Raw genomic sequence first — 44,017 nt, 5'->3', positions numbered from 1 at the left:
GCGGGAAGCCCGCCTCAAGATGAGATCTCCCAATCCGCAAGGATTCTGAAGACCCCTGGAAGAAGACCAGGTAGATAGGTCGGAGGTGTAAGCCGGGTAACCGGTTGAGCCCACCGATCCTAATCGGTCGTGAGACTTGACTGTAATTTTTCTCTTACTATTTGCTTATTGCTTACTTCTTTACTTATTCTTTTCTAATAAAAGCCGGTTATTTGCTAAATAGCCGGCTATTTTTATTGGAGCAGACCTATGCTTCCCCTCTTTGGCTGGTTCTCGAGAGATTTAGCAATAGATTTGGGTACGGCGAATACCTTGATCTATATGAAGGGGCGAGGAATTGTCGTAAACGAACCCTCCGTCGTAACCATCGATGTGAAAACAGGTAAGACCCTTGCCGTTGGCAAAGAAGCCAAGGAAATGTTGGGTAAGGCCCCCGGTCATATTAATGTAATTCGTCCGTTAAAAGACGGAGTTATCTCGGATTTTAGAGTGACCGAGGAAATGCTCCGACATTTCATTAAGAAAGTTTATAACCGAAAATACATGCTGGTCCGCCCCAGAATTATCGTGGCAGTTCCTTCCGGAATTACAGAGGTTGAAAAAAAAGCGGTTAAAGACTCAGCTCTTCAAGCCGGTGCCAGTGAGGTACATCTGATTGAAGAACCTATGGCTGCAGCTATGGGAGTAGGTTTACCTGTGGAGGAGCCCTCAGGAAGTATGATTGTAGATATCGGAGGGGGGACCACAGAAGTAGCCGTTATCTCCATGGCAGGAATCGTCTACAGCCGCTCGATTCGTGTTGCCGGAGATGAGATGGATGAAGCGATCATTCAGTATATCAAAAAGAAGCATAATCTGCTGATTGGAGAACGAACTGCAGAGTATATCAAAATGACTCTGGCTTCGGCAGATCCCCTGGATAAAGAAGAAACCACCGAGATCCGAGGTCGAGACCTGGTAGAGGGTATTCCTAAAACCATAACCATCTCCAGCGAAGAGATTCGAGATGCATTGAGTGAAACCGTGGTTGCCATCGTCGAAGCCGTCAAAACCACCCTCGAACGTACTCCTCCGGAATTATCTGCAGATATCATTGACAAAGGAATTGTATTAACCGGAGGGGGTTCTTTGCTCCGAAATCTCGATACCCGACTTCGGGAAGAAACTGGTCTACCCATTACCCTGGCAGAAGATCCTCTAACTTCAGTAGTCCTTGGCGCCGGTAAGGTACTTAATAATATGGATTTGCTGAGTAAAATCTCGGTAGACTAGTTTTTCTAGACGTGATAACCGGTACCCCGATTCACTATGTGTTCTTGAGGAACCCTGGAGGAGGTTCCTCCCTTTGCCGGGATAAATCTCCACCAAAAGAAAAGTTTTGCTCCATCCTATGAAGGCTGAGGAATTACTCAAGGAAGTACGCGGGCAAAATCTAACCCAGAAAATCGAGAATTTACGGAGCTCTCTTAAACGAATTGCGCTTGCTTCAGGACTTCTAACCGTTATTAATTTCTTTTATACAGAACGCATCATCAAAATTGTTGGTAAATCGATTACAACGGCTCCTTTAGTTTTTTATAGCCCCGGCGAAGCTTTTATCTCCTACCTTAAAGTGGCTTTTTTATCCAGCCTGTTTATGATTTCCCCCCTCATTTTTTACTACCTGTGGCAGGGAATTTCCCCTTTTTTTATCCCGGAAAGTAAGACCTACACCCTACCTGTGGTAGTTAGTGCCGTGATTCTTTTTCTCACGGGATGCACCCTCTGTTATTTTTTTGTACTTCCCTTTGGAATTCAATTCTTAATCAGCTATGGAACCAGCCAAATCGATCCCTATCTCTCCATAGAAAATTACGTTTCCTTTGTTTTTTGGTTGACCTTCGCCTTTGGGATGGTTTTTGAGCTTCCTTTGGTGATGTTATTATTGGGGCGTATAGGAGTCGTTCAGACCCATCATTTGACCTGGGGGCGAAAATACGCCATCCTCATCATCGCCATCACCTCAGCCGTCTTAACTCCTACTCCGGATATTTTCAATATGAGTCTCATGATGGTCCCCCTTCTGGTACTGTATGAGATCAGTGTGATTTTGGTGAAATTATTTGGAAAAAAGTAGAAGGATCTTTTTTTGACGGGCCTAGAGCCTGTTCTAAGCTTATTGGAGGAACAGGCCCTTCATCATCGCCTTAAAAATACTAAGAATAATTTCTCAGGCTTTACCAAGAAGGTAAGCTCTGGTAACTGGCTCAAGGGTTTCTTACTGGGAAGGTCCCTGAGAAACCCTCTCGGTTGAAATTTTGAAGTGTGCTCGTCGATTCTTGGCCCAGGCCTCTTCATTATGCCCCGGATCAAAGGGTTTTAGTTCCCCATAACTGATCGTCGAGATTCTATCGGCGCTTATTCCAAGGTTTATCAAATAACTCTTTACACTTAAGGCCCTTCGCTCCCCAAGGGCTTCATTATACTCTACCGTTCCCCTTTCATCGCAATGACCTTCGATGAGAATCTGAACCTGGGGATTCTTTTTAAGCCAGGCAGCATTCTCTTCCAAAGCTCTTCGGGCCTCCGGTTTTAGATCAGATTTATCAAAATCAAAAAAGACATCCTTTAATACGCTCGAAGCATCCACATATTCTCCGGTGGGACGTTTAGGCTTTGCCGTTTCAGATATGTTTTTATCCGTAATCGATGAAGGGTTCTGGGCCGGAGTAGTCTCGGGATTGGTGACCGGAGGTGCTACAATTTGATTCCCGGTAGGAGCCGAGGAAGGAATCGGCTTGGTTTTCTTTGCACAGCCCGTGATCTGTAAAAATAACAATAACACTACTAAGCTCCCTAGAACTTTACTTGAAAAACGCACATTCATACTAACAACCTCCTCATCATAGAAAATTTAATTGACTTGCCAATAAGGTTCATGCAATCTAAGTTAAAGTTTAAACCGATTTTTCTCAAATACTAATATAATAATTAATTTATAAATTTCTAACTAAATTTTAGCGAATTATTCCTTGAAGGACGAAAGACATGCCCGTATATCCATCGATTTACCGCAGGAAAATGTTAACGGCCCTCATTCTTATCCTGATTGTAATCTGTGGCGGCATTCTGGGATATACCACCCTTGAAGGATGGTCGTTATTGGATGCTATTTATATGACCGTTATCACCCTGGCTACCGTGGGTTATGGGGAAATCCACCCTCTTTCTTCCCGGGGTAGAATTTTTACCATGGGCCTTATTTTAAGCGGTATCGGTATTATTGGATACGGAATGAGCGTATTTGCAGCGTTTATTGTCGATGGGGAATTAGGTCGTTTAATGAAGAGGAGGAAAATGCAAAAGCAAATCCAAAAATTATCCAACCATTTTATTATCTGTGGAGCAGGAGATACCGGACGATGGATTGTGGAGGAGTTCTTGAAGACAAAAATCCCTTTTGTAGTAATAGAGAAAGATCATACAACCCTGGAGATGCTAAAAAATCAAGGGGTCCTTCAATATATCGAAGGGGACGCCACCAAAGACGCGGTTTTATTAGAGGCCGGTATAGAAAGAGCCAGGGGTTTAGTCAGTGCCCTCCCTACAGACAAGGACAATGTTTTTGTGGTGTTAACTGCCCGGGCCTTAAACCCCCACTTAAAAATTGTATCCCGAGTAGTTGAGGAGGAGTCAGAGAAAAAATTATTAGCTGCCGGTGCCCATAGTGTGGTTTCTCCGAATTTTATAGGAGGTCTCCGGATGGCCTCCCTCCTTATCAGGCCTGCAGTAGTTGACTTTCTAGATACTATGTTACGAGAAGGGGATGGTACCCTGCGTGTGGAGGAAATTGAAGTCCCTCCCCATTCCTCACTTTCGGGAAAAACATTGGGAGAAGCCCAGATCCCTCAAAAGACCGGGTTGATCGTAATAGCCATAAAAAATCGGCAGGAGGGTAAATATACCTACAACCCTAAACCCTCTACCCATATCCAAAAGGGGGATATTCTTATTGTTATGGGAGAGCCAGAACAGGTTGATAAACTTAGAAAACTTGCCGGTGAGGAAGATTGAGCCTTTAACCAGATTCAGGAATCTTCTGGTCCCTCAAAGAACTTAAATTAAAACTAACCGGGCAGATTTAGGAGAAGCCCTACGAGTTTTAACATCCAGAAACTCCCCTTGACGTTTTTGGCTACAGGTAGTATTTATGATACAGCTACCCTGATGAATTCAGAAGTTTAAACGAAATATTTGAAATGGGAAATTCGATTTTAAATTCCTTCACTGCTTACTTACTCATTACGGTAATCTTCTTTGCCTGGGGTTTGCAAGGGGATCAGGCAGACGGAGAAAATACGCTTTATCTTTTAGCTTATCCAGATTCTATCTTATCCTGGAGCGCTCAAAAAATAGATTCAGATTTGCAGAAAAAAGAAGCTTTTCAATCTTCGCCTCACCTGTCTTTAAGAAACCGAACTGTTCGGATCCCCTTGTTAAAATTTCGTTTTATCTCCCGAGACCACCCTCCTGTTGTTATCACTCAGATGGTCCTGATGCGATCTTCTGCTCAAAGTTTTTCTCACCTGGGCCAAACCGATTTTTACCGCCTTCCTGTCAGCCTGGGATCTGAAACAAGGAAGATCCCAACTCCTGAAAATACCGACGAAATAACCCCCCTTCTTTATCTCGCCTAAAAACCCCTGCGTTTTGTAAACCCAACGTAAAGGCTTAAATGGTATCCCTTTGATTTTATCCTGGACTCCGCCGTATCTGGCCTGTAAAAGGGAATAAGGTGACGACATCTGTACAGTTTCTTTTGAGGTAATTTGAGGTAATAAGAAGCAAGGAATCGAAAAGTAAGTTAAACAACCTTTTACAGGATTAGATATCGGATCAGGAGTAAAAACTATGAACCGGTTTAAAACGACTCTCTTTCTGGTTGGATTGACCTTACTATTTATCTTCATTGGAAACCTCTTGGGTGGAAACCAAGGGATGATTCTCGCGTTTATCATTGCCAGTATGATGAACCTGGGAGCTTACTGGTTCAGCGATAAAATTGTTTTATCCATGTATGGGGCTCATGAGGTAACTCCCGAACAAGCTCCGGAACTTTATCGTATTGTACAGGAACTCTGTATGAAAGTCGGTATGCCCATACCGAAACTCTATATCATCGATGAGGAAACTCCCAATGCCTTCGCAACCGGTCGAAACCCAGAGCATGCAGCCGTAGCCGTCACCCGTGGAATTATGAGATTGCTTAACCGGGAAGAATTATCGGGTGTAATAGGGCATGAACTTGCCCATGTATGGCATCGTGATACCTTGATTTCCACCATTGCAGCGACAATAGCCGGAGCCATTAGCATGCTGGCAAATATGGCCCAGTGGACCCTGATCTTTGGGGGCGGTCAGGATGAGGAAGAAGAGGGAGGAGGAATGGGTTTCCTGGGAAATCTAATCCTGATGATTGTAGCTCCCATTGCCGCCATGATTATCCAGATGGCCATTTCTCGATCACGGGAATATTTGGCCGATGAAGGGGGAGCTAAATTCTGTGGGAACCCCTTATACCTGGCCAGTGCCTTAAGAAAGATAGAACGGGGGGTATCTCAAATCCCTATGGCCGCTAATCCCGGAACGGCCCACTTGTTTATTGTAAATCCTTTACGGGGAGAGAGTTTCCTAAAGCTCTTCAGTACCCATCCCCCCATTGAGGATCGTATCGCCAGATTGGAGGCTATGGCACGAGAAGGAAGCTTTATTTAGATAATCCGGTTGCTTTGTAAAGTTATAATGTAAAGAACCATTTTATCCTCACCTCTATTCTTCTCCGGAAGCTTTGGAAGAGAGGCTGGAGGTATAGGCACCAGGATAAGGTGGAAAAGCTTGACCGGGGAATGCGAGTATCTCGCCACCTCGCTTCCCTGTTTTTTCAAGCTCCGTAGCCGCGTCCTGTTAAACAGGTCGCGAGGCTTGAATTAACCTTCTTATTCTGGTGCCTATGAGGCTTGAAGAGAAAAAGAGAATCCATGCCCAATTAGCTTTACAAAGCACGGTACAATGGTTAAAGTGCGGGAGCATATCACCCCGCTCTAATTTTATTATCCGTAAATTTAAGTTATTCCCAGGAATAAAAAATAAAAAAGGTGACTCCACGTCGGATCAGGTTCTGTTGTGGCTAAGCTTTAATATTTTTTAAGTTATTCCCAGGAATAAAAAATAAAAAAGGTGACTCCATGTTAGATCAGGTTCTGTTGTGGTTAGGCTTTAATATATTCGTGATTGGAATGTTAGCCCTGGATTTGGGAGTTTTTCATCGTAAGGCTCATATAGTCAGGGTTAAAGAAGCACTTATTTGGAGTGGGATCTGGATCGTTATGGCCCTTCTCTTTAATGTGGGGGTTTACTACTGGCGCGGCTCAGAAGCAGCCCTTGCATTTTTGACGGGTTATCTCATTGAAAAATCCCTCAGTGTTGATAACATCTTTGTATTTCTTTTAATATTTTCTTATTTCAATGTCTCCTCAAAGTATCAACACAAAGTTTTGTTTTGGGGCATTCTGAGCGCATTGATCATGCGTGCAGTTATGATTGCGGTCGGAGCCGCCTTGATTCAGAAATTCCATTGGATCATTTACGTATTTGGAGGGTTTTTGATCTTAACTGGGATTAAGATGGCCCTTAAGGAAGAGACTGAGGTACATCCCGAGAAAAACCCCGTGGTTCGACTTTTCAAGAAATTTATCCCTGTAACCGGGGATTATCATGAGGATAAATTCTTGATTAAACTAAACGGTCAGCGCTGGGCTACTCCCCTCTTAATAGTACTCCTGGTGGTCGAAACCACCGATTTGATCTTTGCCGTTGATTCAATTCCGGCCATATTTGCTATAACAACCGATCCCTTTATTGTTTATACTTCCAATGTATTTGCCATTCTAGGATTGCGTGCGCTCTACTTTGCATTGGCGGGTATAATGGAATACTTCCACTATCTCAAATTTGGACTAGCAGCGGTTTTAGTCTTTGTAGGAGCTAAGATGACCTTGACGGATATTTACAAGATTCCCATAGGGGTTTCCCTGGGGGTGGTAGCCGGTATTTTGGTCATTTCTATAATAGTCTCCCTGGCTCGACCGAAGACAAAGGCCGGCCTGACACAGGTCCATTCTTTAAAAGAGCAAATAGAGTAAAAGCATCGTTAAGACCCATCATGACCTGAAAGGGTGAGTAATTTAGAACCTTCCCCGTCCACGGGGAGGGTAGAAAGTCCTCCAGGTCATGCACGAATAGGTAGGAGGATTACAAATGTATTGTCCCGTTTGCCAGGTAGAACTTAAGCTATCGAATCGTCAGGGAATTGAGATGGATTATTGTCCCCAATGCCGGGGAATATGGTTAGATCGAGGAGAATTGGATAAAATAATCCAACGATCCATAACTACATCTCCCTGGAGAGAAGATTATAGCGATAGGTATCGAAGACAGGAGGATACCGGATCCTATAAAAGAGACTTTGAAGAATACGATCCTAACCATTGGGAATATGAAGACAGCGACTATTATAAAAGGAAAAGACGTAAATCGTTTCTAGAAGATTTGTTTGATTTTGACTAAAAGAGCCGGTAATCTATAGGCTTCCATGGAATTAAAGGAGCAATCCCTGGATTGCTCCTATCTGTGAAACCAGGGAATTAGTATTATACCCATTCGTTGAGGTTAGAATGAAAGCATTCATGACCCACTGTATCATTTAACTTTTAGTCAGTAGCTTTTTCAGCATTCTGGCATTTTTTATGGCATAACCGTGGATATCATTATTAAAGTAGACGAAGATATCAAGCTTTTGGTTACACCAATCATCCATGCGCCTGGCCCAGGTTTCGAGGGCTGCGGGTTGATAATCGCCACCGCAGGTAGGATCACCATGAAAACGGAGGTAGACTGGTGGTGAGGTCAGGCGGATAGGAATTTGCAGCGGATGCCTATCATGGATACAATGGGCAACATGATAGCGTTCCATAAGCTGAAAAGTCTCTTCAATCAACCAGCTCGTATCACGGAATTCGACAACATGGACATATTCCTTCGGTAAGGCTGCCAGAAAATATTCAAACCGCGGCAGGTTGACCTGCCAGTGCGGTGGAAGCTGATAAAGTACTGGGCCAAGAGTTCTACCTAAATGACGGGCATGATCAAAGAACCTTTGGAGCGATTCCTCGGGGTCTTTGAGTCTTTTAAAGTGGGTAAGGAAACGGCTGGCCTTGACGGCGTAAAGAAAATCAAGGGGCGCCTGCTCACGCCACGCTTCGAAAGTAACCGAGCTCGGGAGCCGATAAAATGAATTATTGATCTCGACGGTATTAAACTCCCGTGCGTAATAGTTAAACCAATCCTTCTGGTGTAACCCTCTTGGGTAAAAGATTCCACGCCAGTGGTTATAAACCCAACCTGAGGTACCTATTCGAACGGTCATAACACCTTAGTACGGGCGATCGACCGATCGCCTCTAGATTACTTTTATCTTTCTCTTTTAGAAGCTCCTATACACCCCTGTATTTATCGCATTTTGGGGGACTCTTGGCACGACTCAACGCCGAAGCTTCATCCATCAAACTACCGGATGATAGAGTTCTAAACATTCTTCAAGCCGCGGCTATCCCCTGAACCCTTCAGGAACTTCATGCTCCTGTAGCAAAGTGGGGGGCAATCTCTTCAGGAAGATCCATTTCACACTGTTTTTCTTTATTTTAATTGACATCTACCCCATATAGGCAAACATTTTTTATGATACGTATCCTGGAATGAAATTTAAAACTCTAACCCTATGGCTATGGAAAACCTTTTATGGAACAACCGACTTCTTTAAAACGGCAAGAAGTAAGAGAACGACCAACCCATAGAAATCCTATCATGTACCAAAAGTGGCGAAACTTACTCTTTTTACATTGGGAATATGATGGGAAGGCCATTCAACGCACCTTACCAGAAGGATTGCAGGTAGATACCTTTGAAGGTAACGCCTATATAGGGATTATTCCCTTTTTCATGAAAGACGTACGTCCTCGCTTTTTTCCGACCGTACCAGGTCTATCAGATTTTCAGGAACTCAATGTGAGAACCTATGTTTATGATCCTCACGGTATACCCGGAATTTGGTTTTATTCATTGGATGCCAATCAATGGCTGGCCGTGCAAATTGCTCGATTAAGTTTTAACCTGCCCTACTTTTATGCCACGATGCAAGCAGAGATCCATCCTGATACAAAGGAAATTTTATACTCCTCTCACCGGTTCGGCTCTGACATTTCTTTAAAGACCCGGTTTAGATATCGGCCTATCTCAAATCGTCATCAGGCAGAACCAGAAACTTTAGAGTTTTTTCTGATCGAAAGATATATTTTATTTGCCTACTCCAGCCGGCGTAAGAAACTCTTCCGGGCAAGGGTCCATCATGTTCCCTATCCTCTGGTAGAGGTTGAAGTCAGCCAAAGTGATAAAAATCTGTTTACCCTGAATGGCTTATCGAAACCCGAGGGGGATTGGAATCACTCCCTTATGTCTCCCGGAGTAGATGTGGAGATCTTTGGCCTGGAAGCCGTAGATTAGAAGAGAAGCTGTACAGATGATCGTTTCCGGGGTAATGTAAATCCCAAGGGCATGAAAACCTCTAAATAAAGGATTTTCGAGATGATTCTACCTTTTCAGACGACATGGGCAGGTAGACGATCACTTAGCTTTGCTTGACTTTAAGCAGCCCTCGCCTCCGGCCCCTCTCCCACAAGGGGAGAAGGGGAGTTGGGAAAAAAGCAGTACTATCAGGAAAGAAAGCCAGATTGAGAGAACTATAAAAAAATTATGGAAAGTATCTGTATCAATTTAGTAGGTGGAAAAAGAAACACCCTCTGCCCCTCCAGGGGGACTTCAGCAGCAGCAACCCCACGTCAGTCCCCCCTGGAGGGGGGGCCAGGGGGTGTTCAGACAGAAAAAGTGACACCTACTAAATTGTTGCAGTTACTTATTGGAAAAATTATTCATTGACAGAAACTAAAAGAGAGGCTAATTTATTATGTAGCTAATTTAAATCTTAGCTTGTGTAGGAATCCAGAATTTCTGGACCAATTCAGTCAATAAAGATCATTTTTGATCGCTTTATAGTTTTTCAATAAAGCCCTCAGAGGTTATCTTTAGAACTCTGAGGGCTTTTTGTTTAGGAGAATCGCTCATGTCAACGAATTTATATGTCGGGAATCTTTCTTATCAAACCACCGTTAGTGATTTGGAGGCCCTTTTTGGAGAAGCAGGTACTGTTACCTCCGTTAATATCATTACCGATCAATACACAGGACAATCCAGGGGGTTTGGTTTTGTGGAAATGTCTTCTGAGGAAGAAGCTCAGAACGCTATCAGTCTGTTAAATGGAAAAACGTTCAGAGATAGAAACCTGGTAGTCAATGAAGCAAGACCGAAACGGAATGATAGAAATGGTGGAGATAAGAATCGAGGTGGTTATCGAGGCAAGAATAACCCAAGGGAGAGACGCTGGTAAGAGGTTAGAAATCTTAAAGTTATCTTCTTATTACCACCTTCGACGGTTAGTCTGACGGTAACAGCTCATCTCGAATAAGCCGACGACTATACCCATGATTTCGTATGCCTTTTAGTATGAAAATTTATTTTCATACTAAAAGGTATTATCCTGAAAGTATTGATCCCTCCTCGGGGTTGAAAGTTAAGAAGGGGAAAAGTTGTAAAAGATCTACTCCGAGTTCTTTGTAGATAATCCGAAGAAGATTAAAATAGCGGGGTCCAAAGGAAAAGGAATACTTATTTTAGAACTTACCCACCAAACCATGAGGATATAGCTAAAGTAATAGGAAGGGAAGACCGAATAGTTCAGGCGATCAGGGCAATTCTTGTCGAATAAGAATTCACTGGATAATCCAGGGAGTCGATAATAAAGATTATATTCGGCACTTTGTCCAGACAAAGAAGGATACAAGAAGAAGTTGTAATCTTAATAGGCTTGATCTTAATTACCGGCAACCAGCTTAATGATCTTGTGCATTTTCTTTACGTTGCTTCATCTTTTGCCGGCGCTCATTGAGTTCTTCAGCAAACATAGCCAGATTGAGAGGACAGGGCAGCTTGTTTTCTTCTACATACTGGCAGTCTTCTTGATTACATTGGATAAAATAGCTTCTTTGACTTTCTAGTCCAAGGCTTCTTTTCTCTGTCAGGTAAATTTGTACCACCTCGTGAACAACCCCACAGTCAAAACTCCGAATTTTTTTGTTACTCATTTTTTTATACCCTTGATAAATTTAAATTAGGCTGTTGAGATCAAAACATTATCTGATTATCTCCTGTCTTTGGAGAGATCGATCTGGGGAAACTGCAAAGACTGATCTTTTTGCGATAGAGCTTCACGAATCATCTTTTCTGCTTCCTTGAAATCCACTTCTAAAGCAACGGCAAGCTCTTTTCCTAATTCTTGAGAAGAAGATTTATAGAGGTCATTCTCCATGCCTGGTTTTCGTGAATTAGTTTGAAAGAAGCTATAAAGATCAGATACCACCAGAGCTAGCCCTTGAAATCCTCTTACTCTCAAGGTCTCAATTTGTTTTGTACGCCTTTCCGATGATCTTTTGTTATCCAGAATAACCTCCTCTGTTGAAGTCTGTCTCTGTAATATAGCCATCACCTCCGGAATATCTTCCCGGGTCATAGCCTTTCGAAGTCCTAATTTTTCACTGGATTCTACAGAAAGATAAACGATACTTTTAACCCCTCTGGCTTCTAATCTCAGTGTGTAAAATAACTTTTTCTCTCCGTAGAACTCTTTGTAGGAGACCTCTACAACTTTTCCTTGCCCGATAAGAGGGTAAACTACCTGATCTCCTTTCTTAAATTTTAGCATACCCATCTCCTTGACGCCCTCAGACAAAAAAGAAAAGCCCTCAAAGTTTTAAAGATTATCTTTGAGGGCTTATCAAAACGATCAAAAATGATCTCTATAACCTTAATCTGTTTAAAAGTTCAGGTACTTAAGACCTGATAGGTGATTTTTATACAGAAAAATATATTACAACCTGATTAACTCCCTGTCAACGAAAATAACAAAAAACGTAACTGTAACCATTTAGTAGGGGTCACTTTTTTCTGTCTGAACACCCCCCTGGCCCCCCTCCAGGAGGGGCTTCAGCAGCAGCAACCCTACGTCAGTCCCTCCTGGAGGGGGGCCAGGGGGGTGTTTCTTTTTCCACCTACTAAATGGATACGGATACACAAAAAACCCTTTCGTTCCCCTTGTAGGATTTATTACCTTGAGGGCAAGGATAGAAAAACTATCCGACCGGATTTTCACCCGGTCTGATAGTTTGTCAGGTGGCGCTTTTGCTGACTCAATACAGCCTGTTCCAGCAGATGCAGCAGAGCGGTAGGATTCACCGGCTTAACCACGTGATGATCGAACCCGGCTTCCTTGGAGCGGTATCTATCCATCTTCTGGCTCCAGCCGGTCACGGCGATCAGAGTCATTTATCACCTCCCCCCAATTCGACCCGGCTCTTATGGAGTTCCAGCTTGTTGCTGGTAATTTGAGCAAGGTCCAACAGGTCCTCAATGAGCCGCGTCATCTGATGCATCTGACGGTCGATCACTTCCAATGCCCACTGTAACTCCGATAAAGGGGGAATTTTGAGATGCAAAATTTGCACAGCTTTTAAGGCCGAAGAAAATTAAAACCCAAAATTGGGTTTGGTAACAGCTATTTAAGATGTCTATACCCATCCAGAGGGGTTTTCATCCAAAGCTCATAGTCGTTCTGAGGTAAAGGTTGTAAGTTATTCATTTCATATTTATTCTGATTTAGTTGATATTGATCGTAGAAACCATTTTTAAATTCATAGACCTCTTTGGTAGCAGGATCATAAAGTCGCTCTTTTCCCAAAATTGCATCACTTCTCTTTTCAGAGAGGATATCTTCCACCTTATTGCGGTCTTCCCAGCTTTTCATAATTAAGTCTGATGCCTCGCCGAGGGTCTTTCCAGCCTTGAGAAGGGCTTTAGTATCCTGATCTTGTTGTCTGATGCAGTTATTTATATAAGATTGACTTATCGTAAAGCTTTGAACAGATTTAATAAGGGTTTCTTCAAGAAATCGAAACTCTTGTTTAGGAGCGGTGATTCCTACAAACATCGACCCGAAGGCAATGCTTCCTATGGGGGCAGGAGTTACTGTAAGTAGAAATAAACCCTCACCCAGTTTATTATCCTGGACAAACAGAGCCCGAATTAATTCTGTTTGACCCCCTAAGAAACTGGGTTGAGGAGTGGTCGAGATAATCTGGAGGTTTTCCAGGTCGGGTGCTTTCGGCATAAATTGTCGGGCTGCCTGAGTCTGGACCATGAGATGAAACTGGGTCAGAAAATTGCCTGGCGTCAGAGGATCTACCACAGGCATCTCAATCCAGGGAATGGGAATGCCGCCCATACGCATGTACTGATAATCTTGTTGCTTTTGTTGAATATTCATATAAACCGGTCCGGCCAGGCTGAAATAGAAAATCTGTCGAAGAGATTCCGAAGGATCTCGGATTAAAAAGGCCAGGGTGGAACAGGCTCCGGCTGTAATAACCGTCCACCCTTTAGGCTTGTCTAAGGAGAAAAATCCTGCGTTATATGTCTCCAGCTCCAGGCTAACTTTTCGGTCTTCTTGGTTTTTGGATAAGGAAGTTGAAAATTCGGGAACCTGGGAAGTTTCCGACCTGTTTTTCTGCTGGGAAGAACTCGAAGACGAAGTGTCAGGTTGAGAAGGGATCGGTGAAAGATGGGTTGGTAAACTCCCAAGAGTCAGGGTTAGGGTCAACTTTTGACCGGATCGAAGCAATTCAATGGGAAGTTGGGTTCCCGGTGGAAGAGTTTGAATCTCATGGATAAGCTCTTGAACCCGGACGGCAGGTTTCCCCTGGATGGTAAGAAGAAGATCACCCGGTTGAATCCCGGCTATAGCCGCCGGACTCTCAGGTATTACGGCCTTTACCATGACCACCGATAAACCTCTGGCAGGGTCTATAAGTCTTTCTTGGAGTTCGATTCCCAGCCATCCTGCCTCTGCGTGACCTATATTCCAAAACAAAAACAACCAGAACATTCCTTTAAGAATCCGTGGGATTCCCAGGTACCCTATAGCCTGGTGGGGGGATTTCAGATCTGGAAAAAACAAAGACATCCCTCTATACGTACCCGACGTGTTGATCTTTGAGAAAAATCGTTTCATTGAAACCTCCTGATTGGATCCCCTGTTGCAAGAGACCCTTTAGGTTAATTAATTCAACCACATGAAAATTCCCTAATTCGAGAATACCCTGGTATACCCGGAATGTCAAAACAAAACTATTACACGGTTTACTTAATTTTGGCCTCATGGGGCTGCTTTCACTCCCCAACTCCCCTCTCCCGCAGCGTGGGAGAGGGGCTAGGGGTGAGAGCAGAGATTCATATAGATTATAAGACCTTCCCCGTCTACGGAGTAGGATGGGGTGAGAAAAAGGATCAGACTCCCGCCGATTCGATCACCAGGATTGCATGCCGCATCCGAAAAGGGCCAAACCACGCAACAAATTCGCTATGATGGATCAAACGTAACCCAAGCCGGTTTATCAAATTCCTCCATCCTTTCAGGTCCCGGTTCGAGTGGGGATGCCCGATAAATTCCAGGTTCATCAGACTGTCCTGCAGATAGGTTATGAACCGTTCGAAAGAACCCTGGTAAGTATCTTCCAGGATCAGGAGACGTCCCTTGGGCCGCAACACCCGGACCCCTTCCAGGAGTACAGGTAGGTGAAGGTGAGCGGGTAGATGGTGTAAGACTGTGATCAGGAGCGAAGCATCGAAGAGGGAATCAGGGAAAGGGAGTTGGGTACCATTTGCAAGGACTCGAGGGAGATCCACGAGGCAGAGGTCGGCAATGTCACAGGCCATTACCCGGTAACCAGCCTCCTGGATGGCTTCGGCTACATATCCCATACCGGTACCGATATCCAGAATCTTTCCGGTTTCGGGAAGCCATCCCCGGAGGATCTTGAGAATTTTCTGAGCCCGGTTTCGACCTGCTGAGTGAGTTATCCCGGATAGGAGCCGACTTCTGCAGGCGTCTACGGCTATCCTTTGAATAACCCTGGATATTGTTTCTCTATGACCATCGGTATGACCATTGGTAGATTGGATCATGGATTTCAAGGGGTATTGGGTAAAAGCGATTTCGCAGTATCTCGGGAATCGCTACTTTACCCATGATTTCTTGTATCAGAGGGATAGAAGCCTCGATAAGTTTGTTTACTGCTACGAATTGCTGAAATTGTTGTTCATCCCTGGATTCAGCCTGTATGAAATAAGGATAGCATCTAGGTAGTAAGACAATACTTTCCCGGTGAATTCATAGAAGGAGTAAAAATTTCGGGAGCGTTCAGGAAAATTCCTTACTTTTTTGTTTTCTATCCTTATAAACCCCTGTCTGAGGATTTATTTAACCGATCCGTTGTAAGTTTTTTAAAATTCTTAGAGATCGAAGAGAGATAGGACCATGGAAAGGAAAGAGGATAGGAAGGTACCGTTTTAGATCTCTGTTTATCCTTACATCGGGAAAAGTTTCTCACCCAAAAAGGCATTCACGTATCGTTTGACGACATGTCGGAGCCATTGGGTTGGGCTTTGAGCCTGGAGTCTATATCGAAGGGCTCCGACGACTTCAGTTCGAAAATCATCCGAGTGGATTATTCCATGATAGAAGAATTCATCGAAGCAGTTTTGGATATGACCGAACAAAATGGTAGGAGTGATGGAGGCGACCCGCCTGGCCAGTTCTCTGGCATCCTGGTGTTCCAGGAAGCGGTCTACAGTTTCTTGTTCATAAAATCGAATGTTTGCCAGGGCATTTATAAGGAGATCTTGAAGCCGATCATCCTGGACCTCCAGGGCACTGCGCAGGGCATCCAAGGCCAGTTGATGGCGACGGTAGATGAGGGAGAGGACGACCCCCGCCAGGATGGTACGCCGGGCGTAGGCGATATGGCCGGAAGCAATGGCATCCCTTAAAAATTCTGGAATAAAGCGGGCGCGTCCGGCAGGACGATGTTTATCGAAGACGACCTCCGCCCAGGCCATATGGGGGAGCAAAGAGTAGGTTCTTTTTGCCGTTTGAAAGGTTGCCTGGGTGGATCGAATCGTCTCCCGGGTCATACGGGCATAGGTCTCCAGCCACTCGTCTTCAACACGCCGGGCCTTGTCCAAGGTATGGAAAGCTACAAACAGGGCCGATTGCCTGAACCATGAGCAGCCTTCCCGGTGGATACGATCCAGTGCAGCCAGGACGCCTCCTGGATCCCGTGAACCATGGTAGATGAAGGTCCATTCCAGGGCTATCATTAAATATACGTCAAAGGAAGTATTGCGGCTTAATAGTACTTCTAAAGCCTGGGTGAAACCTGAGTCTGGATCTTCCAGGCATTCCAGTACCCTCACCAGCTTCTGGTATTCCGGGTTCGGACGGAGAAAAGCATCTTTGAGCTCTACCAGATTGATGGGTTGAAACTCGGGCTGAGTTGCCAGGAACCTCATCAGAATCTGGGTAAGTATGAAGATCAGTCCACCCCAGAATGTCTGAAGCCAGAGTTTGTGTAACCGACCCATATCCGGAGGTATATGGAATAAACGTCGGGAATTAGCCTGCCAGCACTCTTTCAACTGCTCTACAACCTCCGGCTCATCGAAATGGTAGCTGAGGATGACAATGGATACTCCTATAGGGGTTTCGAGTAATCGCCACAGGTTCCAGGGTTGTGATAATCTGGGTCTGCTACACAGGTGTTGTATCAAATGCCAACCCCGGTCTCTACGCTCTTTCCAAAAGTGGTACAGGTAGGGGATGAGCATTACCCGTACAACCTGGGAATCCTCCTGTGCTGCCTGGACCAACACTTCATCCATCCCCAAGGAGTAAGCTACCTTGATGGCCGCACGTCTCGCATTAAGGATGCTGGCCGGGACCTGGGGATGGGACAGGAAGTATCGCGACCATCGGAATTGCATCCTCTGAAAAGGGGACAAATCGGAGGGTTGGACGGTTATTAACGCATTTACGATTCCATGGATCTGCAGGGTATAGTTCGGTCCGGCTCCTCGCAGGGCCAAGACAATACCATCTCGCTGAAAACCCTTTTCTGTGAGGGCTAGTTCCACCACATCCTGGTCCCGACCTCCTTTTAGAAGTACCAGGGTGAGATACCGGATATCCTCCGCTGCCAGGAAGGGATCTGCCAGGCGTCGCAGCTTCACCTCGAGAAAATCAGTCTTCCGGAGCAAGGCTTCCAACTCCTCACCGGCGTCCGTCTCGTAAAGGTGACCGGGCAGATACAGGAGAGGATAAGCATCTCCCGTCTCACGCCAGCGCCGGCAGTAGGTAAGTAACTGCTGGCGTACCCGGGTTAGATGGGCCGGTTCTAGGACTGCCTCCATGGCAGGGATTCTTAGAGCCTGCCGAACCAGGTGACGATTGAGTCGCGAAACAACTTCCGGTAGCTTTCCCAAGAAGAGGTTCACAAGAAACTCTCGAAACTTCTCATGGAAGAGCTGATAGCTCAAAACCTCGGAGGTAGTCGTATTTTTAATCAAGATCGATTGAAGTTCTCCTTCTATGGCTTCTTGAGCTTCTATCCAGGACAGGTCCAGGATAGCGCGTACCTGATCCACCGAGAGGTAATCCCGTGAAACTGCCAACAAGAGAAGGCAATCTCGCAAGGTTGCCCAGCGAGAGTTCACACAAAGCCTTCGGAAGATATCCTCGAAGTACCCTTCGACACCCAGCGGGAGTTGATGGGCCCCGTCCATCCTCAGTCGTCCCTGTATCAGGTCTTCAGCCAACATTCTTATATAGAGGGGATTACCGGCTGAGACCCGCCTTACGGCTTCTATATCCTTCTCTGAAAAGGAAGAAAGATTGATCGGTCTGCCTACCCTGTTTAGGGTCTCAAAGAGTAGTTGATGGATAGATTCAGAGGGAAGACCCCGCAATTCCAACCGGAAGGATGGAATAAAGGGATTGGGAATAGTCGGTAATACACCCCGCCGGGCCGAGATGAGTATAAATACCCCATCCGGAAGATGTCCTGGAAGGAAAGTCTCAAGAATAGCCGTATGCCGATGAGAAGGATGAACGGAAAGGGCCTCATCGATCCCGTCTATGAGGATCAAAACCTTCCCCTTGCGTTGGGCTACCACAGCACGTGCAAGATTTAAAAGTGCATGGGAAGAGCGTTCCGGTGGTATAAAAGTGTGCTGACCACCCTGCACGGCCAACTGTTGCATCAGAGAGGAAAGAATCCTCGGTACGTCTATGCTGATTCTATTCCCTGCATAGCAGAGGTGGAAAGCCAGCGTAAGACCCTGTTTTCCAAGCCCGGTCACAAGTTCTAACAAATCCGGTGGGCGACCTTCCCTATCCCCTTCTCCGAGTAGATCCTGAATAAGTTGGGAAAGCAAAGCGCTCTTACCGATACCGGGATCCCCTTCTACAAATAAGTAACCCCTGGGCTGTTGAATAAGGAATCGGAGTAGTTCCTCCTCTTCTTCCTTGCGGCCTACAAAGCCCCGGCTACGTTCCTGTACCAGTTCCCACGAAACGATACCCGGACCCGCTTTTAATCCAACCTGGTAGAAGGGATGCCGCCCCTTTACGGGCTTCAGTTCTTCCGGAAGGCCGTCCACTAACCGGGTGAGCTCCTGGGCGACAAAATTAAGCGCTTCTCCAACAGGACCGGAACGATATTTTATAACCCTACACCCTTCCCTATCATTCTGGATCTCCGGGATATTATCTTCCGGTATTACCAATACCCGAATTCCACTTTCTTTTGCCGCAAGGACTTTCTCCCGAATCTGTTCCACCCGCCCGATGATACCGTCTTTGTAAGAGCCAAAACAGGCCAGATAGGGGCCGAGGTTTCGATAAAGAGGTTCCTGATAGGCTAAAGCCAGATACGCAAAGGCAAGTCCGGCAGATCGCCCTTCCCCATAGAAGTCGGTCCAAGAAATCAGAGAATCATCAAATTCATACTCAAGACGGGTTTCCAGTAGGTTTTGAGACATCAAGTTGAATTGAATCCCCTGGACGGTTTCCTCGAATTCCTCTCCCAGGTTGCTTAAAGTGGCAAAGATCTTTTCCCCGGCAGGATTCCCAATTGTGGCAATCCGACGAACGATGGCAGGGCGTACATAGTTCTCTACCACCAGATTGTGGAGTTGCTTACTTCTCACAAACAGGATATGAGTAACAGCCTTATTTTGGATTGTTTCGGGCCAGAAGGTCGAGAGGATTTTGGTAAGAACTTCTTCGAACCGGCTCCCCAGTTCTCTAAGTTGCCGAAGCTCTGACAAAAAGGCAATTTCCTGCTGCATCCAGTCTGTAGGGGTCTGGACGATCTGGCTGAGTCTATCCAGGGATAAGGTAAGGGCATCTTTGGGATATTGTTTTTGAACAAACGACTTAAAAACGTTGAAATCTCTTGGAATTTTAACCAATCCTCGATAAACAATCTCGGCCTGGAGCTTCTGGATAATTTTTCGATCCAAATAGGAAGCCAACGGTGATTCTTCTAACAGATTGTGAAATTCTATAAGCCTCTCAAGACTCAGGAGAGATAAGAATTCCGGCCTGATGGCACAATTCTGAAGCTTTAAAGGTTTGGCCTCTTTGAGCGCCTGGTCAAAACGTTCCAGGAAGGTTTGAAATGGACCGAAATGACCTTTCATCATCAAATAAACAAGACAAGCCGGCAAGCTGCTTGCGCTTCCAGAAACATCGGCGCTCCCAAAGATGTTGGTGTTCCCACAGACATTCCTGGATTTTTATGATCTTTTATTAGACTTGATGAGATCTAAAACCGGCCAAAGACTTATTCTTCTCCCAGACTTCCCTCCATAACGGTGGATTCATCCAGATAAAGTTTAAAATGTACCTTTGCATAATCCTCCAGGGAGAGTCCCAGTTTTGTAAAATCGATCACAACAATCCCGGCTTGAATTGTTTCGGAAAGGCGAGGGGATAGTTCTCCCATTTTCGGCGGTTTAGTTGCAAAGAACTCAATGGTTTTTCCGTTAAGATCTAAGGCCGGCCTGCCCTCTTTCCTGAACTCCAGGATAGCCGAATTCTGATCCCGGACATACAGCTCTCCCGTATAGGACTCTAAGTGAATGGGACCTCGTTTTTCAAATTCGGCACCCATTCGCTCTCGAATTTCATCTATTCCGGATAGATTCGCAGCCGCCCACAACATTTTCGCCGGTTCCGACCAGAACGGTCGAGTGCTTGCAAGGACTTTCTCGATTCCTTTTTGTTCCCGATCCGGATCTAGCGTATAAGACGCTCTTAGCTGTTGTAAGATTTGAGTCTGCTCCCACGGGGAGAGTAAGAAGTGCTCCTCTGATTCCAGCAAAGCCTTAAGCTTTTCAGTACATGCCTCACATCGATCCAGGTGATCGTCCATCTCTAATTCATCTTGGTCCGATAGTTCTCCTCTAAAATATTGCTGTAATCGTCCCATGAACACTTCACAGCTCATCGATTTCATTCAGCCTCCCTCTATCCCTTGTATTTTATCTTCTTCATTAAGTTTAAAATACGGTTCTCCGCACTTATATAACAAACAAAACCGCTTTAAAAAAGTTAACCTTTTCCCTAAAAACCCTGGGTTTGTAACCACTTTTTTAACCTATAGATTCCCTTTTGCATAAGTACAGATACCCGGGCAGAGCTAACCTGGAGCTTCTCGGCAATCTCTTTTTGTGATAATCCTTCCATATATAGTTTTATAACTTCCTGAGTCCTCCCTCTAAGCTGTTTATGGACACCTTCCCTGAGGAACCCGGCGATTTCACCCTCGATCATCTCATCCGGTGCTGGGAACAGCCCTCCATCTATTACGGGAAAATTCGGCTCTAGAACCTCAGTTTTTGAAGCTATCCTCCAATTTCTTAAATGGTTAAGACACCGCTGGTTAAGACGCTTAAAAAGCCATTTATCCACGGGAGCTTCCTTTTCCCTCACCTCTTGATTTATCACCTCGCAAAGCTCTTTGAAAACCTCTTGCACAAGATCCTCGGCATCTGCTTCGCTTAACCAATAATATTTTCGGATAGCATACATCATCATGCTTCCAAAGTACTTGGTTACAACCTGGGAAAATAAATCAAAATCCCCTCTGGCCCTACTTAACTTAAGATCTCTCAGAGTCACATCTTTCTTAGGTAACATAATTATGGTATCTCAAATAGATAAAAACAATTTTTTTAAGGATCTGGAACCCGGTTCATAGGCGTGTTGAGATTCTTTATTTACTCCTCTTTCAATTCAATGATTAAAGCGCGGATATCTGTAGTTCCTATATTTTCCTCAATATGGGTTACGGCCTCAGACCAAACTACCTCGCCCGGTCTGGTTTCTCTTTCTTTGGTTTTGCCGTCTGGGAAGGTAAATTTTGCCTTACCCGGGTTTAAAATGTAGACAAGATAGGCCGGATGCGAATGCATGGGTGTTTTATCACCGGGCTTGCTGGTATATTCAATCAGGCGTATCCGATTATTTTCGAAAAGAACTTTATAATTCTGGGGTGCCACTTTCACCGGATCTTGTAACATAAATTCCTCCATTTCATGATTTTGGGGTTATAGTATAGGAGACGGCATTAAAACCACTCTACACGCAGGGGGGAACCAAAGCAAGTAAAAATTGATAAGGCCTTTAAGATAGGACTATTGATCGGGGCCGGAGAGTTTTCTATCGGGCTCCGCTTCGGCATTGGAAGAATCCCCCTGACCCGTTTTCTGATCCACCTGGGAGAGATACACCTGACTGCATAAAGATCCTTTTTGAGCAGCTTCGATTAAATCGCTCGATTTTCCCCACTTCCATTGGACATATTGGGTTATGCCGGGGATGGGTTGCGGCACCTGGGGCTCACCGTGCAGGATCTCGGCTTCATACTCTTCCAGATGGAGGATATAATCCCCCAGATCGATCTCGCCTTCCCCAATTTTACCTGCCACTTTTAGCTCAACCCCTAGTTTCTCCCTACCGGATCTCACAATGGCCTCTTCATAAGTTTCCTCACCCCGTAACGATCCAGCCGGTAATCCCCACACATCGGGTAACCTCTCATCCTCAGGAGGCCTTTTAACTATCAGGAAATGGGTCCGATTTCTATTATAAATGACAAAGGCAACCGAGTTTTTAACCGGTTTTATAGGACTTCCCATATTACCAGACGCGACTTATTCAATCAAAAGGGGACTGACGTGGGACTGCTGCTGAAGTCCCCCCCGTCCCTCCCTTCCCCCCGTATACAGGGGGATTAGAGGGGGGCCAGGGAGGTGTTCAGACAGAAAAAGTGACACCCACTAAATTGTTACAGTTACATCTCCTCAAAAAAATTTGACACTTTCTTCTCCATTCTCGTAGAATGATTTATAGAATCCAAACTTAGAAAGGTAATTCACGGGGTCCTTCTCTATTTTGGGATAACCCCTGGGGTTATCCCTACGGGTTGTTTTCATTAATTAATTTCCGAACATGTTGATCAAACGGATTTTATTTTCTCTACCTCTCCTGATGGCTTTATTCTTTTTCATCTCCTTTTTGATGGCTAAGGAGAACTTCCATAAACAAGTTAATCAATTGATTCTCAGTTCCATAGGAGATGCCGAAAAGCTGAATCCGGTTCTGGCCACCGATACGGCTTCCAGTGATATCAATAGTTTTGTCTTCAACGGTCTGGTCAAATACAATGAAAATCAGGAATTGATTGGAGATCTGGCGGAGAGTTGGAAGATAGAGCAGGTTTCTACCTTCCACCTCCAGCCCGGGAGCCCTCTGTCCGGTCAGGAAGTGGTCGCTAAATTAAAAACTTCCCTGGCCCCTGAGGATTTAGATCAGGCGAAGATCGTAGAAATCAAAGCCAAGTCGGATCGTGATCTGGAAGTTTTCTTGAACACTGCAGGAAGAGATTTTGAGAAAGAAATCTTCAAGGTGATCCCGGAAACCGAATTCCAATCCGTGGATCATCATCCCATCATTACCTTTTACCTGAGGAAAAATGTTCGGTGGCATGATGGACATCCCTTTACGGCGGAGGACGTAAAGTTTACCTATGATACCATCATGGATGAAAAGACGATGACCGTCCGACGCCCCATGTTTGAGTTAGTCCAGCAAGTTAATATCCTTGACCCCTACCGGGTTCAGGTGGTGTATAAAAAACCTTTTTCTCCCAGTTTAGAGAGTTGGGGAATAGGTATGATTCCCAAGCATATTCTGGAAGGGCAGGATATCAATACCACTCCCTTTAACCGTCATCCCATTGGAACGGGCCCCTTTAAGTTTAAAGAATGGATTGCCGATGAAAAAATAACTCTTGTGGCCAATGAAGATTATTTTGAAGGGCGTCCTTATCTGGATCAGATTTCTTATCGAATTATTCCGGAGTCTTCTTTGGCGGAGATGGAGTTTGCAGTGGAAGGTGTTGACTATTACGAGCCGCAGCCTCATCAAGTCCGACGCTTTTTACAGGATGAGCGATATGCCATCTATCGGAGATTGGGTAATGCTTATACTTACATCGGCTGGAATCAAGGAGTAGATTTTTTTAAGGATAAACGGGTCCGACGGGCCCTGACCTATGCGATAGACCGTCAGAAGATCGTTGAGAACATCCTCTACGGCTTAGGGGTTGTTTCGACCGGGCCTTTTCCACCCCAGATGTGGTATTTCAATCCCGACGTTAAACCCCTGGCGTATAATCCAGACAAAGCCAGAGAACTTTTGGCAGAGGCAGGATGGAAGGATACTGATGGGGATGGGATTTTAGATAAAGATGGAAAGCCTTTTAAATTTTCACTGATCACAAACAACGGGAATGTTGCCCGACAAAACATAGCGGTCCTTGTTCAACGGCAGTTAAAAGAAATTGGAATCCAGGTGGAAATAGCACTTTATGAGTGGGCCGTTTTCATTCGGGATCGAATTAATACCCGAAATTTTGAAGCTTGCGTTCTGGGGTGGAGCCTCGGCTTAGATCCGGATATCTATGAGATCTGGCATTCCAGTCAGATCAAAGACGGCTTCAATTTTGTTGGATACCGAAATCCGCAGGTAGATACCTTGATTGAAGCCGGACGGACCGAATATGATCGCGAGAAGCGAAAGGAAATTTACCATAAAATCCAGGCGTTGATCTATGAGGATCAACCGTATACCTTCTTGTATGTACCTGAAGAAATTGCTGCCCTTCATAAAGGAGAATTTAAAATTAAAAGAGTCAACGACCAGGGGCAGGTTATTTTAGAAGATATTTCTATGACTCCGGTGGGGCTTTTCTATCATCTCACCAAGTGGTACCGCCCCGGAGGGGCTCTTTTAAAGAGATAAAGACTATGTTCATTTTCATTATTCGGCGACTCCTTCAAAGTATTCCGGTCCTTTTCGGAATTACGATTATCTCCTTTCTTATGATCCATTTAGCTCCGGGTTCTCCTATGGGTCAGCTCATGGACCCCAAGGTTCCTCCCAAAGTCCTGGAGGAGTGGAGAAAAATCTTTCATCTGGATGAACCCCTTTATGTTCAATATGGGTTGTGGCTAAAGAACCTGGTAACCGGTCGGTTAACATCCTTTAAAGACGGCCGTCCGGTTCTGACTAAGATCAAGGAGCGTTTACCGGCAACCCTTCTTTTGAATATTGTAGCGACGCTCATTATTTTCTCTGTGGCTATCCCCTTAGGCATTTTCTCGGCGACCCATCGCTATTCCGTGGCGGACCATGTAACGACAACCCTTGCCTTTGTAGGCATTTCTTTACCCAGCTTCTGGATAGCTTATCTCCTTATCCTCGTTGCCGTTAAAGGACTTGGTTTACCGGTTCTGGGAGTCAGAACCTTCGGCCTGGAGGGACTGAGTCCTTCGGAGAGTTTCTTTGATCGGATCTGGCACCTTTTCTTACCGGCTCTTATTGCCTCGATTACGGAAATTGCCTCTCTGTCCCGATACATGCGGGCCAGCATGATAGAGGTTATGCAACAAGATTATATTCAAACGGCCCGGGCTAAAGGACTGAACGAAGATGATGTCAAGTATCGTCATGGTTTAAGAAATGCTTTATTACCCATTATTACCATTTTCGGATTTTTAATCCCAGGCCTTATTGGGGGATCCGTAATTACAGAATCTGTTTTTGCCTGGCCTGGGATCGGTCAGTTGGGCTATCAATCGGTTTTATCACGGGATTATCCTACCATTATGACCCTGACCACCATTTCCGCGGTTCTGGTTCTGATCGGTAATCTGGTTGCAGATGTCCTGTATGCCTGGGCAGATCCTCGAATACGATATGATTGAGAAGGAATCCCTGGAAACAAAACCCTACAGTCCTTTTCGGGAGTTTTTAAAAGATTTCAGGAAAAATAAACCGGCTGTTGGAGGGGCCTTGGTGATCGTTTTCCTGTTTGTGGTGGCTTTTACGGTGTGGTTTCTGGGTCAGCTAAACATCTATTTCCCTTACGATCCAAATGAAACCGATATGGCCATCAAGCTGAGTCCTCCCTCCCTGCAACATCCCCTGGGAACCGATCAACTTGGGCGGGATGTACTGGCCAGAATGTTACATGGAGCCAGAATCTCCCTTCTGGTGGGATTCGTAGCAGTGGGAATTGCTGTAACGGTGGGAATCCTGGTCGGAAGTATTGCCGGATACTTCGGAGGTTGGATCGATAACCTTCTCATGCGGTTAGTCGATGCCGTGATCAGTTTTCCCAGCTTCTTCTTAATTCTTACCGTGGTCGCACTTCTCAAACCGAGTTTTTGGAATGTGATGATCGTGATCGGTCTGACGGGATGGACCGGAACAGCCCGATTTATCCGGGCCGAGTTCCTATCCCTGAAAGAAAGGGAGTTTGTCCAGGCCGCCCATGCCTTAGGCGGCAAGAGTTCCAGGATCATTCTCGTCCATCTCCTTCCCAATGCCCTTATGCCGGTTCTGGTCTCTGCTACCTTAGGCGTTGCCGGAGCCATCCTTACCGAAGCCGGGCTTAGTTTCCTGGGGTTCGGGGTTCAACCGCCTCAACCTACCTGGGGTAATATTTTAACCGAGGGGAGGTTATATATCTTCGATGCCTGGTGGCTGACCCTGTTCCCGGGATTGGCCATCCTCATCACGGTATTGTCCTTCAACCTGGTAGGGGAAGGACTCCGGGATGCTCTGGATCCCAGATCTCGATAACCCCATCAGTTATTTTGTTGTTTCTTTTACTTTTTGTAAAAATTTTTATTGCTTTTTTTAACTTTCACCTCTTCTTTCTGTTTAAAGGAGGATGAATATTTCAAAAATAAATACTAACTGCGGTAACAGGTAGTAAGGCCGGGACGAAGCCTCCGACCCGCCTGCTGCATACGTGGAAAAGAAAGTGAAAGATACCTTATGACCGTACCTGATCTCGTTGCAAGGTGGTCAGCCTGGGCTCCATACTTGCGGAGTGTGCTCCGCATGGTGGCTGCCTTTATATTTATATCGGCTGGTACCATGAAACTCTTCGCCTTCCCAACCGGAATCCCCCCAGACGGCGGCACCGTCAGGCTTATGTCCCAGTTAGGATTGGGTGCCCTTCTGGAGGTGTTTGGCGGTACCCTGCTTCTCCTCGGCCTCTTTACTCGCCCTGTCGCATTCCTTCTGGCCGGCGAGATGGCTGTGGCATATTTCCAGTTTCACTTCCCTCAAGGCTTCTGGCCTGTCATGAATGGGGGTATTCCTGCTGTGCTTTATTGCTTCGTCTGGCTCTACTTCTCAGCCGCCGGTGCAGGACCCTGGAGTCTGGATGCAAAGCGGAGGAAATAACTACACCGGCTTTCGTCGTCTCATACAAAATCTATGAAATAACTCGACAATGTTACATCGGGCTTGAATTTTCTATATCTTTGCACTTTTTTGTAAATCATGGATTTTATTGAATTATAAAAGCCCGGGAGGAGCGATCTGTTTATAGTAAATCGAAGTTCTTTTTATTTAACCGGCCCCGGAAGGGGTGGTTTGTTTATAGTCAGATCCCCCCTCCGGGGCTATAGGAAAAGGGAGAGAATATTCTTATAAACAGGCCACCCCTTCCGGGGCTTACCCAGGTTATTGGATTTAAAATTTAACGGATTCAAGTTAAAAACTGCAAAGGTATTGATACCATATAGATCATTTATTATCTTCCAGAGGAGGAAATACGTGAAATTAAGAGGAATTAACCATGTAGTTTTAAAGGTGCGAGATCTTCAGCGTTCGGCCGAGTTTTATTCTTACATCCTGGGATTTGAGCAGGTAGGACAACGACGACGTATGCTGTTCTTCAGGGGAGGCGGGCATCCCCACGATTTGGCCCTCTTTGAAGTAGGTCCGGATGCAGCGCCATTACAACCCCATCAGGTAGGTTTATTTCATTTCTGTATAACCGTTGAAGATGAAACAGCTCTGGCCGAGCTCTACCGACGGTGCAAAAAGGCCGGCGTAAAGATTTTGGGTGTTGTAGATCATATTGTTTCCCGTTCTTTTTATGTAGAAGATCCCGACGGGAATGTAGTTGAACTGACCGTGGATGCGCCTGAAGAGGAATGGGCCCATTTAGAAAACCCCTTTGAGATAGACAGGCCGTATCACCTGCCGGATTAAAGGGGTTACCAGAGGTGAGAAAATAACCCTTCGACAGGTTCAAGGCGGACAGGGATAATCCCATTCAGCTAAGAAGGGGAATAGCTTTACTTTTGAACACCCTCTTTCTTCCATAGGGGCCAGGATAAGGATAAAAACCCCATCCGGGGCGAACTGTGGGTAGCCCTCGAGGTAAGTTGGGAGATTCAATCATACAGAAGTTTTTTCAAGCTCCGGAGGAGTGACCTGTTTAACAGGGGAGGGAAATTTCGCTTCAAAGTTGCTTCCCCTCTCCCTCTCTTACTACTTTCCCCAATTTCTCAAAAATTGAACCAGCAGCCTTACGCCGAAACCGGTTGCTCCTTTGGGAAGATAAGATTTTTTGAGACCCTTACCGGTCCAGGCAGTTCCGGCAATATCCAAATGGACCCAGGGATAATCCTCTGTAAACCGACTGAGAAAAGCTGCTCCGGTAATGGTCCCACCTTCTCGACCGGCCGTATTTTTGATATCTGCAAGATCCCCTTTGATCAATTCCTTATAATCCTCCCATAAAGGAAGTTCCCAAAGTCGCTCTCCGGATAATTCTGAGGCCGCTCGAACTTTTTCCATCAACTCGCGATTATTTCCTAACATAGCACAGGCCACATGACCCAGGGCAACCACACAGGCACCGGTAAGGGTCGCCAGATCAATAACGGCACGGGGATTATAACGTTTGGCATAGGTCAAGGCATCTGCCAGAATAAGTCGTCCTTCTGCATCGGTATTGAGAATTTCTATGGTCGTCCCTGAGGAAGCCGTTACAATGTCTCCCGGTTTGGTGGCCGAACCACTGGGTAAATTTTCGGTTGCCGGAACCAGACCCACGACCTTTAAAGGTAAGTTCAACACGGCTGCACACTTCAAAGCAGCAATGACTGCAGCTCCCCCCGACATATCCATCTTCATCGCATCCATTCCCTCTGCAGGCTTAAGGGAAATACCTCCACTGTCAAAGGTTACACCTTTACCGACTAACACAATAGTATCCAGATCTTTCTTATCTGCGTTGTGCTCCAGAATAATAAACTTAGGCGGCTCCTGACTCCCCCGGGCTACCGCAAGAAGAGCTCCCATTTTAAGTTCCTCCATGTCGGGTTTAGATAAAATTCGACAGCTCAATCCCACTTCGCGGGCCATTTTTTCTGCCTGCTCGGCCAACATGGTGGGAGTAGCGATGTTAGCCGGATGGTTGCTTAAATCCCGGGCGAAATTCGTGGCCTCAGCTACCATCTGCCCAATTCGAACCCCTTCTTCTAGTTTAGAAACCTCCTTAGCTTCTTCACTGAGAACCGTTATTTGCTCAATACCCTTCCCGTTTTCATCATTTTCCTTTTTAGATTTGTACTGATCGAACCTGTAAAGGGAGAGTAAACTTCCTTCAATGAGGGCTTGGACCAGAACTTCAATGGGGTGAGGTAAAACTCCAACTCCATAGAGGGGGGTTGTAAAACTTTTCAGACCTTTTCCCGAGATTTCCCGAGCCGCCGTTCCGGCGGCTTCACGAACTTTATCCAGGGTGAGTTCTTCTCTTTTACCCAGGCCTACCACTAAAAGACGCTTTGCAGCAATTCCTTCTCCCCAAGGATATAACCAGGCCATCTCATTAAGTTTTCCCTTGAAATCTCCTGCTTCGATGAGCCTGTTTAGGGTACCCCCCAGGGCTTCGTCGACAGTTCTGGCCGAACCGGCCAACTCTTTTTCGTAAGTACTTACAACCAGAGCCTCTGCGGCTTCCTCTTTCAACTTTCCAGTTTTAACTTTGAATTCCATTTTTTAGGTGTCTAAAGTGTCTAAAGTGAGCTAAAGTTAAATACAACTTTAGGCCCTTTAGGCCCTTTAGTTCACTTTAGGCCCTTTAAACGGGTCCCCTTCGATCCAGACTTCACCATCTTCCCAGATTTCTTTTTTCCAGATGGGAACGATCTGTTTGATGCGTTCAATGCCATAGGCACAGGCTTCCAGGGCAGGTCTTCTATGGGGGGCCGCTACGGCAATCAATACGCTGGTTTCTCCGATTTTAAGTACACCAACCCGATGAATTATCACGACTTTATCCACCTGCCATTTTTTATAAATCTCGTCACCGATCTCCTTGAGTTTTTTCTCGGCCATGGGTTTATAAGCCTGGTACTCTAAATGAACAACCCGCCGTCCGTTGGAGAATTCTCTGGCTATCCCCAGAAAAGTCGCAATAGCCCCCGACGTATTAATTCGGAGTTGATCGATGATGGCATCGGAAGTGATGACATCTTCGGTAATTAAATACATAATTTATTTAGGACACAGGAATATGGAGACACAGAGACAGGGGGACACAGAGACGCGGAGATATTTCCCCGCGTCTCTGCGTCTCCGTATCCTAAAACTCCACAGCCTCCTGTCTCCATGTCCCCATGTCTCCGCGTCTCCCAGTCCTAAAGTCCTTACATCTCAGCGCCTATTCCTCCACTCACCGGTGGAAATATCGCTACCTCATCTCCATCCTGGACCGGACTGGTAACAGAAACGTATTCCGCATTCAAGGCAATAAGAGTATTAGAGCCCAAACGCTCGGATAGTCTCGGGAATAGTTCCTTCAGTTGATTTAAAACTGTTGCAACGGAAGCCCCTGGATCGACCTTGAGCTCGACCTCACTTTTTCCCGCCAGGTCTTGATAGGATGCAAAGAGCTTAACTTTGATTTTCACGACCGCCCTCCTGAAGGTTTGTCGAGATAATCTTTCGAACTTGCTCGTTGAGCAGGTTCTTATCTTTTTTGGTGTATCCGGTCACCGAAATGGGTTTATCAATAATAATTTTAATCTTCTGTTCCATATTGAATTGCCAGCCGTTCTTTTTGATAATCCCTCGGGTTCCAAGAACGGTTACCGGGAGAATGGGTTTTTGAGTTTCTAAAGCCAATTTCACACCGCCGATCTTGAAATCTTGTACAGTCCCATCGGGACTTCGGGTTCCTTCTGGGAAAATAAGGACCGAAATATTTTGAGCTAGCTTTTCCTTGCACAACTCCAGACTCTGTACGGCACTTCGAAGATCTCCTCGTTTAAGGGGAATATAGCCGGCAGCCTTCATGGCCCATCCTACCAGAGGAAGTTTGAATAAAGAATCTTTAGAAACCCAGCGAAAATTTATAGGAAGGTATCCCATCAGCACCCAAATATCCGACGTGCTTTGATGATTCGAGAGGATTACATAGGCCTTTTGAGGATCTATATTTTCTATCCCTTTAACCGTCACCTGCGTTCGGAGAACTGCAAGCAGCGTTCGTGACCAGAATCCGTTAAAGCGGTGGGTTCGGCTCCCAGACCGATCTATAAGCCAAAGAAGCAAGGGAACTGGACTATAGAGAAACGTGATCAACCATCCAATCCCCCAAAAAAACACGGCGTTGACGACACCTATTGCTAAAAGCCTTCGACCCAGCGATTTTTTTCTTGGCAACGTTGCAAGCATGGCCCATCACAAAGAAGAGGAGATGCAGGGACTCTGGGACACCGCGACGCGGGGATATTCCCCAGGTCTCTCTATCTCCGTGTCTCCAGGTCCCAGAAACCCGTGTCCCATAAAAGCCGATCAACTTCAGACCTTAGGTAGAGTCAAACCCTGTTGTTTTTGATATTTACCTTGACGATCGGCGTAGGAAATCAAACACTCTTCATCGCCTTCAAAGAACAAAATCTGACAAATCCCTTCTCCGGCGTATACTTTTGCAGGGAGGGGAGTCGTATTGGCCACTTCCAGGGTAATAATTCCCTCCCAGCCTGCTTCAAGAACGGTGGTTGGAATCAAGATGCCACAACGGATATACGTCGATTTGCAAGTTAACAGCGCCGTAACATTTCTCGGCATTCGGATATATTCCAAACTCCGGGCCAGTGCAAAGGAGTTGGGAGGAAGGACACAAATCTCCCCTTTAAAATTTACAAAGGATTTGGGATCTAAATTTTTGGGGTCCAGGATTGTGGCGTTTACATCGGTAAAGATGCGGAATTCATCCGCTACCCGGATATCATAGCCGTAGGAAGATAATCCATAAGAGATAACCCCATCACGGATTTGCCGGTCTACAAAGGGATCAATCAGCTTGTGTTCTAAACACATCTTTCTGATCCATCTGTCAGATTTAAGGGTCACCTTATCTCCTGTTCTTTATACCTTGAAGTTATTGCCGGTATTATCGGGTTAGAGTTGGTCAGAATTAAGGGATACTTCTTTATTAGCTTCCCGGACCAAATGTCCCATCTCCGGCAGAATCAACTCGCGCATGGCCAGTTCTACAGCTCCTGGGGATCCAGGAATAGAAAAGACTATCTTTCGATTGCAAACCCCGGCTAATGCACGGCTGAGTATGGCTGCCGAGCCTATTTCTTTATAACTTAAATATCGAAAGATTTCTCCAAACCCATCAATCTTTTTATCTAATAACCTCTCTAAGGCTTCATAGGTCACATCCCGAGGCGCAATCCCGGTTCCGCCGTTGAAGATGATTACCTGAACCTCCGGATTTGCAACCCCTTGCCGAAGAAGATTTTGGATTTCTTGGGCTTCATCTTTTACAATCTGATAGGCGACGACCTGATGACCGTTTTTTATCAAATGTTCTTGAATCGATTTTCCACTGATATCGGTTTCTTCTTTCCGGGTATCGCTAACTGTTATAACCATGCATCGAATACTCGAAGGGGCCTGTGCTTTATGCGCCTCATGGGACTTAAATTCCTTTTCTTTGCTGTGGGAATGATGGGATGGTTTATCCATCGGATACCTTTCCTGTACTCTTAGGGTAATTGCCAAGCGAATTCTCCTTTTTTAAAATTATGAACCTGAAACAGAGTCTGTCAAGCATTTTATCTACTACCTATCCAGGGAAGGTCTGGCAACCGGGTAGTTATAAACTTCCTAGAAGAGTGCAATTTTCGCAGCTCCATTTTAAATTCCTGAAGTATATTAGACCTGGCAAATGCATCGAGCCAGGCCTGAGCTATTACCCGATATCCTTCATCATTGGGATGGACACCATCTGAGAAAAGGGAAGATAGATCGCTCCCTCCGGCAAGGACCATGGTATCATGAACCTCGGCCAGGATAACCTGTTCTTGTGTTGCAAGGGTGCGAATGCCTCCATTCAAATCATTGACATCGGGTTCTGAGGCGGCTTCTCTTCCTTTAGGATTTACCGGGGGAATGGTAGCTAACATGGGTACAATGCCTCGAGATCGAGAAATATCCAACATTTGCTTCAGGTTATCGAGGGTGTGACAATCGAAAGGTATAGGACATTCTCCCGGATTGACCACATCGTTTGTTCCCAACATAATCAAGACGATCCCTCTGCTGGGCAAGACTTTATTGATTAAACTAACCCCTTCCGAAGAGTTTATTCCAGGTTTTCCCTGATTAAATACCGTAATGGTTCCTCCTACAGCACTCTCTAAATCCTGCTCGAGTATAGTTGGATAGCCTCCAAAACTGGATCCTTGCCCGGCAGTGATACTATCCCCAAAAGCCACAATGGTAACACTCCCCGTAAAAGGAAGGGGAGTAGGAGTCGGCGTGGGAGTTGGGGTTGGCTTAGGTGTTGCTGTTGGTCTGGGGGTTGGGGTTTCTCGAGGCAGGGTGGGATTATGGGAACTGTTGTCGTCACAACCTAAAATAAAAAATAGCGAAAAGAAAAAAATAATGAGAATTTTATTCATAAAAGCTGAATAGTTCCTGGGAATCTGAGCAAGAATAAACCGATTTTTTCTCCTTCCCAGGCTCCAGCCTGAGAACAAAGTGAGGACAAAAAGGTTATGCTGTTCATGACAAACTAAGCTAAGGAAGTAAAAGAGAAAAAGTCAAGGGGATTTCAAGAGGGGTTCCAAAAAATTTTTGCGATTTAGGCGTTGACTTGATACCGAATTCTATGTTACTTTATTTTGTTAACAATTGAATTAGGAGGAGGTATATAGATTATGGCTCTGGGAATATTAGGAAGAAAGATCGGAATGACTCAGATTTTTGATGCAGAAGGTAACGTAGTACCGGTAACGGTCATCGAAGCCGGTCCCTGTTCCATCGTTCAGAAGAAAACGGTCGCGTCGGACCAGTATAATGCCATTCAACTGGGATTTATAGATAAGAAAGAATCGCGAGTTACCAAGCCTCTACTCGGTCATTTTAAAGCGGCTCAGGTAACTCCCAAACGATACCTTAAAGAGATTCGACTGGAACCGGATGAAATTGTGGAGTACTCGAAAGGAGATGAGATCAGGGTAAATATTTTTAAACCGGGGGAATATGTAGACGTTACCGGCTGGTCCAAAGGAAGAGGTTTTGCAGGGGTAGTAAAACGCTATGGTTTTGCCGGATTTCCTGCCTCCCATGGAACCCATGAATATTTCAGACATGGAGGTGCTATCGGATGTAGAACCTCACCCGGTCGAATCTTTAAAGGAAAACGCATGCCGGGTCGAATGGGAAACGAACGGAAAACGATCCAGAACCTTCAAGTCGTAAGTATTCGGGAGGATCAAAATCTTCTACTCGTCAAAGGGGCCGTCCCGGGAAGCAATGGCTCTTTATTGATTATCCGAAAAGCCGTCAAAGGAAAGAAGTGATCGAGGTCTTTTATGGCAAAAGATTAGGAATCAGAGATTTCTGATTCCTATTTTTTTTTAAGCCCTTCCCTTGCGGGTCTACAAAGTTTGCCTATCTTAAAGTTGATAATTCTGATTTTTAGCCTGGGGATCAACCGACGTAGTGCATAATGCGTGATATGTAAGGGGTAAAATAGCGATTTTTATATTACGTATGATGCATTAGGTATTGCTTGGAAAATTATGCCAACCGTTAAACTAATTTCCGAGGAAGAAGCATCGGGAAAAGTCCTTGAGATCTTTGAAGATATCAAAAAAACAAAGCAGATTGACTTTGTTCCCAACGTATGGAAAGCTCTGGCTACCAATCCCGATTACCTGGAAATTACCTGGAAAAAGCTAAAAGCTATCATGACTCCCGGTAAGTTAGATATGCTCACGAAAGAGATTATCGCCCTGGCCGTATCCATTACCAATGGGTGTACCTATTGTATTAACTCCCATACGGCGGCTGTTAAAAAACTGGGTTTAGATAACGAAGCGCTGGGAGAGCTTATTGCCGTGGTAGATTTATTTAACGGTATGAATCGGGTAGCTAATGCTTATCAAATTGAACCGGATGTCAAACCGAAAGAAGAATAGAAAATATAGGAGTATGGGGGTATGGGGGTATGGGGGTATAGAGGTATGGGAGTATGGGGGTATGGGGGTATGGGAGAAATTCCATACTTCCATACCCCCATACTCCCGTACTCCCATACTCCCACACTCCCACACCCTCATATTCCCATACTCTCATAAAAGATGGCCAGAAAAAAATATGTTTATTTCTTTGGCGGTGGTAAAGCCGAGGGAAATGCAAAAATGCGAAATCTATTAGGTGGAAAAGGGGCCGGTTTAGCCGAAATGACCAATTTAGGAATTCCGGTGCCACCTGGATTTACCATCAGTACAGAGGCTTGTAACGAGTTTTATAAAAACCAGAAACGTTATCCAGAAGGGATGTGGGATGAAGTTGAAGAGAATTTGAGCCGATTAGAGAATCTCATGGGAGCAAAACTGGGAGATCCCGATAATCCTCTCCTGGTCTCTGTTCGATCTGGTGCAAGGGCTTCCATGCCCGGTATGATGGATACCATACTCAATCTGGGCTTGAATGATCAGACGGTTCAGGGGTTGATTAAACGAACCGGTAATGAACGCTTTGCCTATGATAGCTATCGGCGGTTTATTACCATGTTCTCCAATGTTGTCCTGGGTATAGATCGGGATGAGTTTGAGAAGCTCTTAGAGGAAAAGAAAAAAGAGGTAGGGGTAAAACTGGATACCGAACTGACTGCCGAGGATCTGAAGGATCTGGTGAAGAAATACAAAGCTCTGGTCAAGAGGAAAACGGGAAAAGATTTCCCTCAAGACCCAAAAGAGCAATTGAGAATGGCCATTGGGGCAGTATTTAATTCCTGGAACAATAAACGAGCCATCGAGTATCGGAGGATTTATGGGATTCCGGAAGAATGGGGTACAGCTGCCAATGTTCAGGCCATGGTTTTTGGAAATATGGGAGAGAACTCAGGAACCGGGGTAGCTTTCACCCGGGATCCAAGTACCGGAGAGAAAGTCTTTTATGGGGATTATCTTCCTAATGCCCAGGGAGAAGATGTAGTGGCAGGGATTCGGACGCCCCAGAAGATTACTACTTTAAAAGATTCTCATCCAGAAATTTATCGACAACTGGAAGAGGTTTATCAAAAACTCGAGAGTCATTATCGAGACATGCAGGACATAGAGTTTACCGTCCAGGATGGTAAACTTTATATGCTTCAGACCCGAACCGGTAAACGAACCGCGCTGGCTGCCGTTAAGATTGCCGTGGATATGGTTCAGGAAGGTCTCATTTCTAAGGAAGAAGCCATTATGCGGGTGGAACCCGACCAGTTAGACCAACTGCTTCATCCGATTTTTGACCCCAAGGCAAAGGTTAAACCCATCGCAAAGGGTTTACCGGCTTCACCCGGTGCCGCAGTCGGAAAAGTCGTCTTTAGTGCGGATCGGGCTAAAGAATGGGCGGATAAAGGGGAAAAGGTGATTTTGGTCCGTCCGGAGACCTCCCCCGAAGATATAGTGGGTATGTATGCAGCACAGGGTATTCTGACCTCTCGAGGCGGTGTCACTTCCCATGCGGCGGTTGTAGGTCGGGGGATGGGTAAATGCTGTGTAGTAGGATGCGGAGCTATTACGATAGATGAAGAGGCCGGTCAGTTCATGGTAGATGGCATTGTGGTCAAGGAAGGAGATTATATTTCTCTCAATGGAAATACCGGAGAGGTGATTCTCGGACAGGTTCCCCTTATTCAAGCCTCCCTGACAGGAGAATTCAAGACTTTCATGGACTGGGTAGATGAAATCCGAACCCTGGGGGTCCGGGCTAACGCAGATACCCCGGAAGATGCAAGAATTGCCAGAAACTTCGGCGCTGAAGGCATTGGCCTGGCCAGGACCGAACACATGTTCTTCGGAGAAGACCGCATCCCCTGGGTACGAAAAATGATTATGGCCGAGGATGACAAAACCCGGAAAAAAAGCCTGGAAAAACTACTTCCCATGCAACGAGAAGACTTCATCGGAATCTTTAAAGCCATGGACGGATTACCGGTTACCATCCGACTTCTGGACCCGCCGCTTCATGAATTCCTTCCCAATCGAGACGAGATCCTGGTGAAGCTTACTGAATTACGCATGGAGTTAAAAAGACGATTGAAAGCAGACCGGAAAAAGCAGATTCAGGCTCAGGTTGAAGAACTCGAAAAAACCCTGAAGGCCATTGATAACCTTCGAGAATTTAACCCTATGTTGGGGCATCGAGGATGCCGCCTGGGGATTAGTTTTCCGGCCATTTCCGAAATGCAAGTACGGGCTATTTTTGAAGCGGCTGTAGAAGTTAAAAAGCAAGGAATTAAGGTATTCCCCGAAGTAATGATTCCACTCACAGGAACTGTGGAAGAGATGCGTATCACCCGAGAAGATACCGTTCGGGTTGCCGAAGAAGTCATGCGAGAGGCCGGAGTTCGAGTTGATTACCTGGTAGGTACCATGATCGAGGTTCCCCGAGCGGCCCTCATCGCCGATAAGATTGCCCAATACGCCGAGTTTTTCTCCTTTGGAACCAACGACCTTACCCAAATGACCTTTGGTTATAGCCGGGATGATGTAGGAAAGTTTCTTCCCTATTATCTGGAGAAAAAGATCCTCAAGGCCGATCCCTTCGCCACTATCGATCAGGAGGGGGTAGGTGAATTGGTCAAGATGGCTACGCAGAAAGGGCGCTCGGCCCGTCCCAACTTAAAAGTGGGAGTCTGCGGCGAACACGGCGGAGATCCCGCTTCGGTAGAATTCTTCTATCAGGTAGGTTTAAACTATGTGAGCTGCTCCCCCTATCGTATTCCCGTTGCAAGGCTGGCCGCTGCGCAGGCAAAACTCAAAGCGGAAAAGGAGATCGCCGTCTCAACTTCGGTATAACTCCCTTTGAAAAGAGGCTTCCGTTAATTACCGATCATAGCACTGCTGAGGGGATTGGAACCCGGCGTTTCAGAGGGTCGAATCGGATCGGGAGAAAAATCCTTCCGGTATGAAACTGTTGCAGAAAAGCAGGGCAGCCTTAGGAGGCTGCCCTCTGAAAATCAATGTCCTTGGAGGAGCGAAACCAAATCCGGATCGGCTACATCCAGAGGAGTTTCACCCTTATCGTTCTTGGCATGGATATCTGCTCCCTTGACCAGGAGGATCTTCACAACTTCTTGCTGACCCTTAGAGGCTGCTAAATGTAGAGGGGTCGATCCATTTTTATTCCTGGCATTAATCTCGGCCCCTTTGGTAAGGAGAAGTTCCACCACTTCTGACTTACCTCGAGAAGCTGCAACGTGGAGCGGAGTATCCCCTTCATCGTTTTTTGCGTGGATATCGGCTCCCCTGGCAAGGAGAAGCTCTACAACCTCCCGCTTTCCCCCATAAGCCGCCAAATGCAGAGGAGTAGACCCATCCTTATCCCTGGCATTGAGATCGGCCCCCTTACCCAGGAGAAACTCTACCATGTCTTTATGACCGTCATAGGCCGCGATATGTAAAGGGGTGGTCCCGTGACCGGTTCTTGCACCTATATCGGCCCCTTTGGTGATGAGAAGCTCTGCAATCTCTCGATTATCCAGATCTGTGGCTGCATGGAGGGGAGTTACATCATAGTCAGTTCCCCCATTAATATTGGCTCCTTTGGCCAGAAGAAGCTCTACCATCTTCCGATTGCCTGAAGAGATGGCCATATGTAGCGGTGTAATACCACTTCGCGTCTTCGCATTGATATCGGCCCCCTGGTCCACCAAAAGTTTCGTAATCTCCCAATGACCCATACCAATCGCATGGTGTAACGGGGTAGAATGGTAGCGATCCTTTATATTTATCAGTTCGGGATTGGCAGTTATTAGGGTACGGACTTTATCTGTATCCCCTATTTTGACTGCAGTAAAAAATTCATTTATCGTGGCTTTATCTGCTGCCGTGGCCATTCCTGCTACCAAACACAACAGCAGAAGCCAACAACCCGACAAGCTTTTCTTAACCATAACACCTCCCTTTGACGAAGAAGAGATTCCTGGAACTAAAGTTATTTTATTAAATTCTGATTTTGTAAATCAGAAAGAAGGAAGAGAATTTTGTAAATTTTTCGATCTTATACCCATTCCAGGTTTAAATATATTAGAAGATACACCCGTTCGCCCTTCGAGACTCTTAGAGCGAATAGGAGGGAAACCACCGTTCAGGATGTACTTCAAAATGGAATCGGTATTAATTTCTCTTTCACCAAAGAATTATTTTACAGTTCCTGCCGAAAATTGAAAAGTAAAAAATGATAGGGAAATCCCTCGAGGGATAAATTTACTTTTTAACCTTTGATAGAAGAGGTTGAAAGCATAGTCCGCAGGGACTCGCCTCGACGATCACGAAAAAGAGCGGTCCCGGTGAAAGTTATCAAACCCCTTATACCTGATGAGTTCAGGGTTAGCCGTAAGGCATCTTCCCATTCATAAACAGGAATGGGAGGTCCCCAATCTGCTCCCTTTTCGGCTCCTTCTGTGGAATCTACCTGTAAAACCGGCAATATCTTATCGGCAACCAGAGAGGTCATACTTTGAATAACTTCCCCTATCCATTGGACAGATCGATGTAAAATAGCATGGTAGGCCATGGGTGCGATTACATCTATCCATAGGGCAAGATCTTGTAACCTTTGACCTGCCAGGGGCTCCAGTAATTCAGGCGAAAAAGGCAAGACATACAAGCCCAACAAGAAGTCCTGACCTCGGATTTTACGTAGTCGCGTGGTAGCTTGTTGAACAAAATTTGTGATGATTCGACATTTAAAATCTGTCCATGCGGTGAAGTGGTGAGAGAGAATCCAGTGGGCCTGGGCGGAGATATCCCCAAGCTCGGTCGGCAGTTCGATTCCAGTTTCAGTCTGGAATCGGGTCAGGGTATGAGGATCAAAGGAGGATTGTAAGGGCCTGGTTGTACCCGGACGTAGCTCGAGTTCCCAGTGAATCGGCCAACGGATGAAGTCAAGGAAAAAACCATCGAGAGGGTGATTCTGTACAAGTCTATCGGCCAGCTCCAATCGAGAAGTATTATAATCCTCAAAGGTCGGGGTGATGCCGATATACCATTCCATCTGGGGACGACGCTGACCGGTTTCATCGATCGGCCATAGTTCTGGCCGATCTTGAAGCAGTCGATGCTGATGGGCATGATCGGAAAAACAGGCAATTCCACCCACCCACCGGAGCCCCAATCGATGGGCTATCTCAATCAGATCATCTCGATAGAACTCAGATTCCGTAAAGATGGTGTTGATTCCAAATTCGGCCAGGGTCCTGAGTATCCGTTCTGCTTCGGACCCGGTCCAGGTCTGCCAGACGTTTGGAAAAATAAAAGCACCAATAATACGATTCATTCTCTTTTAGCGTCAAAGTTCAGAAGTTACACCCCTTCACGATGAAGATATTCTCTAATTGCCTGAGGGGGACCTTTGGGATCATCCTGTTTAAAGACGACCCTAAAGGCTTTTGACTTCTGACCTTTGACTTCTGGATATTCTGGTCTATTCCTTCAAACCCGAAAGGGTTTCTAACCCTCGCAAGTAAGGCCGCTCTAAGATTAAGAAAAAGACAAGCGGCGGAAGTACTGCCAGCGTGGCCGCCGCCATCCAAAGATGGTAATCCACCAGAAAAGTTGAACCGAGTCCCATCAGGGATAATCCCAGGGGCAGCGTGAATACCTTTTGGGAAGACAAAACAACCAGCGGCCAGAGAAATTGATTCCAGGAAAAAAGAAATGTCATGAGACCCAGGGTTACAATGGCCGGACCCAACAGGGGAAAAACAACCCGTACAAAGATTTGCAACTCACCGGCTCCATCTACACGGGCTGCATCGATTAGTTCGGAAGGTAAAGTCAGAATAAACTGACGGGCCAGAAAAATACTCTGCCCGGTCAAGGCAAAGGGAATAATCAGCGCCCATAAATTATCCAGCAAACCGAGCATGCGAACGATCAGATAAAGTGGGATGATAACCGATGAAAAGGGTAACAATGTAGTACTCAGGATTCCCCATAATAAAACATCACGACCCCGGAATTTAAACTTGGCAAATCCATAACCGACGAACGTTGAGAGACCCATAGATAAAAGGCTGGTCATAAGCGCTACGATAATACTGTTAATCATAAAAGTCGAGATACTGTAACCTGCAAAACGGGGTTCGAACAAAGCCTGCAAGTAATTTTTGGGTTGCCATACTGGGGGAATCCATTGAATAGGGACCGTCAATACATCGTCGGGGCGCTTGAATGAGGCCGACAGCATCCAGATAAAGGGGATCACACTGAAAAGACAGTACAGCGTGAGCACCAGATACTTGAAGATTCGGGCAAACCTATCCATATTAGATCTTACTCGTAGTAACTATATCGAAGGATTCGTGCCGAGATCAGCGCAAAACCCAGGCAAAAAATCAAAAACAATACACCCGCTGCGCTGGCATACCCTCCATTACGAAATTGAAAAAAATTCTCGTACAAGAAAATCGGAAGAACGCGGGTAGCATCTGCCGGACCCCCTCCTGTTAACATAAAAACAGGTTCAAAGAGACCCATGGTACTTACAAACGCAGTGACCAGCACAAAAACCGTAATGGGGCGAAGGAGGGGCAAGGTAATATTAAAAAAGACCTGCCGGGCATTGGCTCCATCGACGATAGCAGCTTCTGTGTATTGTCGTGGAATGCCCTTTAATCCGGCCAGAAAGATGATCGTATACAAACCGGTGGTCTTCCAGATAATAAAGATCACAATGGCAAAGGGAGCAAGGGATTTAGTTGCTGTCCAGCCGAGTCCCATGAAGTTATACAGACCCAGAAAAGAGAAAATACCCGCCAGAACCCCGGAATAAGGCAAAAAAATAAGCTGCCAGACGAGTCCGGTTGCTACCCAATCGGTGACAACCGGTAAAATGATTAAAGCTTTAATCAAATGACTCCCCCGCAGACGGTCATCGTTGAGGAGAACTGCAAGGAGGAGAGAAAGAACCAGTGTACCTGTAACAACCAGAAGGGTAATAACGACTGAAGCTTTTACCGATTGATGAAATTGGGGATCCGTGAACAGGTCGATATAATTCTTCAGACCGATAAACGTTGCAGGGCGCCCCACTTTCCATCTGGTTAAGCTGTAGTAGAGCGCCAGCAGTACAGGGAGAATCCAAAACAACAGGAAAAACGCTATCGCTGGTGAAGTGAAGAAGAGTCCGTATCTCAGATCGCGGCGCATCCAGATTCCTCTCCGGTTGGTCAGAAGATTTATTACTGGAGTCGTTGAAGCTCGGCCTGAAGTAGCTTTGCAGATTCCTCTGGAGACATTTTATCGTAAACTACCCGATCTATGGCGCGCATCAGGGCAGCCCCAGGTTCATCATAGGAGTGCGGAACATACTTAATTTCGTACATTTTAAAGGCATCGACCCATTGTTTAAGCCAGGGATCTGCGGCCAGTTTGTCGGCATAGGCTTTGGATTCAAGGAACGCTCTGCTGGGCTGAGTATAACCGAGATTGCTGAACCACCAGGTCGCCTGTTCTGTTTCACCTTTCTTACCCAGCATAAAGGCAATAAATTCTTGAGCCAGTCTTTGTTGCTCCGGGGGCTTATTGGCATTTACCGACCAACCCCATGACCACTGGATATTCTTATAGGTTGCTTTATCTTCAGGGTTGACCACAGGATGTGGAGCCACACCAAACCGTACGTTAGGGTTATTTTGTTTAATAGCCGGTACGAACCAGGTTCCTGCCAATACCATGGCGACCCGACCTTTTGGGAAATCAGCAAACCAGTTGGTCAAAAAGGTCGGATCATACGCCTTAGAAGTATGGGTAAAGTCATAAATCGTCTGGAGAGCTTTCTTGACCGGTTCGGTATAGGCTGCAGGCTTTCCATCTATGTAAAGATCATCCTGGCCGTATTGTCGCATCAGAGCATAAAAATTTTGGGCATACCACTGGGGCGAGCGAAAGCTTGCAAAGAAACCGAACTGATAACCTATCTGAGTCAACTTACCCGATGGATCCGTTTTGCGGAGTTTGGCACCGATCTCTTCGATTTGTTTCCAGGACACCGGCTTATCAGTTGGTAACGGAGGTATCCCTTCTTTATCGAACATATCGAGGTTATAAAACAGGGCCAGTGTATTATACTCGCTGAACAGTCCATAAACTTTGCCATCCCGTATGAAAATATCCATGGTACCCGGAAGGTAGGCCTCAATCATCTCCTGATCTGAGGTATAGCCGAAGATCTTAGGATCGAAAGGTGCCAGGAACTTATTATCTATGAAGGTCTTATAATTCCAATCCCCCATGTCCCAGAAATCAGGCCCTTCCCCTCCAGAGAGCGCTGCCAATAGTTTGGCATCAAAGGATACAACTCCTGCAAAGGGGATTGCCGTTAATTTAACCTTGATACCGGGATTCTTGGCTTCAAACTCGGGAATCCATTTTTGGGTCATTCCCTTCTGGAGGGGTGGAAATTCATGGGTCCAGACTTCCAGTACCCGCTCCTGAGCCATGACCGGAAGTGTACCGGCTAAAACAACTATCCCTATATACCCGACCGTGACCAACAAAAGTCTTAAGGATGACCGATTGAGATAAAGAATCTTACACATTTTTCCCTCCTTGGTTTGGTTGATTTAAGTTAGTTGAAAGTATAGACTGCTTCAGAAAATTCGGCTGATTCCGGTTTATAATATACCTTCCGGATACTTTCAATAAAAAATTTGTAGTACCCTGTTTACCTGGTTTTGCTTGACTTTTAAGCGGCCCTCACTCCCGGCTCCCATACGGGCCAGGATAAGAAAGATAACCCTGGCGGGGCAACCTGTTTCACAGGCCGCTCCTCCGGAGCTTGAAAAATTCTGAACGACTGAAACCCCCGGCTTGCGTCGGGGGCTACCCACGGTTCGCCCCTGACGGGGCTTTTCAGCTTAAAAAAGGCGCGTATGCCCCTGGTCCCTCTCCCCTCACCCCCTGTCCCCCTCTCCTGTGTAGGGGCGGGAAGCCTCCCGCCCCTACACAGGAG

42 protein-coding genes and 1 rRNA gene are annotated in these 44,017 nt (G+C 45.8%); 18 read left to right on the top strand and 25 right to left on the bottom strand.

Translation table 11 applies throughout. The features are described 5' to 3' along the window. The 3 genes from VNM22_04380 to tatC all read left to right on the top strand — a co-directional run. Window positions 1-144: ribosomal RNA gene (locus tag VNM22_04380) — 23S ribosomal RNA — on the top strand; the annotation flags it as partial. Between the two features lie 105 nt (window positions 145-249). Beyond that, the gene (locus VNM22_04375; protein ID HWP46380.1) at window positions 250-1,272 is read left to right on the top strand and encodes a rod shape-determining protein; all 1,023 of its coding nucleotides are present in this window, start codon (window positions 250-252) and stop codon (window positions 1,270-1,272) included. A gap of 118 nt (window positions 1,273-1,390) precedes the next feature. Continuing rightward, a complete protein-coding gene (gene tatC, locus VNM22_04370; protein ID HWP46379.1) occupies window positions 1,391-2,116 on the top strand; it encodes a twin-arginine translocase subunit TatC in 726 nt (241 codons plus the stop codon). 141 nt (window positions 2,117-2,257) lie between these two features. Here tatC and pal read toward each other — a convergent pair whose 3' ends face one another. Further along, on the bottom strand, window positions 2,258-2,866 hold the full coding sequence (pal, locus tag VNM22_04365) for a peptidoglycan-associated lipoprotein Pal (protein HWP46378.1): 609 nt from the start codon (window positions 2,864-2,866) through the stop codon (window positions 2,258-2,260). Between the two features lie 161 nt (window positions 2,867-3,027). On the opposite strand from pal, the gene VNM22_04360 reads away from it, so the two are divergent. From VNM22_04360 to VNM22_04340, 5 genes are all read left to right on the top strand, one after another. After that, window positions 3,028-4,053 carry a potassium channel protein gene (locus tag VNM22_04360; GenBank protein HWP46377.1) on the top strand — a complete coding sequence of 342 codons (1,026 nt, stop codon included), beginning with the start codon at window positions 3,028-3,030 and terminating at the stop codon, window positions 4,051-4,053. A 185-nt stretch (window positions 4,054-4,238) separates the two neighbouring features. Continuing rightward, window positions 4,239-4,676 carry a hypothetical protein gene (locus VNM22_04355; protein ID HWP46376.1) on the top strand — a complete coding sequence of 146 codons (438 nt, stop codon included), beginning with the start codon at window positions 4,239-4,241 and terminating at the stop codon, window positions 4,674-4,676. Window positions 4,677-4,890: 214 nt separating this feature from the next. Beyond that, window positions 4,891-5,754 (top strand): zinc metalloprotease HtpX, encoded by an 864-nt coding sequence (gene htpX / locus VNM22_04350; protein ID HWP46375.1) that lies wholly within the window; start codon window positions 4,891-4,893, stop codon window positions 5,752-5,754. 470 nt (window positions 5,755-6,224) lie between these two features. After that, window positions 6,225-7,181 (top strand): TerC family protein, encoded by a 957-nt coding sequence (locus VNM22_04345; GenBank protein HWP46374.1) that lies wholly within the window; start codon window positions 6,225-6,227, stop codon window positions 7,179-7,181. A gap of 115 nt (window positions 7,182-7,296) precedes the next feature. Further along, entirely contained in the window at window positions 7,297-7,605 is a 309-nt protein-coding gene (locus tag VNM22_04340) for a zf-TFIIB domain-containing protein (protein HWP46373.1), read from the top strand. Window positions 7,606-7,741: 136 nt separating this feature from the next. Here VNM22_04340 and VNM22_04335 read toward each other — a convergent pair whose 3' ends face one another. Next, entirely contained in the window at window positions 7,742-8,464 is a 723-nt protein-coding gene (locus tag VNM22_04335; GenBank protein ID HWP46372.1) for a DUF72 domain-containing protein, read from the bottom strand. Window positions 8,465-8,835: 371 nt separating this feature from the next. Between VNM22_04335 and VNM22_04330 the strand changes: the two genes are divergently transcribed. Continuing rightward, window positions 8,836-9,597 (top strand): DUF2071 domain-containing protein, encoded by a 762-nt coding sequence (locus tag VNM22_04330; GenBank protein ID HWP46371.1) that lies wholly within the window; start codon window positions 8,836-8,838, stop codon window positions 9,595-9,597. 616 nt (window positions 9,598-10,213) lie between these two features. Continuing rightward, a complete protein-coding gene (locus VNM22_04325; GenBank protein ID HWP46370.1) occupies window positions 10,214-10,537 on the top strand; it encodes an RNA-binding protein in 324 nt (107 codons plus the stop codon). A gap of 502 nt (window positions 10,538-11,039) precedes the next feature. On the opposite strand, the gene VNM22_04320 is transcribed toward VNM22_04325, so the two are convergent. From VNM22_04320 to VNM22_04270, 11 genes are all read right to left on the bottom strand, one after another. Further along, window positions 11,040-11,291, bottom strand: coding sequence for a hypothetical protein (locus VNM22_04320; protein ID HWP46369.1), 252 nt, complete (start codon window positions 11,289-11,291; stop codon window positions 11,040-11,042). A gap of 56 nt (window positions 11,292-11,347) precedes the next feature. Further along, window positions 11,348-11,908 carry a CarD family transcriptional regulator gene (locus VNM22_04315; protein ID HWP46368.1) on the bottom strand — a complete coding sequence of 187 codons (561 nt, stop codon included), beginning with the start codon at window positions 11,906-11,908 and terminating at the stop codon, window positions 11,348-11,350. 443 nt (window positions 11,909-12,351) lie between these two features. Beyond that, on the bottom strand, window positions 12,352-12,528 hold the full coding sequence (locus VNM22_04310) for a hypothetical protein (protein HWP46367.1): 177 nt from the start codon (window positions 12,526-12,528) through the stop codon (window positions 12,352-12,354). Continuing rightward, on the bottom strand, window positions 12,525-12,698 hold the full coding sequence (locus VNM22_04305) for a histidine kinase dimerization/phospho-acceptor domain-containing protein (GenBank protein HWP46366.1): 174 nt from the start codon (window positions 12,696-12,698) through the stop codon (window positions 12,525-12,527). The genes VNM22_04310 and VNM22_04305 overlap by 4 nt, the downstream gene beginning before the upstream one ends. Window positions 12,699-12,757: 59 nt before the next feature. Further along, a complete protein-coding gene (locus tag VNM22_04300; GenBank protein ID HWP46365.1) occupies window positions 12,758-14,269 on the bottom strand; it encodes a PDZ domain-containing protein in 1,512 nt (503 codons plus the stop codon). A 275-nt stretch (window positions 14,270-14,544) separates the two neighbouring features. Continuing rightward, window positions 14,545-15,222, bottom strand: a complete 678-nt coding sequence (locus VNM22_04295; protein HWP46364.1) for a methyltransferase domain-containing protein — start codon at window positions 15,220-15,222, stop codon at window positions 14,545-14,547. Window positions 15,223-15,624: 402 nt separating this feature from the next. Continuing rightward, window positions 15,625-19,824: an NACHT domain-containing protein gene (locus tag VNM22_04290; GenBank protein ID HWP46363.1), complete on the bottom strand. Its 4,200-nt coding sequence runs from the start codon at window positions 19,822-19,824 to the stop codon at window positions 15,625-15,627. 116 nt (window positions 19,825-19,940) lie between these two features. Next, on the bottom strand, window positions 19,941-20,615 hold the full coding sequence (locus VNM22_04285) for a zf-HC2 domain-containing protein (GenBank protein HWP46362.1): 675 nt from the start codon (window positions 20,613-20,615) through the stop codon (window positions 19,941-19,943). A 107-nt stretch (window positions 20,616-20,722) separates the two neighbouring features. After that, window positions 20,723-21,298, bottom strand: a complete 576-nt coding sequence (locus VNM22_04280) for a sigma-70 family RNA polymerase sigma factor (GenBank protein HWP46361.1) — start codon at window positions 21,296-21,298, stop codon at window positions 20,723-20,725. An 80-nt stretch (window positions 21,299-21,378) separates the two neighbouring features. Next, complete coding sequence (locus VNM22_04275; protein ID HWP46360.1) at window positions 21,379-21,681, bottom strand: hypothetical protein; 303 nt, start codon at window positions 21,679-21,681, stop codon at window positions 21,379-21,381. A gap of 114 nt (window positions 21,682-21,795) precedes the next feature. Then, a complete protein-coding gene (locus VNM22_04270) occupies window positions 21,796-22,299 on the bottom strand; it encodes an NUDIX domain-containing protein (GenBank protein ID HWP46359.1) in 504 nt (167 codons plus the stop codon). A gap of 313 nt (window positions 22,300-22,612) precedes the next feature. Between VNM22_04270 and VNM22_04265 the strand changes: the two genes are divergently transcribed. The 5 genes from VNM22_04265 to VNM22_04245 all read left to right on the top strand — a co-directional run bounded on the left by VNM22_04265 (window position 22,613) and on the right by VNM22_04245 (window position 27,739). Beyond that, on the top strand, window positions 22,613-24,466 hold the full coding sequence (locus VNM22_04265) for a peptide-binding protein (protein ID HWP46358.1): 1,854 nt from the start codon (window positions 22,613-22,615) through the stop codon (window positions 24,464-24,466). A gap of 5 nt (window positions 24,467-24,471) precedes the next feature. Next, the gene (locus VNM22_04260) at window positions 24,472-25,431 is read left to right on the top strand and encodes an ABC transporter permease (GenBank protein HWP46357.1); all 960 of its coding nucleotides are present in this window, start codon (window positions 24,472-24,474) and stop codon (window positions 25,429-25,431) included. After that, the gene (locus VNM22_04255; GenBank protein ID HWP46356.1) at window positions 25,397-26,311 is read left to right on the top strand and encodes an ABC transporter permease; all 915 of its coding nucleotides are present in this window, start codon (window positions 25,397-25,399) and stop codon (window positions 26,309-26,311) included. The genes VNM22_04260 and VNM22_04255 overlap by 35 nt, the downstream gene beginning before the upstream one ends. Before the next feature lie 198 nt (window positions 26,312-26,509). Next, entirely contained in the window at window positions 26,510-26,923 is a 414-nt protein-coding gene (locus VNM22_04250) for a DoxX family protein (protein HWP46355.1), read from the top strand. A 375-nt stretch (window positions 26,924-27,298) separates the two neighbouring features. Then, window positions 27,299-27,739, top strand: coding sequence for a VOC family protein (locus tag VNM22_04245; GenBank protein HWP46354.1), 441 nt, complete (start codon window positions 27,299-27,301; stop codon window positions 27,737-27,739). 282 nt (window positions 27,740-28,021) lie between these two features. Here VNM22_04245 and VNM22_04240 read toward each other — a convergent pair whose 3' ends face one another. The 7 genes from VNM22_04240 to VNM22_04210 form a co-directional block, all read right to left on the bottom strand. Continuing rightward, the gene (locus VNM22_04240; protein ID HWP46353.1) at window positions 28,022-29,533 is read right to left on the bottom strand and encodes a leucyl aminopeptidase; all 1,512 of its coding nucleotides are present in this window, start codon (window positions 29,531-29,533) and stop codon (window positions 28,022-28,024) included. 66 nt (window positions 29,534-29,599) lie between these two features. Then, window positions 29,600-30,031, bottom strand: a complete 432-nt coding sequence (locus VNM22_04235; protein ID HWP46352.1) for a molybdenum cofactor biosynthesis protein MoaE — start codon at window positions 30,029-30,031, stop codon at window positions 29,600-29,602. A 155-nt stretch (window positions 30,032-30,186) separates the two neighbouring features. Next, window positions 30,187-30,450 (bottom strand): MoaD/ThiS family protein, encoded by a 264-nt coding sequence (locus VNM22_04230; protein ID HWP46351.1) that lies wholly within the window; start codon window positions 30,448-30,450, stop codon window positions 30,187-30,189. Further along, entirely contained in the window at window positions 30,434-31,216 is a 783-nt protein-coding gene (locus VNM22_04225) for a lysophospholipid acyltransferase family protein (protein HWP46350.1), read from the bottom strand. The genes VNM22_04230 and VNM22_04225 overlap by 17 nt, the downstream gene beginning before the upstream one ends. Before the next feature lie 126 nt (window positions 31,217-31,342). Next, the gene (gene dcd / locus VNM22_04220; GenBank protein HWP46349.1) at window positions 31,343-31,897 is read right to left on the bottom strand and encodes a dCTP deaminase; all 555 of its coding nucleotides are present in this window, start codon (window positions 31,895-31,897) and stop codon (window positions 31,343-31,345) included. Window positions 31,898-31,945: 48 nt separating this feature from the next. After that, a complete protein-coding gene (locus VNM22_04215) occupies window positions 31,946-32,521 on the bottom strand; it encodes a MogA/MoaB family molybdenum cofactor biosynthesis protein (GenBank protein ID HWP46348.1) in 576 nt (191 codons plus the stop codon). Between the two features lie 89 nt (window positions 32,522-32,610). Further along, a complete protein-coding gene (locus VNM22_04210; protein HWP46347.1) occupies window positions 32,611-33,459 on the bottom strand; it encodes a GDSL-type esterase/lipase family protein in 849 nt (282 codons plus the stop codon). A gap of 258 nt (window positions 33,460-33,717) precedes the next feature. Between VNM22_04210 and rplC the strand changes: the two genes are divergently transcribed. The 3 genes from rplC to ppdK all read left to right on the top strand — a co-directional run bounded on the left by rplC (window position 33,718) and on the right by ppdK (window position 37,857). Then, complete coding sequence (gene rplC / locus VNM22_04205) at window positions 33,718-34,362, top strand: 50S ribosomal protein L3 (protein ID HWP46346.1); 645 nt, start codon at window positions 33,718-33,720, stop codon at window positions 34,360-34,362. 222 nt (window positions 34,363-34,584) lie between these two features. After that, window positions 34,585-34,983, top strand: a complete 399-nt coding sequence (locus VNM22_04200; protein ID HWP46345.1) for a carboxymuconolactone decarboxylase family protein — start codon at window positions 34,585-34,587, stop codon at window positions 34,981-34,983. A 162-nt stretch (window positions 34,984-35,145) separates the two neighbouring features. After that, window positions 35,146-37,857, top strand: coding sequence for a pyruvate, phosphate dikinase (ppdK, locus tag VNM22_04195; GenBank protein ID HWP46344.1), 2,712 nt, complete (start codon window positions 35,146-35,148; stop codon window positions 37,855-37,857). Window positions 37,858-38,018: 161 nt separating this feature from the next. Here the strand turns inward: ppdK and VNM22_04190 are convergent, their stop codons facing one another. The 5 genes from VNM22_04190 to VNM22_04170 form a co-directional block, all read right to left on the bottom strand. Next, on the bottom strand, window positions 38,019-38,954 hold the full coding sequence (locus VNM22_04190) for an ankyrin repeat domain-containing protein (GenBank protein ID HWP46343.1): 936 nt from the start codon (window positions 38,952-38,954) through the stop codon (window positions 38,019-38,021). Between the two features lie 320 nt (window positions 38,955-39,274). Continuing rightward, on the bottom strand, window positions 39,275-40,339 hold the full coding sequence (locus VNM22_04185) for a hypothetical protein (GenBank protein HWP46342.1): 1,065 nt from the start codon (window positions 40,337-40,339) through the stop codon (window positions 39,275-39,277). Window positions 40,340-40,486: 147 nt separating this feature from the next. Continuing rightward, window positions 40,487-41,329, bottom strand: coding sequence for a carbohydrate ABC transporter permease (locus VNM22_04180; protein ID HWP46341.1), 843 nt, complete (start codon window positions 41,327-41,329; stop codon window positions 40,487-40,489). 8 nt (window positions 41,330-41,337) lie between these two features. Further along, on the bottom strand, window positions 41,338-42,213 hold the full coding sequence (locus VNM22_04175; protein ID HWP46340.1) for a sugar ABC transporter permease: 876 nt from the start codon (window positions 42,211-42,213) through the stop codon (window positions 41,338-41,340). Between the two features lie 32 nt (window positions 42,214-42,245). Beyond that, window positions 42,246-43,604, bottom strand: a complete 1,359-nt coding sequence (locus VNM22_04170; GenBank protein ID HWP46339.1) for an extracellular solute-binding protein — start codon at window positions 43,602-43,604, stop codon at window positions 42,246-42,248. Window positions 43,605-44,017 lie beyond the last annotated feature (413 nt).

It is taken from the genome of Candidatus Limnocylindrales bacterium, from assembly GCA_035559535.1.
Classification (GTDB): domain Bacteria; phylum Moduliflexota; class Moduliflexia; order Moduliflexales; family JAUQPW01; genus JAUQPW01.
The sequence above is the reverse complement of the archived record's forward strand: the minus strand, read 5'-3'. Positions and strand labels throughout refer to the sequence as shown.

Bases quoted from the DNA above. Each gene is read 5' to 3' on its own strand.
- VNM22_04320 (HWP46369.1), bottom strand. From the start codon at position 11,291: ATGAGTAACAAAAAAATTCGGAGTTTTGACTGTGGGGTTGTTCACGAG.
- VNM22_04340 (HWP46373.1), top strand. From the start codon at position 7,297: ATGTATTGTCCCGTTTGCCAGGTAGAACTTAAGCTATCGAATCGTCAG.
- VNM22_04345 (HWP46374.1), top strand. From the start codon at position 6,225: ATGTTAGATCAGGTTCTGTTGTGGTTAGGCTTTAATATATTCGTGATT.
- VNM22_04355 (HWP46376.1), top strand. From the start codon at position 4,239: ATGGGAAATTCGATTTTAAATTCCTTCACTGCTTACTTACTCATTACG.
- VNM22_04265 (HWP46358.1), top strand. From the start codon at position 22,613: ATGTTGATCAAACGGATTTTATTTTCTCTACCTCTCCTGATGGCTTTA.
- ppdK (HWP46344.1), top strand. From the start codon at position 35,146: ATGGCCAGAAAAAAATATGTTTATTTCTTTGGCGGTGGTAAAGCCGAG.
- VNM22_04200 (HWP46345.1), top strand. From the start codon at position 34,585: ATGCCAACCGTTAAACTAATTTCCGAGGAAGAAGCATCGGGAAAAGTC.
- VNM22_04175 (HWP46340.1), bottom strand. From the start codon at position 42,213: ATGCGCCGCGATCTGAGATACGGACTCTTCTTCACTTCACCAGCGATA.
- VNM22_04260 (HWP46357.1), top strand. From the start codon at position 24,472: ATGTTCATTTTCATTATTCGGCGACTCCTTCAAAGTATTCCGGTCCTT.
- tatC (HWP46379.1), top strand. From the start codon at position 1,391: ATGAAGGCTGAGGAATTACTCAAGGAAGTACGCGGGCAAAATCTAACC.
- VNM22_04250 (HWP46355.1), top strand. From the start codon at position 26,510: ATGACCGTACCTGATCTCGTTGCAAGGTGGTCAGCCTGGGCTCCATAC.
- VNM22_04240 (HWP46353.1), bottom strand. From the start codon at position 29,533: ATGGAATTCAAAGTTAAAACTGGAAAGTTGAAAGAGGAAGCCGCAGAG.
- VNM22_04180 (HWP46341.1), bottom strand. From the start codon at position 41,329: ATGGATAGGTTTGCCCGAATCTTCAAGTATCTGGTGCTCACGCTGTAC.
- VNM22_04330 (HWP46371.1), top strand. From the start codon at position 8,836: ATGGAACAACCGACTTCTTTAAAACGGCAAGAAGTAAGAGAACGACCA.
- VNM22_04300 (HWP46365.1), bottom strand. From the start codon at position 14,269: ATGAAACGATTTTTCTCAAAGATCAACACGTCGGGTACGTATAGAGGG.
- VNM22_04275 (HWP46360.1), bottom strand. From the start codon at position 21,681: ATGTTACAAGATCCGGTGAAAGTGGCACCCCAGAATTATAAAGTTCTT.
- VNM22_04280 (HWP46361.1), bottom strand. From the start codon at position 21,298: ATGTTACCTAAGAAAGATGTGACTCTGAGAGATCTTAAGTTAAGTAGG.
- rplC (HWP46346.1), top strand. From the start codon at position 33,718: ATGGCTCTGGGAATATTAGGAAGAAAGATCGGAATGACTCAGATTTTT.
- VNM22_04255 (HWP46356.1), top strand. From the start codon at position 25,397: ATGCCTGGGCAGATCCTCGAATACGATATGATTGAGAAGGAATCCCTG.
- VNM22_04315 (HWP46368.1), bottom strand. From the start codon at position 11,908: ATGCTAAAATTTAAGAAAGGAGATCAGGTAGTTTACCCTCTTATCGGG.
- VNM22_04375 (HWP46380.1), top strand. From the start codon at position 250: ATGCTTCCCCTCTTTGGCTGGTTCTCGAGAGATTTAGCAATAGATTTG.
- VNM22_04210 (HWP46347.1), bottom strand. From the start codon at position 33,459: ATGAATAAAATTCTCATTATTTTTTTCTTTTCGCTATTTTTTATTTTA.
- VNM22_04335 (HWP46372.1), bottom strand. From the start codon at position 8,464: ATGACCGTTCGAATAGGTACCTCAGGTTGGGTTTATAACCACTGGCGT.
- VNM22_04310 (HWP46367.1), bottom strand. From the start codon at position 12,528: ATGACTCTGATCGCCGTGACCGGCTGGAGCCAGAAGATGGATAGATAC.
- pal (HWP46378.1), bottom strand. From the start codon at position 2,866: ATGAATGTGCGTTTTTCAAGTAAAGTTCTAGGGAGCTTAGTAGTGTTA.
- htpX (HWP46375.1), top strand. From the start codon at position 4,891: ATGAACCGGTTTAAAACGACTCTCTTTCTGGTTGGATTGACCTTACTA.
- VNM22_04360 (HWP46377.1), top strand. From the start codon at position 3,028: ATGCCCGTATATCCATCGATTTACCGCAGGAAAATGTTAACGGCCCTC.
- VNM22_04285 (HWP46362.1), bottom strand. From the start codon at position 20,615: ATGAAATCGATGAGCTGTGAAGTGTTCATGGGACGATTACAGCAATAT.
- VNM22_04295 (HWP46364.1), bottom strand. From the start codon at position 15,222: ATGATCCAATCTACCAATGGTCATACCGATGGTCATAGAGAAACAATA.
- VNM22_04215 (HWP46348.1), bottom strand. From the start codon at position 32,521: ATGGATAAACCATCCCATCATTCCCACAGCAAAGAAAAGGAATTTAAG.
- VNM22_04325 (HWP46370.1), top strand. From the start codon at position 10,214: ATGTCAACGAATTTATATGTCGGGAATCTTTCTTATCAAACCACCGTT.
- VNM22_04170 (HWP46339.1), bottom strand. From the start codon at position 43,604: ATGTGTAAGATTCTTTATCTCAATCGGTCATCCTTAAGACTTTTGTTG.
- VNM22_04235 (HWP46352.1), bottom strand. From the start codon at position 30,031: ATGTATTTAATTACCGAAGATGTCATCACTTCCGATGCCATCATCGAT.
- VNM22_04225 (HWP46350.1), bottom strand. From the start codon at position 31,216: ATGCTTGCAACGTTGCCAAGAAAAAAATCGCTGGGTCGAAGGCTTTTA.
- VNM22_04270 (HWP46359.1), bottom strand. From the start codon at position 22,299: ATGGGAAGTCCTATAAAACCGGTTAAAAACTCGGTTGCCTTTGTCATT.
- VNM22_04185 (HWP46342.1), bottom strand. From the start codon at position 40,339: ATGAATCGTATTATTGGTGCTTTTATTTTTCCAAACGTCTGGCAGACC.
- VNM22_04190 (HWP46343.1), bottom strand. From the start codon at position 38,954: ATGGTTAAGAAAAGCTTGTCGGGTTGTTGGCTTCTGCTGTTGTGTTTG.